58 protein-coding genes (1 of these 58 only partly in view) are annotated in these 55662 nt (G+C 74.2%); 31 read left to right on the top strand and 27 right to left on the bottom strand.

What is annotated here, in order from left to right; translation table 11 throughout:
• The 5 genes from AB0B41_RS18780 to hrcA form a co-directional block, all read right to left on the bottom strand.
• On the bottom strand, positions 1 to 738 hold the beginning of the coding sequence (locus AB0B41_RS18780; RefSeq protein WP_358204768.1) for a thiamine pyrophosphate-binding protein. The gene continues 885 nt to the left of window position 1, outside the view; the window shows 738 of its 1623 coding nt (coding positions 1-738); the start codon lies at positions 736 to 738; its stop codon lies off the left edge, out of view.
• Positions 735 to 1508 carry a cyclase family protein gene (locus AB0B41_RS18775; protein ID WP_358204766.1) on the bottom strand — a complete coding sequence of 258 codons (774 nt, stop codon included), beginning with the start codon at positions 1506 to 1508 and terminating at the stop codon, positions 735 to 737. Before AB0B41_RS18775 ends, AB0B41_RS18780 begins: the two co-directional genes overlap by 4 nt.
• A 171-nt stretch (positions 1509 to 1679) precedes the next feature.
• Entirely contained in the window at positions 1680 to 2444 is a 765-nt protein-coding gene (locus tag AB0B41_RS18770) for a 16S rRNA (uracil(1498)-N(3))-methyltransferase (protein WP_358204764.1), read from the bottom strand.
• A gap of 5 nt (positions 2445 to 2449) precedes the next feature.
• Complete coding sequence (gene dnaJ, locus AB0B41_RS18765) at positions 2450 to 3610, bottom strand: molecular chaperone DnaJ (protein WP_358204781.1); 1161 nt, start codon at positions 3608 to 3610, stop codon at positions 2450 to 2452.
• A 67-nt stretch (positions 3611 to 3677) separates the two neighbouring features.
• Positions 3678 to 4697 carry a heat-inducible transcriptional repressor HrcA gene (gene hrcA, locus AB0B41_RS18760; protein WP_358204761.1) on the bottom strand — a complete coding sequence of 340 codons (1020 nt, stop codon included), beginning with the start codon at positions 4695 to 4697 and terminating at the stop codon, positions 3678 to 3680.
• Positions 4698 to 4896: 199 nt separating this feature from the next.
• Between hrcA and AB0B41_RS18755 the strand changes: the two genes are divergently transcribed.
• From AB0B41_RS18755 to AB0B41_RS18740, 4 genes are read left to right on the top strand one after another with little or no spacing between them, the layout of a single operon-like run.
• Positions 4897 to 5451 (top strand): hypothetical protein, encoded by a 555-nt coding sequence (locus AB0B41_RS18755; RefSeq protein WP_358204759.1) that lies wholly within the window; start codon positions 4897 to 4899, stop codon positions 5449 to 5451.
• 52 nt (positions 5452 to 5503) lie between these two features.
• Positions 5504 to 6601: a hypothetical protein gene (locus AB0B41_RS18750; protein ID WP_358204758.1), complete on the top strand. Its 1098-nt coding sequence runs from the start codon at positions 5504 to 5506 to the stop codon at positions 6599 to 6601.
• Positions 6598 to 7524, top strand: coding sequence for an ABC transporter ATP-binding protein (locus AB0B41_RS18745; RefSeq protein WP_358204756.1), 927 nt, complete (start codon positions 6598 to 6600; stop codon positions 7522 to 7524). The genes AB0B41_RS18750 and AB0B41_RS18745 overlap by 4 nt, the downstream gene beginning before the upstream one ends.
• Entirely contained in the window at positions 7521 to 8351 is an 831-nt protein-coding gene (locus tag AB0B41_RS18740; protein ID WP_358204754.1) for an ABC transporter permease, read from the top strand. The genes AB0B41_RS18745 and AB0B41_RS18740 overlap by 4 nt, the downstream gene beginning before the upstream one ends.
• A 10-nt stretch (positions 8352 to 8361) precedes the next feature.
• On the opposite strand, the gene AB0B41_RS18735 is transcribed toward AB0B41_RS18740, so the two are convergent.
• Positions 8362 to 9375: a glycosyl hydrolase gene (locus AB0B41_RS18735; RefSeq protein WP_358204752.1), complete on the bottom strand. Its 1014-nt coding sequence runs from the start codon at positions 9373 to 9375 to the stop codon at positions 8362 to 8364.
• Between the two features lie 42 nt (positions 9376 to 9417).
• Between AB0B41_RS18735 and AB0B41_RS18730 the strand changes: the two genes are divergently transcribed.
• Together AB0B41_RS18730 and AB0B41_RS18725 are read left to right on the top strand one after the other, a co-directional pair.
• Positions 9418 to 11469 (top strand): glycosyltransferase, encoded by a 2052-nt coding sequence (locus tag AB0B41_RS18730; RefSeq protein ID WP_358204750.1) that lies wholly within the window; start codon positions 9418 to 9420, stop codon positions 11467 to 11469.
• Positions 11466 to 11798, top strand: coding sequence for an STAS domain-containing protein (locus tag AB0B41_RS18725; RefSeq protein ID WP_358204748.1), 333 nt, complete (start codon positions 11466 to 11468; stop codon positions 11796 to 11798). The genes AB0B41_RS18730 and AB0B41_RS18725 overlap by 4 nt, the downstream gene beginning before the upstream one ends.
• A 47-nt stretch (positions 11799 to 11845) precedes the next feature.
• Here AB0B41_RS18725 and AB0B41_RS18720 read toward each other — a convergent pair whose 3' ends face one another.
• The 7 genes from AB0B41_RS18720 to AB0B41_RS18690 form a co-directional block, all read right to left on the bottom strand.
• Complete coding sequence (locus AB0B41_RS18720) at positions 11846 to 12253, bottom strand: ATP-binding protein (protein WP_358204746.1); 408 nt, start codon at positions 12251 to 12253, stop codon at positions 11846 to 11848.
• Positions 12250 to 13485: a GAF domain-containing SpoIIE family protein phosphatase gene (locus AB0B41_RS18715; protein ID WP_358204744.1), complete on the bottom strand. Its 1236-nt coding sequence runs from the start codon at positions 13483 to 13485 to the stop codon at positions 12250 to 12252. The genes AB0B41_RS18720 and AB0B41_RS18715 overlap by 4 nt, the downstream gene beginning before the upstream one ends.
• 145 nt (positions 13486 to 13630) lie before the next feature.
• The gene (locus AB0B41_RS18710; RefSeq protein WP_358204741.1) at positions 13631 to 14422 is read right to left on the bottom strand and encodes a lipase; all 792 of its coding nucleotides are present in this window, start codon (positions 14420 to 14422) and stop codon (positions 13631 to 13633) included.
• Positions 14419 to 15582, bottom strand: a complete 1164-nt coding sequence (gene hemW / locus AB0B41_RS18705) for a radical SAM family heme chaperone HemW (protein WP_358204739.1) — start codon at positions 15580 to 15582, stop codon at positions 14419 to 14421. Before hemW ends, AB0B41_RS18710 begins: the two co-directional genes overlap by 4 nt.
• 563 nt (positions 15583 to 16145) lie before the next feature.
• Entirely contained in the window at positions 16146 to 17552 is a 1407-nt protein-coding gene (locus AB0B41_RS18700; protein WP_358204737.1) for an MFS transporter, read from the bottom strand.
• 157 nt (positions 17553 to 17709) lie between these two features.
• A complete protein-coding gene (locus AB0B41_RS18695) occupies positions 17710 to 18486 on the bottom strand; it encodes a nitroreductase (protein WP_358204735.1) in 777 nt (258 codons plus the stop codon).
• Positions 18483 to 19016 (bottom strand): DUF4863 family protein, encoded by a 534-nt coding sequence (locus tag AB0B41_RS18690; protein ID WP_358204732.1) that lies wholly within the window; start codon positions 19014 to 19016, stop codon positions 18483 to 18485. Before AB0B41_RS18690 ends, AB0B41_RS18695 begins: the two co-directional genes overlap by 4 nt.
• A gap of 291 nt (positions 19017 to 19307) precedes the next feature.
• Between AB0B41_RS18690 and AB0B41_RS18685 the strand changes: the two genes are divergently transcribed.
• Both AB0B41_RS18685 and AB0B41_RS18680 read left to right on the top strand, forming a co-directional pair.
• Entirely contained in the window at positions 19308 to 19502 is a 195-nt protein-coding gene (locus tag AB0B41_RS18685; protein ID WP_358204730.1) for a hypothetical protein, read from the top strand.
• A 13-nt stretch (positions 19503 to 19515) separates the two neighbouring features.
• Positions 19516 to 20157 (top strand): TetR/AcrR family transcriptional regulator, encoded by a 642-nt coding sequence (locus tag AB0B41_RS18680; RefSeq protein WP_358204728.1) that lies wholly within the window; start codon positions 19516 to 19518, stop codon positions 20155 to 20157.
• A 19-nt stretch (positions 20158 to 20176) separates the two neighbouring features.
• On the opposite strand, the gene AB0B41_RS18675 is transcribed toward AB0B41_RS18680, so the two are convergent.
• Positions 20177 to 20482, bottom strand: a complete 306-nt coding sequence (locus tag AB0B41_RS18675; RefSeq protein ID WP_358204726.1) for a hypothetical protein — start codon at positions 20480 to 20482, stop codon at positions 20177 to 20179.
• Positions 20483 to 21522: 1040 nt separating this feature from the next.
• Here AB0B41_RS18675 and AB0B41_RS18670 point away from each other — a divergent pair.
• From AB0B41_RS18670 to AB0B41_RS18630, 9 genes are all read left to right on the top strand, one after another.
• A complete protein-coding gene (locus AB0B41_RS18670) occupies positions 21523 to 22809 on the top strand; it encodes a protein kinase (protein WP_358204724.1) in 1287 nt (428 codons plus the stop codon).
• Between the two features lie 273 nt (positions 22810 to 23082).
• On the top strand, positions 23083 to 24753 hold the full coding sequence (locus AB0B41_RS18665; protein ID WP_358204722.1) for a nitrite/sulfite reductase: 1671 nt from the start codon (positions 23083 to 23085) through the stop codon (positions 24751 to 24753).
• A complete protein-coding gene (locus tag AB0B41_RS18660) occupies positions 24750 to 24920 on the top strand; it encodes an Insertion element protein (RefSeq protein WP_358204719.1) in 171 nt (56 codons plus the stop codon). Before AB0B41_RS18665 ends, AB0B41_RS18660 begins: the two co-directional genes overlap by 4 nt.
• On the top strand, positions 24917 to 25621 hold the full coding sequence (locus AB0B41_RS18655) for a phosphoadenylyl-sulfate reductase (protein ID WP_358204717.1): 705 nt from the start codon (positions 24917 to 24919) through the stop codon (positions 25619 to 25621). The genes AB0B41_RS18660 and AB0B41_RS18655 overlap by 4 nt, the downstream gene beginning before the upstream one ends.
• Positions 25618 to 26529 (top strand): sulfate adenylyltransferase subunit CysD, encoded by a 912-nt coding sequence (gene cysD / locus AB0B41_RS18650; protein ID WP_358204713.1) that lies wholly within the window; start codon positions 25618 to 25620, stop codon positions 26527 to 26529. The genes AB0B41_RS18655 and cysD overlap by 4 nt, the downstream gene beginning before the upstream one ends.
• A complete protein-coding gene (locus AB0B41_RS18645; RefSeq protein WP_358204711.1) occupies positions 26529 to 27839 on the top strand; it encodes a GTP-binding protein in 1311 nt (436 codons plus the stop codon). The genes cysD and AB0B41_RS18645 overlap by 1 nt, the downstream gene beginning before the upstream one ends.
• Before the next feature lie 41 nt (positions 27840 to 27880).
• The gene (locus AB0B41_RS18640; protein ID WP_358204708.1) at positions 27881 to 28576 is read left to right on the top strand and encodes a sirohydrochlorin chelatase; all 696 of its coding nucleotides are present in this window, start codon (positions 27881 to 27883) and stop codon (positions 28574 to 28576) included.
• A gap of 245 nt (positions 28577 to 28821) precedes the next feature.
• Positions 28822 to 28947 (top strand): hypothetical protein, encoded by a 126-nt coding sequence (locus AB0B41_RS18635; RefSeq protein WP_269322965.1) that lies wholly within the window; start codon positions 28822 to 28824, stop codon positions 28945 to 28947.
• Between the two features lie 90 nt (positions 28948 to 29037).
• Positions 29038 to 30018 carry a sulfite exporter TauE/SafE family protein gene (locus AB0B41_RS18630; protein ID WP_358204706.1) on the top strand — a complete coding sequence of 327 codons (981 nt, stop codon included), beginning with the start codon at positions 29038 to 29040 and terminating at the stop codon, positions 30016 to 30018.
• 150 nt (positions 30019 to 30168) lie between these two features.
• Here AB0B41_RS18630 and AB0B41_RS18625 read toward each other — a convergent pair whose 3' ends face one another.
• Positions 30169 to 32052 (bottom strand): FAD/NAD(P)-binding protein, encoded by a 1884-nt coding sequence (locus AB0B41_RS18625; RefSeq protein WP_358204704.1) that lies wholly within the window; start codon positions 32050 to 32052, stop codon positions 30169 to 30171.
• A gap of 226 nt (positions 32053 to 32278) precedes the next feature.
• Between AB0B41_RS18625 and AB0B41_RS18620 the strand changes: the two genes are divergently transcribed.
• The 3 genes from AB0B41_RS18620 (at position 32279) to AB0B41_RS18610 (ending at position 34937) form a co-directional block, all read left to right on the top strand.
• On the top strand, positions 32279 to 32488 hold the full coding sequence (locus AB0B41_RS18620; protein WP_358204702.1) for a hypothetical protein: 210 nt from the start codon (positions 32279 to 32281) through the stop codon (positions 32486 to 32488).
• A gap of 126 nt (positions 32489 to 32614) precedes the next feature.
• A complete protein-coding gene (locus AB0B41_RS18615; RefSeq protein WP_358204699.1) occupies positions 32615 to 33775 on the top strand; it encodes a hypothetical protein in 1161 nt (386 codons plus the stop codon).
• A 70-nt stretch (positions 33776 to 33845) separates the two neighbouring features.
• Positions 33846 to 34937, top strand: coding sequence for an LLM class flavin-dependent oxidoreductase (locus AB0B41_RS18610; protein ID WP_358204698.1), 1092 nt, complete (start codon positions 33846 to 33848; stop codon positions 34935 to 34937).
• A gap of 40 nt (positions 34938 to 34977) precedes the next feature.
• On the opposite strand, the gene AB0B41_RS18605 is transcribed toward AB0B41_RS18610, so the two are convergent.
• The 3 genes from AB0B41_RS18605 to AB0B41_RS18595 form a co-directional block, all read right to left on the bottom strand.
• Complete coding sequence (locus tag AB0B41_RS18605) at positions 34978 to 36348, bottom strand: phenylacetate--CoA ligase family protein (protein WP_358204695.1); 1371 nt, start codon at positions 36346 to 36348, stop codon at positions 34978 to 34980.
• Positions 36349 to 36387: 39 nt separating this feature from the next.
• Complete coding sequence (locus AB0B41_RS18600; protein WP_358204693.1) at positions 36388 to 37248, bottom strand: LLM class F420-dependent oxidoreductase; 861 nt, start codon at positions 37246 to 37248, stop codon at positions 36388 to 36390.
• Between the two features lie 102 nt (positions 37249 to 37350).
• The gene (locus AB0B41_RS18595) at positions 37351 to 37743 is read right to left on the bottom strand and encodes a PaaI family thioesterase (RefSeq protein WP_358204691.1); all 393 of its coding nucleotides are present in this window, start codon (positions 37741 to 37743) and stop codon (positions 37351 to 37353) included.
• Between the two features lie 88 nt (positions 37744 to 37831).
• Between AB0B41_RS18595 and AB0B41_RS18590 the strand changes: the two genes are divergently transcribed.
• Positions 37832 to 38632 (top strand): helix-turn-helix transcriptional regulator, encoded by an 801-nt coding sequence (locus AB0B41_RS18590; protein WP_358204689.1) that lies wholly within the window; start codon positions 37832 to 37834, stop codon positions 38630 to 38632.
• A 21-nt stretch (positions 38633 to 38653) separates the two neighbouring features.
• Here AB0B41_RS18590 and AB0B41_RS18585 read toward each other — a convergent pair whose 3' ends face one another.
• The 4 genes from AB0B41_RS18585 to AB0B41_RS18570 form a co-directional block, all read right to left on the bottom strand.
• Positions 38654 to 39583 carry an alpha/beta hydrolase gene (locus AB0B41_RS18585; protein WP_358204687.1) on the bottom strand — a complete coding sequence of 310 codons (930 nt, stop codon included), beginning with the start codon at positions 39581 to 39583 and terminating at the stop codon, positions 38654 to 38656.
• Positions 39584 to 39585: 2 nt separating this feature from the next.
• Positions 39586 to 40377: an alpha/beta fold hydrolase gene (locus AB0B41_RS18580; protein WP_358204685.1), complete on the bottom strand. Its 792-nt coding sequence runs from the start codon at positions 40375 to 40377 to the stop codon at positions 39586 to 39588.
• Complete coding sequence (locus AB0B41_RS18575; RefSeq protein WP_358204682.1) at positions 40374 to 41612, bottom strand: LLM class flavin-dependent oxidoreductase; 1239 nt, start codon at positions 41610 to 41612, stop codon at positions 40374 to 40376. The genes AB0B41_RS18580 and AB0B41_RS18575 overlap by 4 nt, the downstream gene beginning before the upstream one ends.
• A 135-nt stretch (positions 41613 to 41747) precedes the next feature.
• Positions 41748 to 42716 (bottom strand): helix-turn-helix domain-containing protein, encoded by a 969-nt coding sequence (locus AB0B41_RS18570; RefSeq protein ID WP_358204680.1) that lies wholly within the window; start codon positions 42714 to 42716, stop codon positions 41748 to 41750.
• Positions 42717 to 42833: 117 nt separating this feature from the next.
• Between AB0B41_RS18570 and AB0B41_RS18565 the strand changes: the two genes are divergently transcribed.
• From AB0B41_RS18565 to AB0B41_RS18550, 4 genes are read left to right on the top strand one after another with little or no spacing between them, the layout of a single operon-like run.
• Positions 42834 to 43043 (top strand): DUF4177 domain-containing protein, encoded by a 210-nt coding sequence (locus AB0B41_RS18565; protein ID WP_037043441.1) that lies wholly within the window; start codon positions 42834 to 42836, stop codon positions 43041 to 43043.
• Positions 43040 to 43471 (top strand): VOC family protein, encoded by a 432-nt coding sequence (locus tag AB0B41_RS18560; RefSeq protein WP_358204676.1) that lies wholly within the window; start codon positions 43040 to 43042, stop codon positions 43469 to 43471. Before AB0B41_RS18565 ends, AB0B41_RS18560 begins: the two co-directional genes overlap by 4 nt.
• A 14-nt stretch (positions 43472 to 43485) precedes the next feature.
• Positions 43486 to 43911 carry an MmcQ/YjbR family DNA-binding protein gene (locus AB0B41_RS18555; RefSeq protein ID WP_358204674.1) on the top strand — a complete coding sequence of 142 codons (426 nt, stop codon included), beginning with the start codon at positions 43486 to 43488 and terminating at the stop codon, positions 43909 to 43911.
• A gap of 40 nt (positions 43912 to 43951) precedes the next feature.
• On the top strand, positions 43952 to 44722 hold the full coding sequence (locus AB0B41_RS18550; RefSeq protein WP_358204671.1) for an enoyl-CoA hydratase-related protein: 771 nt from the start codon (positions 43952 to 43954) through the stop codon (positions 44720 to 44722).
• 126 nt (positions 44723 to 44848) lie between these two features.
• Here the strand turns inward: AB0B41_RS18550 and AB0B41_RS18545 are convergent, their stop codons facing one another.
• Complete coding sequence (locus AB0B41_RS18545) at positions 44849 to 45439, bottom strand: TIGR03086 family metal-binding protein (RefSeq protein WP_358204669.1); 591 nt, start codon at positions 45437 to 45439, stop codon at positions 44849 to 44851.
• Between the two features lie 65 nt (positions 45440 to 45504).
• Here AB0B41_RS18545 and AB0B41_RS18540 point away from each other — a divergent pair, with 65 nt between their 5' ends.
• Positions 45505 to 46404 carry a Sir2 family NAD-dependent protein deacetylase gene (locus tag AB0B41_RS18540; protein WP_358204667.1) on the top strand — a complete coding sequence of 300 codons (900 nt, stop codon included), beginning with the start codon at positions 45505 to 45507 and terminating at the stop codon, positions 46402 to 46404.
• On the opposite strand, the gene AB0B41_RS18535 is transcribed toward AB0B41_RS18540, so the two are convergent.
• Positions 46405 to 46587 (bottom strand): hypothetical protein, encoded by a 183-nt coding sequence (locus AB0B41_RS18535; protein WP_358204664.1) that lies wholly within the window; start codon positions 46585 to 46587, stop codon positions 46405 to 46407.
• Between the two features lie 43 nt (positions 46588 to 46630).
• On the opposite strand from AB0B41_RS18535, the gene AB0B41_RS18530 reads away from it, so the two are divergent.
• Positions 46631 to 47596 (top strand): zinc-binding dehydrogenase, encoded by a 966-nt coding sequence (locus AB0B41_RS18530; protein ID WP_358204662.1) that lies wholly within the window; start codon positions 46631 to 46633, stop codon positions 47594 to 47596.
• Positions 47597 to 47719: 123 nt separating this feature from the next.
• Positions 47720 to 48154 (top strand): MarR family transcriptional regulator, encoded by a 435-nt coding sequence (locus AB0B41_RS18525; RefSeq protein WP_037043431.1) that lies wholly within the window; start codon positions 47720 to 47722, stop codon positions 48152 to 48154.
• A gap of 105 nt (positions 48155 to 48259) precedes the next feature.
• On the opposite strand, the gene lepA is transcribed toward AB0B41_RS18525, so the two are convergent.
• Complete coding sequence (lepA, locus tag AB0B41_RS18520; protein ID WP_358204660.1) at positions 48260 to 50101, bottom strand: translation elongation factor 4; 1842 nt, start codon at positions 50099 to 50101, stop codon at positions 48260 to 48262.
• Positions 50102 to 50218: 117 nt separating this feature from the next.
• Between lepA and AB0B41_RS18515 the strand changes: the two genes are divergently transcribed.
• Positions 50219 to 51151: a YrzE family protein gene (locus AB0B41_RS18515; RefSeq protein WP_358204658.1), complete on the top strand. Its 933-nt coding sequence runs from the start codon at positions 50219 to 50221 to the stop codon at positions 51149 to 51151.
• Positions 51152 to 51208: 57 nt separating this feature from the next.
• Here AB0B41_RS18515 and AB0B41_RS18510 read toward each other — a convergent pair whose 3' ends face one another.
• Positions 51209 to 51811 (bottom strand): maleylpyruvate isomerase N-terminal domain-containing protein, encoded by a 603-nt coding sequence (locus AB0B41_RS18510; RefSeq protein WP_358204656.1) that lies wholly within the window; start codon positions 51809 to 51811, stop codon positions 51209 to 51211.
• 92 nt (positions 51812 to 51903) lie between these two features.
• On the opposite strand from AB0B41_RS18510, the gene AB0B41_RS18505 reads away from it, so the two are divergent.
• Complete coding sequence (locus tag AB0B41_RS18505; protein ID WP_358204653.1) at positions 51904 to 52977, top strand: glycosyltransferase family 9 protein; 1074 nt, start codon at positions 51904 to 51906, stop codon at positions 52975 to 52977.
• 278 nt (positions 52978 to 53255) lie between these two features.
• Here AB0B41_RS18505 and AB0B41_RS18500 read toward each other — a convergent pair whose 3' ends face one another.
• Entirely contained in the window at positions 53256 to 54008 is a 753-nt protein-coding gene (locus AB0B41_RS18500) for an alpha/beta fold hydrolase (RefSeq protein ID WP_358204651.1), read from the bottom strand.
• Positions 54009 to 54164: 156 nt separating this feature from the next.
• On the opposite strand from AB0B41_RS18500, the gene AB0B41_RS18495 reads away from it, so the two are divergent.
• The gene (locus tag AB0B41_RS18495) at positions 54165 to 55601 is read left to right on the top strand and encodes an MDR family MFS transporter (RefSeq protein WP_358204648.1); all 1437 of its coding nucleotides are present in this window, start codon (positions 54165 to 54167) and stop codon (positions 55599 to 55601) included.
• The last annotated feature ends 61 nt before the right edge of the window (positions 55602 to 55662 follow it).

Here is a 55662-nt window from a genome sequence, read left to right as displayed (position 1 = left end):
GAACCCGCCGGAGATCCCGAGCGACCAGGGGTCGTCGTGGAACAGTCCCGAGGCGACGGCCGACGTCGCGAGCAGGGCGCCGGACTCCTCGGCCAGCGCGCGCAGCTCCTCCCGGGCCCCGCGGGCGCCGCGGCCCGCGACGAAGACCGGCCGCTCCGCGCCGTCGAGCAGGGCGGCCAGGGCCGCGATCCCCTCGGCCGACGCCCGCGGCGGGGCGACGGGCGGGAGCGGGGGCAGCGGGGCGGGCTCGGCCGGGGCGGCCTGGACGTCGAGGGGCAGGTTGAGCACCACCGTGCGGCGCTGCTCGACCGCGGTCCGGTACGCGCGCACGGTGTCGGCGAGCGCGGTCTCCGGCGAGTGCACCCGCTCGGCGACCGCCCCGACCGCCGTGACCAGCGCGTCCTGGTCGATCCGGAAGTTGGAGCGCACGGCGGAGCCGGCGGTGTCGGCCGCGAGGACGATCAGCGGGGTCCGGCTCTTCGCGGCCTCCGTGACGCCGGTCAGGCCGTTGGTCAGGCCGCAGCCCTGGTGGACGCTCAGCACCGCCGGCTGTCCCGACGTGCGGGCGAACGCGTCGGCCATGGTCGCCGCGCCGCCCTCGTGCCGGGTCGCGGTGAACGGGACCCCGGCCTCCCGCAGCGCGTTCGTGACGTGGAAGTTCCCGCTCCCGACCACCCCGAACGCGTGCCCGACGCCCAGCTCGGCGAGTGTGCGCCCGAGGAGCTCGGAGACGATCACCTCTCCACCAGGGCCAGCACCCGCGCCGGCGAGCCCGAGCCGCCGACGATCGGCAGCGGCGAGGTCAGCAGCACGGCTCCGGTCGGCGGGAGCGTCGCGAGGTTCTGCAGCTGGGTGAGCCCGTACCTGCCGGCGCCGAGCAGGAACGAGTGGCACGGGAAGGGCGGGTCGAACGAGTGCGCGGCACCGGCGTCCGTCCCGACGGTCTCGGTGCCGAACCCGATGATCGGCGCCTCCTCCGCGAGCCAGGTCGCGCACTCGACCGAGACGCCGGGGGTGTGCGGGCCCTTCTCGTCCGCGTTGAGGAAGGCCTCGGCGTCGGCGGAGCGGGCGTCCCAGCCGGTGCGGTAGAGCAGCCAGCCGCCCTCGGGCAGCGGGCCGTGCTCGGCCTCCCAGGTCTTGACGTGGTCGACCTCGAGCAGGAAGTCCGGGTCGGCGGCGGACTCGGCCGAGAAGTCCAGCACGGCGGCCGGGGCGAGCAGCCGCGCCGCGGGCACCTGGGAGACGTCCTCGCCGTCCCGCCCGGTCACCCAGTGCACCGGGGCGTCGAAGTGGGTGCCGCTGTGCTCGCCGGTGTGGATGTCGTTCCAGTACCAGGCCGGGCCGCGCTCGTCGTAGCGGCTGATCTCCGACAGCGAGAACGGGATCGTGTTCGCGAACGGCGGCGGCAGCTGCAGGATCGGTGTGCCGGAGTGCAACGGGGCGGTGAGGTCGACGACCTCGACGCGCCGGGAGGACAAGGCGGAGAGCAGCTCCTGCAGGACACCCATGGGCCGGAACCTACGGCCTCCCCGAGGCGCGCCGCGACGACCGGGGGGAGGATCGTCGCGGCGCGGCCGCCGAGCCGGCGGCTCCCGCGGCGCCGTGAACGGGCTGCGGGACCGGGTGCTCACCAGGGGGGTGGGTGAGCCGCCACGAGACTAGACCAGTTCGTTGCGGGGTCACGCAGTCGGTGCGGTGTGCGCCACGTGGTCCCGGTCACGCCAGCGTTCGGTCAGCACGCCGATCGCCCCCAGCGCGACCGCCGCGGCGGTCGAGGCGCGCAGCACCTCCGGGCCCAGCCGGACCGGCCGGGCACCGGCGGCGGTGAGGGCGGCGAGCTCCTCGTCCGACACCCCGCCCTCCGGCCCGACGACGAGCAGCACCTCGCCGTCCGCGGGCAGGTCGGCGCCGGAGAGCACGGCCTCGGCGCCCTCGTGCAGCACGAGGGCCGGGCCGCCGCGCGCGACCAGGTCGGCGGTGGTGACGGGCTCGCCCACCTCGGGGATCCACGGCCGGCGGGCCTGCTTGGCGGCCTCGCGGACCGTCGAGCGCCAGCGGGCCAGCGCCTTCTCGCCACGCGGCCCCTGCTCCCAGCGGGCCACGCACCGCGCCGCCCGCCACGGAAGGATCGCGTCGACCCCCGCCTCGGTGGCCAGCTCGACGGCCAGCTCGCCGCGGTCGCCCTTCACCAGCGCCTGCGCGAGCACGACCCGCGGCGCGGGCGCGGGGTGGTGCACCACCTCGTCGAGCCCGAACTCGACCGAGTCCTTGGCGACGGCGACCGCGTGCGCCCGCGCGACGGCACCGTGGCCGTCGCCGAGCTGCACGGCCTCGCCGAGCCGGATCCGCTTGACCGCGGCGGCGTGCCGGCCCTCCGGCCCGTCGAGCACGACGGTCCCGGCCGCCGGCAGCTCCCCGACCAGGAACAGCGGGGCGGTGCTCACGCCGGCTACCGGAAGGAGTCGCGCAGCCGGGCGAACAGCCCGTGCCCGTTTCGGGCACCGACGGCCAGGTCCGGCTGCTCCTCGCCGCGCAGCTTCGCGAGCTGGCGCAGCAGCTCGGTCTGCTCCTTGTCGAGCTTGGTGGGGACGGTGACGTCGATGTGCACGACCAGGTCGCCGTGGCCGTCGACCCGGCCGGTGGAGCGCAGCCGCGGCATGCCCTTCCCGCGCAGCGTGCGGAGCGTGCCGCCCTGCGTGCCCGGCTCGACGTGCAGGTCCTCGGTGGAGCCGTCGAGCATCGGCAGCGGGAGCGTGGCCCCGAGCGCGGCCGCGGTCATCGGCAGCGGCAACCGGACGTGCAGGTCGGCGCCGTCGCGCTGGAAGACCTCGTGCGGGATCTCCTCGACCTCGACGTACAGGTCGCCGGCCGGGCCACCGCCCGCGCCGACCTCGCCCTGGCCCGCCAGCCGCACGCGCATCCCGTCGGCCACGCCGGCCGGGATCCGGACGCCGACGCTGCGCCGCGAGCGCACCCGACCGTCGCCCGCGCACTGCCGGCACGGCTCCGGGATGACCTCGCCGAGGCCCCGGCACGTGGGGCAGGGGCGGGAGGTGACGACCTGGCCGAGGAAGGAGCGCTGGACGCTCTGCACCTCGCCGCGGCCGCCGCAGGTGTCGCAGGTGTGCGGGCGGGTGCCCGGTGCGCAGCCGTCGCCGCCGCACTCCGAGCAGAGCACCGCGGTATCGACCGTCAGCTCGCGCTGCACGCCCGTGGCGCACTCCTCCAGCGTGAGCTGCATGCGGATGAGCGCGTCCGCCCCGGGCTGCACGCGGCTGCGCGGCCCCCGCGAACGACCGCCCGCGGCGCCGCCGAAGAACGCGTCCATGATGTCGCCGAAGCCGAAGGCGCTGAACGGGTCTCCCCCGCCCGCGCCGGCCCCGCCGCGGCCGTTGTCCAGCGGGTCGCCGCCCAGGTCGACGATCCGCCGCTTCTCCGGGTCCGTGAGGACCTCGTAGGCCGTGCTGACCTCGCGGAAGCGCTCCTGCGCCCCCGGTTCCGGGTTGACGTCCGGGTGCAGCTCCCGGGCCAGTTTGCGGTAGGCCCGCTTCAGTTCGGCGGCATCCGCGCCGGGCTCCACGCCCAGGATGCCGTAGTAGTCCCGTGCCACCCTCGAAGTCCCCATGATCCTTCTGTGCTCGACAGCTCAGCTCAGCTCGGTGAGAGTCCCGCGACTCCTAGCGCCCCGCCAGGATCTCACCCACGTACCGGGCGACGGCGTGCACCGCCGCCATCGTGCCCGGGTAGTCCATCCGGGTCGGTCCGACGACGCCCATTCCGCCCACGACGGTGCCCGGCCCGTAGCCGATCGACACGACCGAGGCCGTGTGCAGGTCGGCCGACTCGTTCTCCTCGCCGATGCGCACCGTGACCAGGCCCGGGTCCTGCGCCGCGGCCAGCAGCTTCAGCACCACGACCTGCTCCTCGAGCGCCTCGAGGACCTGTCGCAGCGACCCCGGGAAGTCCGCGGAGTTGCGCGTGAGGTTCGCCGTGCCGCCCAGGACCAGGCGCTCCTCGGGGTGCTCCACCAGCGTCTCGATCAGCACCGTGGACACCGTGAGCACGACGTCGCGCAGCTCGTTCGGCGCCGAGTGCGGCAGCTCGGCGACCCGTGCCGACGCGTCGGCCAGCCGCCGGCCGGCCAGCGCCTGGTTGAGCAGGGCGCGCAGCCGGGAGGCGTTCTCCTCGGTGACGACCTGGCCCAGGTCGACCATGCGCTGGTCCACCCGGCCCGAGTCGGTGATCAGCACCAGCATCAGCCGCGCGGGCGTGAGCTGGACGACCTCGAGGTGCCGCACCGTGGAGCGGGTCAGCGTCGGGTACTGGACGACGGCGACCTGCCGGGTCAGCTGCGCGAGCAGCCGGACGCTGCGGCGGAGCACGTCGTCCAGGTCGAGCGCGCCCTCGAGGAAGGTCTGGACGGCCTTGCGCTCGGCGGCCGACAGCGGCTTGACCTGCGCCAGCCGGTCGACGAACAGCCGGTAGCCCTTGTCCGTCGGGATCCGGCCCGCGCTGGTGTGCGGCTGGGCGATCAGCCCGTCCTCCTCCAGCGCGGCCATGTCGTTGCGGACCGTGGCGCTGGAGACCCCGAGGTTGTGGCGCTCCACGATCGCCTTGGAACCGACGGGTTCCTGGGTCGACACGTAGTCCGCCACGATCGCCTGGAGGACCGCGAAGCGGCGTTCGTCGGCGTTCACCGCACACACCTCCCTGCTGACCCGCACACGTCACCGGACGTTCGTCCAGTCTATGCGGAAGCGACCCCCCGCCGCCCGGACGCGAGGTGTGACCCGGCTCAGGATTCTGCGTCTCCCCTGCTCAACCCTTCCCGTGAGCGCCGACTGCCCCTAGAACGGCAGTCGGCACTCACGACCGGCGCCGACCAGGGGGTTCGCCGTGCTGCTCCGCCGCCCGACGCTCGACGGCATCGCCGCCGGCGAGATCACCTGCGTGTTCCGCCGCTGGGAGCGGCCGCGGGTCAGGCCGGGGACGCGCCTGCGGACCGTGGTCGGCGTGCTCGCGGTCACGGCCGTCGACGAGGTCGCGCCGGACGCGCTGACCGCCGACGACGCCGCAGCCGCCGGCCAGACCCTCGACGACCTGCGGGCGATGCTCGCCCGCGGCTCCGGTACGGTCTGGCAGGTCGCGCTGCACCTCGACGGGCCGGACCCGAGGATCGCGCTGCGGTCGGCGGACGTGACGCCGGCGGACCGCGCCGAGCTCGACGCCCGGCTGGCCCGCTTCGACCGGGACCGTCCGTGGACCGCCGAGACCCTGGCCCTAATCGCGGAGAACCCCGGCGTCCGGGCCCCCGACCTGGCCGCGCGCGTCGGGCGGGAGACGGCGCCGTTCAAGCGGGACGTCCGCAAGCTCAAGGAGCTGGGGCTCACCGAGAGCCTGGAGGTGGGGTACCGGCTCAGTCCCCGCGGCCGGAGCTACCTGGGTCGCTGACGAGATCGCCGACGTACGCGGGTTTCACCCGGGGCTGGCAGTCTGGACGGGGATGACTGCTGCCCGGGTGACGCGACGCTGGGTGCTGGTCGCCGCCGGCACCGCGGCGGTCGTCGGCGCGGCCGCGGTCACGCTGCCGGCCGGCGGTTCGGACGAGCCCGCCGAGGCCCTGCGCGGCCGGGTGCTGGCCGGGACCCCGCCGCACGTCGGGTACGCCGAGAGCACCGGACGGCTCGGGCTGCCCGAGATCCCGGCGCTGGAACGGGTCACGGCGCTGTTCACCGGCGTCACGCAGCTGCGGGCGTATGTGGCGGGCCCAGATCTCTGGCGGGTCGACGAGCTGACCCCGGCCGGCGAGCGGGACACCTACCGCCGGGACGGTCGGGAGTTCCTCTGGGACTTCGGCGCGAACCAGCTCACCACGGTCACCGGCGAGACCCCGGTCCGGCTCCCCCGCGCCGCCGACCTCGTCCCGTCCGAGCTGGCCCGCCGGCTCGTCGGGCTCACCCGGGCCGACCCCGTCACCTCGCTGGAGCCGCGCCGGGTCGCGGGATGGTCCGCGGCCGGGTTCCGGATCACGCCCGCCGACCCGGACACCACCGTCGGGCGGATCGACGTCTGGTGCGACCCCGCGTCGGGCCTCCCGCTGCGCGTCGAGGTGGCCGCGCGGTCGGACGACCGTCCCCTGCTGTTCACCGAGTTCCTGGAGGTCGCGCTGACCACCCCCGACGACCGCACCCTCACCCCGGCCGTGCCGCCCGGCGCCGGGTCGGTCACCGCCGAGGCCGCCGACCTCGCCGGGGCCCTCCGCCAGCTCGACGCCGCCGAGCCGCCCGCGCGCCTGGCCGGCCGCGAGCGGGTCCCGCTCGGGTCGGGGCTGCCCGGCGTCGGGGTCTACGGCGCGGGCGTCGCCGGGTTCGTGCTGGTCCCGGCCTCGCGCGGGATCGCCGACCGGGTGATCGACGGCGCCGCGTCGGCCGGCGGGGTCACCGTCGAGGTCCCGGTCGGGCGGGCGGCGCGGCTGAGCACGCCGCTGCTATCGGTCGTCGCGCGCGGCGGGATCCGGCGCGGCGGGGTGCTGCTCGCCGGGACCGTCGCGCCCCAGGTGCTGGAGCAGGCCGTGCGCGAGCTGCCGGGGCGACGCGCGTGATCGTCGCGACGAGCGGGCTCACCAAGCGGTTCGGCCGGGTCACCGCGGTCGACGGGGTGTCCCTGCAGGTCCCGGCCGGCGTCCGGTTCGGGCTGCTGGGCCCCAACGGCTCCGGCAAGACCACGCTGGTCCGGATGCTGCTCGGGCTGGTCCACGCGACGTCGGGCTCGATCGAGGTGCTGGGCGAGCCGATGCCGCGCCGGGCCCGTGCCGTGCTGCCGCGGGTCGGCGCGCTCGTGGAGGGCCCGGCCGCGTGGGACCACCTGTCCGGGCGGGCCAACCTCCGGCTGCTCGACGCCGCGGGGCCGGGCCGGGCGCGCCACCGCCGGCGCCGGGTCGACGCGGTACTGGAGCAGGTCGGGCTGGGCGGCGTCGACCGGCGCCCGGTCAAGGCCTACTCGCTCGGCATGCGCCAGCGCCTGGGCATCGCCGCCGCCCTGCTCCGCGAACCCGAGCTGCTGCTGCTCGACGAACCGACCAACGGCCTCGACCCGCGCGGCATCCAGGAGATGCGCGCGCTCCTGACCTCGCTGAACGAGGCCGGGACCACGGTCGTGCTCTCCTCGCACCTGCTGACCGAGGTCGAGGCGCTGTGCACGCACGTCGGCGTGATGGACAGGGGCCGGCTGGCGCTCTCGTCCGAGCTGGCCGCCCTGCGCACGAGAACCGGCCGGGTGACCGTCCGCACCCCCGAGCCCGACGCCGTCGTCGGGCTGCTCGACGGACAGGTCGTCGACCGGCGCGGGGACACGCTCACGGTGCGCGGGGTGGAGCCGGCCGCGCTCAACGCCCGGCTGGTCTCCGGCGGGGTGCGGGTGACCGGGTTGGCCGAGGAGCGGCGGACGCTGGAGCAGGTGGTGCTGGAGCTGACCGGGACGGGGAACGACCGGGTGGACCGGGTGCGGTCGGGGGGACCGCGGTGATCGGGGTCGAGCTGCGGCTGATGCTCCGCCGGCGCCGCGTGTGGCTGTGCTGGGTGCTGCTGTGCGCGCTGCCGACACTCGTCGCGATCCTGCTCGCAACCACCCGGCTCGCCCCGCCCCCCGGCCGCGGCGGCGCGTTCCTGTCGGCCGTGGTGAGCAACGGCCAGATCTTCCCGGCGGCGGCGCTCGCCCTCGTCATCCCGATCTTCCTGCCGATCACGGTGGCGATCGTCGCCGGCGACACCGTGGCGGGCGAGGCGTCGGCCGGAACGCTGCGGTACCTGCTCGTGCGGCCGGTCGGCCGGGTGCGGCTGCTGCTGGCGAAGCTGATCTCCGTGGCCGCGTTCGTGCTGCTCGCGGTGCTGTTCGTGACCCTGGTGTCGTACGTCGTCGGGGTCGCGGCCTTCGGCTTCGGGCCCGACGCCTCGGTCGGCGGCGCGGGCGCGATCCCGTCGCTCTCGGGGGTGGAGCTGACCCCGCTCGACGTGGTGGGCCGGACCGCCGCGACCGTCGGCTACCTGGCCTTGTGCATGCTCGCGCTCGGGGCGGTCGGGCTGTTCTTCTCGACGCTCACGGACTCGCCGCTCGCCGCCACCCTGGGCGTCCTGGCCTTCGTCGTGGCGAGCGCGGCGCTGCAGCCGCTCGACGCCGCCGCGGCGATCGAGCCCTACCTGCCGACCTCGCACTGGCTGGCGTGGATCGACCTCTACCGCGACCCGATCCTCTGGACCAACCTGCGGGAGGGGGTGCTGGTCCAGCTCGGGTACGTCGTCATCGCCTTCGGTGCGGCCTGGGCGAACTTCAGCACCAAGGACGTGACGACCTGAGGGCCCCGCGTCAGTGTCGGAACCGCAGCGGGAGCGGCGGCGGGGCGGAGTCCGTCGCCTGCTCCCGGAAAGCGGCGGCAGCGGCCGGCGAGCTGGTGATCCGCCAGTCCGCCTCCTTGTCCTCGGAGAACCAGACGAGGCCGCTGATGCGCTCCTGCGCGGCCAGGGTGAACAGCTCCCGGATCCACGCGGCCTTGTCGCCGCCCTGCTCGGCGCTGGCCGTCTCGGTGATCAGAGCCGGCTTGTCCGACAGGACCCGCAGGTCGGCGAGGCTCGCGCCGAACACCTCCGCGGGCGAGCGCCACCCACCCCAGGGCAGGGCGTCTCCGCCGTTGTAACCGTCCACCCCGATCCAGTCGACCACGTCGTCGCCCGGGTAGAGCGGCGCGTACTCCGGCGAGCCCGGGGCGTGGACGTTGACGCACCACACCCAGATCACGTCGGCGCCCTGGTCCCGGAACACCGCGTGCACGTGCCGCCACGCGGCCACCAGGTCGGCGGCCGTGTTCCCGCCGACGCCGACGCTCCACGGATAGAGCGGCGCGTCGGCCTCGTGCGCGAACCGCAGCGCGAGCGTCCCGCCCCACTGCCTGATCTGCCGCGCGAAGGCGGCGAGGTACCCGTCGTGGTCCCCGGCAGCGATACGGGCGGGCGCGTACTCCGGCTGGACCGGACCGCCGCCCGGCGCCCACGGCTCCCAGGTCAGGACCGGCAGTGCCCCGTCGGCCACCGCGGCATCGGCGCGGGCCGCGTCGAAGGCGGGTGCTCCGGCCCAGCTCGAGTACCACTCCTCGAGAGCGGGCCGCACGCCCGCGGCCCGGGTGAACTCACCGACCGCGGACCGGTCACCGGCGGCGACCCCGACGGCGAGCGGTGCCGGCTCGGGGGCGGCCGCCGCGAGCAGGAACATCCCGAGGACGCCGGCACCCACCGTGACCAGACCTCCACGGATGAACCGCACGGCGTGACGTCCACGCGCGCCGACCTGCCGATCACCGGTCGTCTCCTTATCCTTCCCGGTCATGAACGTCCCCCGGCTCCCCCGGCACGACTCGAGGATGCGCCGATGAGCGCAGCCCGGTCACCCGAGCGGCACCGGCACCGTAGGCCGAAGGCGGCCAACCGTGCCGTCATTCGGGCCTTGGTCGTCCTCACCCTGGCGTTGGGGGTGAACTACGTCGTCTGGCGCTGGCTCGAGTCGGTCAACTGGTCGTTCTGGTGGATCGCGGTCCCCCTGGTGATCGCCGAGACCTACAGCCTGGTCGACGCGTTCCTGTTCGGCATCACGATGTGGCGGGTGAAGGAGCGGGGCGAGCCGCCGTCGCCCTCCCCGGACGCCACGGTGGACGTGTTCATCACCACCTACAACGAGCCGATCGACATGGTGATGACCACGGCGCGGGCCGCACGCGGCATCCGCTTCCCCCACCGCACGTGGGTGCTCGACGACGGCGCCCGGCCCGAGATGCGCGCCGCGGCCGAGGAGGCGGGCGTCGGGTACCTCACCCGGGACCCCAGCTGGGAGAACATGCCCCGGCACGCCAAGGCCGGGAACCTGAACAACGCCCTCATGCAGACCGACGGCGAGTTCCTGATGATCCTCGACGCGGACCAGATCCCGGAGCCGGAGATCCTGGACCGGACCCTCGGCTGGTTCCGCGACCCCGAGGTCGCGCTGGTGCAGACGCCGCAGTTCTTCACCAACGTCACCGCCTCCGACCCGCTCGGCAGCCAGGCCCCGCTCTTCTACGGACCCATCCAGAAGGGCAAGGACGGCTGGAACGCGGCCTTCTTCTGCGGATCCAACGCGGTACTGCGGCGCGAGGCGCTGATGCAGCTCGGCCTGGCCGAGTACGTCAGGCAGGTGGAGCGCAGCCTCCGGCAGGTCCTCCGGACCTCGGACTCGCTGCTGTCCACGGCACGCAGGGAGGCCGCCGGCCAGGGGCCGGAGGTCCGGGTGGCGCTGGACAAGGTCTCGGAGGCCGTCGGGCAGGCGCGCCGGGAGCTGGGCTCCCCACGCTCGTCCTTCTCCGAGGTCACCTACCGCTTCCGCCAACGCGTCGACGAGGCCTCACGAGGGGTCGTCGACGCCGACGTGGCCGCGCTGGCCCGTGATCTCGAGGAGCTCGGCGAGATCGGGCCGCACGGGGCCTCCGGCGACGAGCACGGACGGACGGACGGACGGAACGGGCAGCCCGGTCCGGCGGTACTCGACGAGGAGGCGCTGGCCCGGCTCTCGACGCGGGAGATGTCCCCGCTGAACGCCCTGTCCTCGGTGCGGGCCCTGGTCGACGCGGTCGACGTCAGCCGGGCCGACGAGGCGCAGCCGATCATGCCGATGGCCACGCTGTCCGTCACCGAGGACATGGCCACCGCGATGCGGCTGCACGGCATGGGCTGGCGCAGCGTCTACCACCACGAGATCCTCGCCAAGGGCCTGGCGCCGGAGGACCTCGGCACGATGCTGCACCAGCGGCTGCGCTGGGCCCAGGGCACCCTGCAGGTGATGCTCAAGGAGAACCCGCTGGTCCAGAAGGGACTGGCCTGGGGTCAACGGCTGATGTACCTCGCCACGATGTGGAGCTACCTCAGCGGGTTCTTCGCCGTCGTGTACCTGGTGGCCCCGGTGGTGTTCCTGTGCTTCGACATCCGACCGGTGGTGAGCTACGGCCCGGACTTCCTGGTCAGGCTCATCCCGTACCTGGTGTTCAACCAGCTGCTGTTCCTGGTGATCGGCTACGGGAAGCGCACCTGGCGCGGCACCCAGTACAGCCTGGCCCTCTTCCCGCTGTGGATCCGCGCCACCTGGACGGCCTTCGCGAACGTGTTCTTCGGCCGGCCGCTCGGTTTCGTCGTCACCCCCAAGACCAGGCAGACGCGGGCCCGCCCGCCCTGGCGACTCGTGTGGCCGCAGCTCACCGCGATGGCGCTGCTCGCGCTGTCCGCCGTCGTCGGCACCCTGCGCTACCTGCTGGGGATGGCGGACTTCGACCTGCTCAGCCTGGTCGTGAACCTCTTCTGGGTCCTGTTCGACCTGGTGATCCTGTCCGTGGTGATCTCGGCGGCGACCTACACCGGCCCCGAGTCCGAGGAGCAGAAAGTGGCCCAGACGCTATGAACTTCGCGACCGAGCAGATCGACCCCCGGACGGCGGTGATCCGGCCGGAGGGCCGGCTGACGATGACCTCGACGGCCGCTCTGCGCAGCCTGGTCACCGAGACCGTCGAGAGCGGGCACACCCACGTGGTCGTGGACCTGGAGGCCACCGAGTTCATCGACTCCTCGGGCCTCGGCGCTCTCGTCTCCGGGCTCAAGACCTGCCGGCAGGCAGGCGGCGACCTGCGGATCGCCCGGCCGGGCGCGCAGGTGCGCACCGTCCTGGAGCTCACCAACCTCGACCGCGTCCTCCGCCCGGCGGCCACGGTGAGGGGCGCCCTCGGCGGCTGAGGCCTGTCGCCTCGTCCCGGTCGCCACGACCGGCCGTACCGCGGCCGTCACGTCCGGCGGCGGACGACCGTCCAGACGTTGCCGCCCGCCTGCCGGACGTGCTCGAGGTCCGCGACCGCAGCGGCGAGCGCGAGGCCTCGGCCGCTCTCGGCCAGGTCGTCCGCGGGCAGGGCCGCCACCGTCGGGTCGACGACGGGCGGGGTGCCGTTGTCCTCCATGCGGGCTTCCAGACGGTCCTCGTGCACGGCGATACGCATGTGCACGTCGACCGGCCGCCCGTCCGGCCTGCGGGCGTGCTCCACGAGGTTGCCGACGATCTCGACCAGCGCGATCTCGAACGACATGCGGTCCCCGTGGCCGACCCGGGGTGCCTCCTCCCACAGCGCGGCGAGGGCGTCCTGCACCACGTCGAGGCACGAGGGCGTACCCGGGTAGCGGAGGGTCCGGGTGATCACGGGCATCTCCGGACGACCAGACAGGTCACGTCGTCCGGCGCGGCGGCCGCCCGGGCGCGACTCTCCAGCGCCGTGACCCACCCCGCCGGGTCGGCCGCCGCCAGCGAGGCCACCTCCGCGAACGTGGCCTCGGGCGTGGGGAAGAGATCGAGCACGCCGTCGCTGAACGCGACGACGAGGTCGCCGGGACCGAGGGCGACGCACTCCTCCGCCCACTGGTCGCCGGGCAGCACGCCGAGCGGGAGGCCGCCCGTCCCGGGCCGCAGGACCGTCCCGTCGGCGCGGACGAGCAGCATCAGGCCGTGCCCGGCATCCACCCAGCGCAGCACACCGCTCCGCGGGTTCAACCGCGCCTGGCACAGCGTGACCAGCGTGCCGGTCCCCTCCAGGTCCGGCTCGAGGGCGAGCGCGGCCTGCCGGACCGCCTCGGCCGGACCCGCCCGCCGCGCGGCCGTGCGGAGGGCGGAGCGCACCGTGGCCATCAGCAGCGCGGCCCCGATCCCCTTGCCCATGACGTCGCCGAGGGTCAGGACGACATCGGCCTCCCCGTCGTCGTCCGGTGGCAGCCGGTACCAGTCCATGAGGTCCCCGCCGACGGCACGCGCCGGGACGCAACACCCCACGATCTCGTAGCCGGCCACGCTCAGGTTGCCGCTGCCCGGCAGCAGCGCCCGGTGGACCTCCGCGGCGCGGTCCATCTCCACCGAGCGCTGCAGCTCCGCCTCGGCCCAGGTGGCGAGCTCGTGCAGCACCTCCAGGTCGGCCGGGGTGAGGGTGCGCGGGCGGGAGTCGAACAGGCACAGCGTGCCCACCCGCGTGCCGGCGGAGGTGGTGAGTGCTTCTCCGGCGTAGAACCGCACGCCCGGCTCGCCGACGACGAAGCGGTTGCGGGCGAAGCGCGGGTCGGTGCGGGCGTCCTCCACCACGGTCCGCGCGGCGGGCTCGCCGAGGGTGACCCGGCACATCGAGTCCTCGACCGGCACGGGCCCGGCCGCCGGGTAGCCGCTCTCCGACTTCACCCACTGCGTGTCCGCGTCGTGCAGGGTCACGGCGGCGATCTCCACCCCGAACAGGCGGCGGGCCAGCCGGGTGATCCGGTCGAAGCGCTCCTCGCGCTCGCTCACCCCGATCCCGAGCGCCTCCAGGGCGTGGGTCCGCTCCGCAGCGGCTCCCGTTCCCCCGGTGGCTCCCCCGCCCCCGGCACGGCCGGCGCCGACGATCCCCCCGGTCATGCCGGTCGTACCTCCCTGATCGGCCGTCCGGCGGACCCTACCGCAGCACTGGGCCGAACGGACGCCGAGCGGAGCGGCCCGGGAGCCACGCCGCGCCCCTGCCGGCCGTCGTCGGTACCTGGCGGATGCGACGGGGCCCCGGAGCTCAGGGGTTCGCGGCCCCGCAGCCGGCGCCGGTGAGGTCGATCGGCTGGGGCGCGATCCCCCGCAGGACCAGGCCGGTCACGGTCCCGTCGGTCGGCAGGCCCGAGTGCGTGACGCGCGCGCCCGGACACACCTGCTGCACCGGCACGTTGACCGCGCCGGGGAGGTTGGCGGTGTCCGGCGGGGTGGAGGTGTCGTCGTTCCCGGTCCAGACCGAGAGCCAGGGCAGGGCGGTGCCGACCCGGGCCCGCGCCAGCTCCGTGAGCTCCGCGGAGCCGGGGGCGAGCTGGCGGCAGGCGGTGGGGCAGGCGTCGGGCGCCCGGGCGATGGCGATCGCGGCGATCGACGTGCCGTTGAGGGGCGAGCCGAGGGTGACGACGCGGCGGGCCTTGGCGGCGCCCTCGTCCCGGGCGACCCACAGGCCGGCGACCACGCCGCCGGCGCTGTAGCCGACGACGTCGACCGACGGGGCGCCGGCGGCGAGAGCGGCGGTGACGGCGTCGTCGAGCACCCGGACCTGGGCGGAGAGGTCGCCGGTGCCGTCGCCGACGAGGGTGAGCACCCGGGCGTCGCGGCCCGTCGCCTCGATCTGCGCCGCGAGCCGGAGCAGGGAGTCGCGGCCGCCGCCGTAGCCGGGGACGAGCAGCACCGGGCCGGGGCGGTCCTGGGCGGGCCGGGCGTCGGTGTCGACCGACGGCCGCGACGAGCTCGCCACCCGCACCCCGACGACCACCGCCACGACCAGCACGAGCGCGGTCAGGATCGCGACCAGCACCCGGCGTCGCGGGCTCACGCCGGGGTGCTCTCGCTCGCGAGCAGCAGGTCCTGGACCACGCGGTCGGCGAGCAGGCGGCCGGGGCGGGTGAGGATCGCCCGGCCGCGGTCGAGGGCGGCGGCGTCGAGCAGGCCGTCCGCGGCGGCGCGAACGGCCTCGCGGCGCGCGGGGTCGTCGAGCAGCGCGAGGTCCAGGCCCTCGGCGAGGCGGAGCCGCAGCATCACACGCTCGGTGTGCCGGTCCGCCGCCGTCAGCACCTCGTGGTCCGCCTCCGGTGAGCCCTCCGCGACGGCCGCGGCGTAGCGGGCGGGGTGCTTGACGTTCCACCAGCGCCGGCCCGCCAGGTGCGAGTGGGCACCGGGGCCGACGCCCCACCAGTCGCCGTCGAGCCAGTAGCCGAGGTTGTGACGGCACTCCGCCGCCGGCGTGCGGGCCCAGTTGGACACCTCGTACCAGTGCAGGCCGGCGGCGGTGAGGAGGTCGTCGACGAGCTCGTAGCGCTCGGCGGCGACGTCGTCGTCCGGCGCGGGCAGCTCCCCGCGCGCGACCCGGCGGGCCAGCGCCGTGCCGTCCTCGACGATCAGCGAGTACGCCGACACGTGGTCGACGCCCGCCGCGAGCACCGCCTCGACCGACGCACGGAGGTCGTCCGTGGTCTCGCCGGGCGTCGCGTAGATCAGGTCCAGGTTGACGTGCCCGATCCCCGCGGCCGCGGCCTCGCGGGCCGCCTCGACGGCCCGGCCCGGCGTGTGCCGGCGCTCCAGCACGCGCAGGACGTGCGGCGCCGCGGACTGCATGCCGAGGGAGACGCGGGTGAACCCGGCCCCCACGAGCTCGGCGAAGAACTCCGGGGACGTCGACTCCGGGTTCGACTCCGTCGTGACCTCGGCGCCCGGGGCGAGGCCGAACTCGTCGCGGATCGCGTCGAGCACGGCGCCGAGGCGGCCGGCGCCGATCAGGGACGGCGTGCCCCCGCCCACGAAGACCGTGTCGACGGCTCGGTCCCCGACGGTCCGGCGGGCCAGCGCGAGCTCGCGCCGGACGGCCTCGAGCCAGCCGTCGGGCGAGGAGCCGGACCCGGCGAGCTCGGAGGCGGTGTAGGTGTTGAAGTCGCAGTAGCCGCAGCGCGACGCGCAGAAGGGCACGTGCACGTAGATCCCGAACGGCGTGCTGCTCACGACTCCACGGTACGGACTCGTGCTGCGGCGCCGGCGTCCGCGGCGGGGTCGTTCGTCACGTGTCGCTCGGGGCCACGAGTTGTGCCCGGGGCGTCGCGGAGGTCGTCGGCGGCGTGGGCCCGAGCGCTCGATGTCCCGTGCGCGCAGGAGCGGGAGAACCAGCGCCGGCGACGGCGGTGACCATGCCTCCGTAGGAGTGGCCGTGCCACGCTCCGTGGACCAGGACCGCGCGTCGTGTCATCGCGTACACCTCTTCGTGTCGTGAGTGTCGTGCTTCGGGGTAGTGCCGGCGTCGGGACGCGCGGCCACCTCTGCGCCGGTCCTCTGGACCGGGAGCCGGGTCTCCCGACCCGTCACCCATCAGAAGATCAGGGACAGACAACGGGCGACGTACGTGCAGATTCGAGTGGCGGACGGGTCCGGACGAGCCGGTTCCCGCTGGTCGTCGACCCGAGCGGCGGCGCGGGTCGTGGCCCGCGCCCAGTTCTGCCGCCTGTGCGGCTGGTCCGCGCGCCGGCCGGACGCCGGGACGACAGGAGTGGTCGGTGTCGTGGGGTCGGGCATCAGGCCGCCTCCGCGGAACCGATCTCCCTCGTAGGGTCGCCGGCTCGGAACGAGTCGTCGCTCTCGACACGGCGGTGCGAGCGGGCCAGCAGGAGTACCGCGACGCCCGCCAGGAGCATGGCCGAACCCATGGTCGCGAACACCGCCAGTGCGGGGCTGCCACCGCCGAGCGCCCAGCCGACCATCAGGGGGGCGAGAATGCCGCCGATCCGGCCGATGCCGAGGGCCCAGCCGACGCCGGTCGAGCGGATCGTGGTGGGGTACAGCACGGTCGCCAGGGCGATCACGCTCATCTGCCCGCCCACGACGCAGGTGCCGGCGAGGAAGGCGGCGGCGAGCAGGGCGACGGGTGGCCCGGAGAACGACAGGCCCATGCCGATGAGCAGGACGGCCGAGACGAGGTAGACGATCGCGAGGACGGCGAAGGGCCCGCGGCGGTCCATGGCGGGCCCGATCAGACCGGCGGCGAGGATGCCCCCGACCATCATCAGCGCGGTCGCCGTCGCGGCCGTGCCGGCGGTGGCGCCGGCCTGCCGGGCGATGGTCGGGAGCCAGCTCTGGGCTGCGTAGAAGACCCCGAGATTGATCATGAAGGCGAGCCACAGCAGCAGCGTCCGGGACAGCCAGCCGTGGCGGATCGGGTCCAGCAGGACGGACCAGGGGCGCTGCGGGTCCGGCACGTCAGTGGACGTGCGCACGGCGATCCGGCTGACGTCGGTGTCGGGGGCGAGCCGCCGCAGCACCTGCCGGCCCCGCACCGCGGTCTCCTCCTCGCGGAGCAGCCACCTCGGGGAATCCGGGAGCAGGACGGCCAGGACGGCCACCAGGACCAGCGGCAGGCTGCCACAGAGCACGAACATGCCGTGCCAGCCGATCCCGTCGATGATCGGCCCGGAGACCAGGCTCGCCACGACGAACCCGAACGCGTAGCAGCAGTAGATGCCCATGACGAAGGTGGAGCGCCGCCGCCGGGGAGCGAACTCGCCGGCCAGGGCGACCGCGCTGGGAATGGCACCGCCGAGACCGATCCCGGTGACCAGGCGGAGCAGGACCAGCTGAACCTCGTCGACCGCGAACGCGGAGATCACGGTGAACAGGCCGAAGAGCGTGGTCGAGAGCAGCACCAGGGATCGGGGGCCGATCCTGGTGGCCAGCGGGGACAACAGCAGGTACCCGATCATCAGTCCCAGGATCGACGACGAGAACATCGGGCCGAGCGCGGAGAGCGGCAGACCCCACTCCCTCGCCGCGACCGGGGCGATGAAACTGATCGCCTGGGTGTCGAGCCCGTCCAGGAACATCACCGATCCGGTCAGGGCCAGCAGGAGGGCGTGGAACCGCCCGACCTTGCGGTTGTCGAGAAAGTTCTCCAGGTCGATCGGACGTGAGGAGTCGGCTGGGGACACGTGATCATCCTTCGGCGGTGGACAGGCTCAGGTCGCGGCCGGCGGCACGGCTGTGCGGGCGCTCCCTGCGAGAGGTGTGCGGGCGCGGGCGGGACCACGGATGGCCACCCGGGTGGAGGCGGCGCAGAACCGGACTGCCGGTGTGCGCTCTCGACGGTCAGGCGTGGAACGTCGTGAAGGCGTCGAGGCCTTCACGTTCGGTCCGGAGCCGATCCAGGGGGTGGTTCCGGTCGGCGAAGCCCAGGGCGAGCCCGCACACGACCACCTGGTGATCGGGCATCCTGAGGTGGCGGCGGAGGATCGGGTGGAAGTCGAGGAACGACGCCTGGGGGCACGAGTCCAGCCCCCGTTCGCGGGCGAGCAGCATGACCGCCTGGAGGAACGCTCCGGCGTCGACGAGGCCACCGGCCAGCGCGCGCCGGTGGATCGTGAGGATCAGGCCGACCGGTGCCCCGAAGAAGTCGTAGTTGCGGCGGTGATGGGCGCGTCTGCCCCCGTGGTCGTCGGGGCCGACGCCGAGGACCGTCCGGTAGAGACCGTCACCGAACTTCCTCCGACGTCCGCGCATCGGTTCGCACCACTCGTCGGGCTGGTAGGGGTACTCGGGTGCCACCCGGCCCTCGGCGTCGAGAGCCTGCCAGATGGACTCGGCCAACCTGCGTTTGGTTCGCCCGGTCAGGACGTGGACGTGCCAGGGCTGGGTGTTGGAGTTGCTCGCCGTCCGGGACGCCAGGACGAGGATCTCCTCGATCTGCCGGCGGGGCACCGGGCGGCTCAGGTAGGCGCGAACGCTCCGGCGTGAGGCGATCGCCTCCGAGACGGAGCTCGGGTGGTGCGGCGACCCTGCACGCACGCGGTCGCCGCCCGTGGTTCCTCCCGCGGCCCAGGACGAGACGGCGGCCTCGGTGCTCGGCTCGACCGAGTTCCTGCTCACGGCACCGTGACCTCGTGCCGCTCGACGGGCGGGACGATGTCGTAGGAGATCCGTCCTGCCGGCAGGAAGAACAGCGCGATGACCGCGCCGCCCTTCGACTCCGGGTAGTGGTGGCTGCCCGGCGCCGGAGCCGTCCAGCCGGCCCCGCACCAACCGTTCGGCCCTCGCAGGACCGCGCCGGGGACCAGCGGTACCACCATGTTCAGCTCACCGTAGGGATGCTGGTGGTACTGCCCCCGGAAGACCTTCTCGCTGTCCATGTAGACCGCGGTGATGCTGAACCATTCGAGCCGCTCCTGGGGCTCGGCGATCCGGCTGCGCCGGTACCTGCGGCCCTCGACCTCGATGTTCGCGGCCCACCCCGCCCGCACACCCTCCTCGACCATCGCCGCGAGATCGTCGTAGACGGGGGTGCCCGGCCCGTGGTGCTCGTTCAGCCAGGCCTCCAGCGATGTGCCGGCAGTGCGATTCCTGACCTGCTTCACGAACGGGATGCTGCGCTCGATCAGGTCCTCGGCCGTGTAACCCATCTCAGCTCCTCCTTGCGCTCTCCGGGCTGGTCCCGCGGAACAACCGTAGGGCGGTGTTAGGTTACATGCAAGAGCTGTAACTTAAGTACCTGGTTGCGCTGCCCCGAACCCCGAGAGGACGCCCGATGTTCGAAGCCCCCAGAGCGACCGTCGTCTACTACTCGTCGACCGGGACGACCCACGCGTTGGCGACCGAGGTGGTGGCCGGCGCCGAGGAGACGGGCGGCGAGGTCCGCCTGCGCCGCGTCGCCGAGCTCGCGCCCGACGTTCCACCACTTCGGCGGGATCGTCGTGGCGCCCGGCTACACCGACCCGGTCACGTTCGAGGACGGGAACCCGTACGGCAGCAGCCATGTCGGACGGCGCGCCGCGGCCCCGGTGTCGGAGACCTCCAGGGCGGCCGCACGCTTCCAGGGCGAGCGGGTCACCCGGATCGCGGCCGCGCTCCGCTGCCTCGACGGTGAGAAGGCGGAGTCGCGTCCGTGAGGACAATGGGGCCATGAACGAGGAATCGGGTGTCGGGGTCGACGCCCCCGAACAGGCGCGATCCGGCGCTTCGCGCGGCGGCCGCCCGCGCGATCCCGCACTCGACGAATCGATCATCAAGGCGACCCGGCGCAGGCTGGTGCTCGACGGCTACTCGGCGATGGCCCTGGGGGACATCGCGGCGGACGCAGGCGTCTCGCGCCCGACGATCTACCGACGCTGGGCCAACAAGCTCGAGCTGACGATCGACGCCCTCGACTGGGGCTTCCGCCGACAGCAGGACTCCTACCCCACCGCTCCGTTCGAGGACATGCCCGCGAAGGACGCGTTCACCGAGGCCGTCCGGCGTGTCGACCCCTGCTACTTCAACCCCGACGCGATGGTGCTCATGGGCAACTTCATGGGAGAGACCCTCCGCACCCCCGAGCTGCTCGAGCACCTCAAGGAGCGCGCCGTGGAACCCCGGGTCCGGCTCGTCGAGAAGGTCCTCGCCGGGCTCCAGGAGCGCGGTGAGGTGCGGCAGGACCTCGATCGACACACCGTGGCCACACTGTGCTTCGGCGCGTACTACGCGGCCTTCCTCCGCGGGGAACACCGGCGGGGTGACCTGGCCGAGGAGGTCGCGGCCGTGCTGTGGCGGGCGATCGCGGCCTGACCTGATCCGAACTCGTGCCTCAGCCGGCGCGGTGCCGTCCGGCGCCCGTCCGAGCCTCGTCCGGATCCTCCCACCAGCCGGTGTCCGACGACGCTTCGGACCCGTCGAGCTCGACCGGCTCCTCCTGCCGATGGGCTCGCACGTCCGCCCGGGCGGCGCGCGCCTCGGCCCGGAGCTCCTCCTGGTCGGCCCTGCGTTCTGCCCAGGCAGCCCACTGCTCGGCCCGGCGTTCGGCCTCGTCCGCCGCCCGCTCCGCGCGGCGCTGCGCCTCGTCGGCGCGGCGTTCGGCGCGGTCCGCGGCGAGGTCGTCCACCGGGTCGTCCACCGGGTCGTCCGCCGGATCGTCTGCCGGGCCGGGGTCGACGCGGCGGGAGCCCGGGTCCGTGGGGGTCGGAGCCGGGACGACACCACCCGGAGGCGGTACGGCCACGCCCGGGGGCGGTGCAGCCACGACCGGGGGCGGAGCGGCCACGACCGGAGGCGGAGCGATTGCCGGGCCGACAGGAGCAGGGGCGCCTGGAGCAGGGGCTCCGGACCCGGCACCTGGTCCGGTCGAGCCCGCTCCGCCACCATCGGCCGGAGCGGAGGAGGCGCCGGCACCGCCGCCCGAGCCCGCGCCCGAGCCGCCGGAACCCGAGCCCCCGGAACCCGAGCCCCCGGGACCGGAACCACCAGCCCCTCCCGCGTCGCCGGACCCTCCCCCGCCGCCTGGACCGGCCGGGTCCCCCGAACTGCTCGGACCTCCCGTGCCGCCGGACCCGGCGGAGCCAGAGCCACCCGAGCCGGATCCGCCCGACCCGGAGCCCGCCGACCCGGTCCCGTCCGACCCGCCCGTCCCAGGGCTCGTCGTCCCGGCCCCACCCGACCCGGGCACGTCCGCCGCGGAGCCACCCTCACCCCCGGGCGCAGGAGCGGACGACATGGTCGGCAGCGCCACCCTCGGCCGCTCGGCATCTCCGTCCGACGTGACCGCGGCCCAGGTCGCCGCGCCACCCACCCCGAGCACCCCGACGGCCGCGAGCGCAGCCAGCAGCCCGCGTCGCCCCGGTCGGGTGGGCCGGCGGTCCCCGCGCAGCAGGTCCGCCGCGGGGATGCGCCCGCGCGCCCGTCCGTGCCGCGGAGCCATGGCCCTCCTTCCGCCCGCGCCCGGGTGCCCGTTCCCGGGTCTCCCGAACCCCGTGGATCATTCCGCCACGGGCGCCCGCGCGCGACCCCGAACCGGAACCCTGAGAGATCGTCTGCGCCGTTCGGCCGCCGCCGATCTTCCCCGCGGGCGCGTGGCGGTCGGGCCGACCCGGATGGGGTACCAAGGACCCCACCGCGCGGCCGCCGCCGCGACGGCGGAAGACGGAGGTCCCACACGGCATGGAGATCGGGACGGGCACCGGGGCGGACCCCGGCTCGGGCGCGGGACACGACGTGCTCGGCGAGCGGTACCGGCTCGACGAGCTGATCGGCGTGGGCGGGACCGCGCACGTCCACCGCGCCACGGACGTGCGGACCGGCCGGGCGGTCGCGGTCAAGGTGCTGCACCCCGGGATCGACGTCCGCAGGCTCGGCGTCCGCGGGCTCGACGAGGTCCCGCGCCATCCCGCCCTGGTCGAGGTCCTGGACAGCGGCGTGGACGGCGGCGGGGCCGACGGCGGCCGCGGCTTCGTCGTCATGCAGCTGGTCGACGGCGGGTCGCTCGCCGACCTGGTCGAGCTCGGCCCGGTCCCGGACGAGCGCGTCGTCGCGATCGGCACCGTGATCGCCGGCGCCCTCGCCCACCTGCACGCGCTCGGCGTGGTGCACCGCGACGTCAAGCCCGCGAACGTGCTGCTCGACCGCACCGGCCGGGCCTTCCTCGCGGACCTCGGCGTCGCGCGGCTGCTCGACGCCACCCGCGTCACGACCACCGGCCTGGCCGTCGGGACCCCCGCCTACATGGCCCCCGAGCAGGTCAAGGGGCGCGAGGTCGGCCCGCCCGCCGACGTCTACTCCCTCGGCCTGGTCCTGCTGGAGGCGCTGACCGGCCGCCGTGAGTACGCCGGCGCGGCGCTGGAGTCGGCGGTCGCGCGCATCCACCGCCGCCCCGACGTGCCGCCGCACCTCGATCCCCCGCTGCGCACCCTGCTGATCGCGATGACCGCCGACGAGGTGGCGGCCCGGCCGAGCGCCGCCGAGGTCGCCGAGCGGCTCGGCGAGATCGCGGTCCCCCGCCCGCTCACCGCGCCGCTGCCCGTGCCGGCGCAACCCCGTCACCGCTCCCCCGCCCCGACCGCACCACGACGACGGCTGGTCACCGTCGTCGCCGGCGGCGTGGTCGCGGCCGGTGGTCTCGTCGTCCTCGGCACGAGCCTGCTCTCCGGCCCGACGCAGACGGCGCCGGCCGCCGTCGTCCCCACGCCGGCGTCGTCCGCACCCACCGAGCCCGTCGGGCCCGGCACGCAGGCCGTCCCGCATCTCGCGACGGCCGCCGGCGCCGCGCTCGAGCAGGCCACCCCCACGCCGAAGCCGCCCCCGCCGACCCGCGCACCCCGCGTCGTCCTGCGTGACGACGACGAGGACGAGGAGTTCGACTTCGGCGACGGCGACGACGAGGACGGCGACGACGGCAACCGGGGCAACGGGAACGGCAACGGGAACGGGAACGGCCGCAACCGGGACTGACGCCCGGCGCGTGTGAATCCCCTCCCAGCATCCGGGCGCCCGGTGGCCTTTGGTCCGGACAGCGTGGCACCCTGTGGTGCGTGACTGCGCTGACTCTGCGCCTCGTGGCACGACGCCACGTGGACCTGCACCGGGTGAACAGCGCGCTCTGTCGACGGTAGCGCCGCGCCGCGCCCTCGACCCCGTCAGACCAGGCCCCGGTCCGCGCCGGAATCCCGAACGTCCCGGCATGCCCCGAAGCCGCCACCGCAGAGCTCAGGAGCTCCCACCACCATGCCCACGGAAACCCCTGCCAAGCGCAAGCGCGGCGAAGGCCAGTGGAAGCTCGGCCACCGCGAGCCGCTGAACCCGAACGAGCGCAGCAAGCGCGACGACGACGGGCTCAACGTGCGCACCCGGATCGAGACCATCTACGCCAAGCGCGGCTTCGACTCGATCGACCCCGCCGACCTGCGGGGCCGTTTCCGCTGGTGGGGCCTCTACACCCAGCGCAAGCCGGGGATCGACGGCGGCCGCACCGCCACCCTGGAGCCCGAGGAGCTCGACGACCGCTACTTCATGCTCCGGATCCGGTGCGACGGCGGCGCCCTCACGACCGAGCAGCTGCGGGTCCTGGGCGAGGTCAGCCAGCAGTACGCGCGCAACACCGCGGACATCACCGACCGGCAGAACATCCAGTACCACTGGATCCAGGTCGAGGACATGCCGGCGATCTGGGAGAAGGTCGAGGGCGTCGGCCTGCTGACCACCGAGGCGTGCGGCGACACCCCGCGCGTCATCCTCGGCTCGCCCGTCGCGGGGATCGCCGCCACGGACCCGGTCGACCCGGAGCCCGCGATCCGCACGATCCTGGACCGCTACATCGGGTCCAAGGAGTTCTCGAACCTGCCCCGCAAGTTCAAGACGGCGATCTCCTGGCAGCAGGACGTCGCGCACGAGGTCAACGACATCTCGTTCATCGGTGTCGACCACCCCGAGCACGGGGCGGGCTTCGACCTGTGGGTCGGCGGCGGGCTCTCCACGAACCCGAAGATCGCGCAGCGGCTGGGAGCGTGGATCCCCCTCGACGAGATCCCCGACGTCTGGGCCGGGGTCGTGTCGGTCTTCCGCGACTACGGCTACCGCCGGCTGCGGCACCGCGCCCGCATCAAGTTCCTGATCTCCGACTGGGGCGCGGAGGAGTTCCGCCGCGTGCTCGAGGAGGAGTACCTGGGCCGAAGGCTGGTCGACGGGCCCGCCCCGGCGATCCCGGAGCGCCCGATCGACCACGTGGGCGTGCACAGGCAGAAGGACGGCGCGAACTACGTCGGCCTCGCCCCGGCGTCCGGCCGGGTCTCCGGGGACACCCTGGTCGCGCTGGCCAAGGCCGCCGAGTCCGCGGGGTCGCGCCGCGTCCGGCTGACCCCGCAGCAGAAGGTCGTCGTGCTCGACGTGCCCGACACGGCCGTCGACGCCCTGGTCGCCGAGGCCGAGGGCCTGGGCCTGCAGGCGAACCCCTCGCCGTGGCGGCGCGCGACCATGGCCTGCACCGGGATCGAGTTCTGCAAGCTCGCGATCGTGGAGACCAAGGAGCGGGCGATCCGCCTGGTCACGGACCTGGAGGAGCGGCTCGCCGACATCCAGGGCGACATCGACACCCCGGTCTCGATCCACCTCAACGGCTGCCCCAACTCGTGCGCGCGCACCCAGGTCGCCGACATCGGCCTCAAGGGCATGATCGTGCGCGACGCCGAGGGCAACCAGGTCGAGGGCTTCCAGGTGCACCTGGGCGGCGGGCTGGGCCTCGACGCCGGCTTCGGCCGCAAGCTGCGCGGGCTCAAGGTCACGAGCAAGGAGCTCGGCGAGTACGTCGAGCGCGTGGTGCGGAAGTACGTCGCGCAGCGCGAGCAGGGTGAGCGATTCGCCCAGTGGGTGCTGCGGGCGGACGAGGACGACCTCAAGTGAGTTCGCGCGTCGTTCCCTACCACTGCCCGTACTGCGGCGAGGAAGATCTCGCCCCCGCCGAACGTTCGGAGAAGGTGCCCGGTGCCGCCTGGTGGTGCGCGTCCTGCCTGCGCACCTTCGTCGTGACGTTCGTCGGCATCGGGGTCCCGGAAGGAGCCGACTCATGAGCATCGCGCTGGAGACCGACCTGCGTGCCGTCGCCGAGCGGGGCGCGGACCTGCTGGGGCCTGCGGCCACCGCCGAGGAGGTCCTCGCCTGGGCCGCGGAGACCTTCGGCGACCGCCTGATCGTCGCCTCGAACATGCAGGACGCCGTGCTGGTCGACCTGGCCGCGAAGGCCCGGCCCGGCGTGGAGATCCTCTTCCTGGAGACCGGCTACCACTTCGCCGAGACGATCGGCACGCGCGACGCCGTCGAGCAGGTCTACGACGTGCGGATGGTCAACGCGCAGGCCGCGCAGTCCGTCGCCGAGCAGGACGCCGCCGAGGGCAAGGACCTCTGGGCGCGCGACCCCAACCGGTGTTGCGCGCTGCGGAAGGTCGCGCCGCTGCAGGACACCCTCGCCAAGTACGACGCCTGGGTCACCGGCGTCCGCCGCGTCGAGGCCCCCACCCGCGCCAACACCCCGCTGGTCACCTACGACGAGAAGTTCGGGCTGGTCAAGATCAACCCGATCGCGGCGTGGAGCGACGAGGAGATGGAGCAGTACATCGCCGACCACGGGATCCTGGTGAACCCGCTGGTCGGGGCGGGCTACCCGAGCATCGGCTGCGCCCCCTGCACCGCCAAGCCCCTCCCCGGGGCGGACCCGCGCAGCGGCCGCTGGGCGGGCACGTCGAAGATCGAATGCGGGCTGCACGTCTCATGACGACGATCGAACGAGCGACCCTGGACGCCCTCGACGCGCTCGAGTCCGAGTCCATCCACATCTTCCGCGAGGTCGCCGGCGAGTTCGACCGCCCGGTGATCCTGTTCTCCGGCGGCAAGGACTCCACGCTGCTGGTGCACCTCGCGGTCAAGGCGTTCGCGCCGGCGCCGGTGCCGTTCCCGCTGCTGCACGTGGACACCGGGCACAACTTCGACGAGGTCATCGACTTCCGGGACTCGATCGTCGAGCGTCTGGGCCTGCGGCTCGAGGTCGCCAAGGTGCAGGACTACATCGACGACGGCCGGCTGGTCGAGCGGGCGGACGGCACCCGCAACCCGCTGCAGACCCAGCCGCTGCTCGACGCGATCGTCGAGAACAAGTTCGACGCCGTGTTCGGCGGCGGGCGCCGGGACGAGGAGCGGGCGCGCGCCAAGGAGCGGATCATGTCGCTGCGGGATGCGTTCGGCCGCTGGGACCCGCGCAAGCAGCGCCCCGAGCTGTGGAACCTCTACAACGGACGGCACGCCCCGGGCGAGCACGTCCGGGTGTTCCCGATCTCCAACTGGACCGAGCTCGACGTCTGGCGCTACATCCAGCGCGAGGAGATCGAGCTGCCGTCGATCTACTACGCGCACGAGCGTGAGGTCTACAAGCGCGACGGCATGTGGCTGGCCGAGGGCCCGTGGGGCGGCCCGCGTGCCACCGAGACCCTCGAGCGGCTGTCGGTGCGCTACCGCACGGTCGGCGACGGGTCCTGCACCGGTGCCGTCGAGTCCACCGCGACCTCCCTCGACGACATCATCGCCGAGGTCACCGCCTCCCGGCTCACCGAGCGCGGCGCCACCCGCGCCGACGACCGCCTCTCCGAGGCCGCCATGGAGGACCGCAAGCGCGAGGGGTACTTCTGATGGGCAAGGATCTCCTCCGGTTCGCGACGGCGGGCTCCGTCGACGACGGCAAGTCCACCCTGGTCGGTCGTCTGCTCTACGACACCAAGTCGGTACTGGCGGACCAGATCGAGGCGGTGCAGCGCGCGTCCGTCGACAAGGGACTGTCCACGCCGGACCTGTCGCTCCTGGTCGACGGCCTGCGCGCGGAGCGCGAGCAGGGCATCACGATCGACGTCGCGTACCGGTACTTCGGCACCCCGACCCGCGAGTTCGTGCTCGCGGACACCCCGGGGCACGTCCAGTACACGCGGAACACGGTCACCGGCGCGTCCACGGCGGAGCTCGCCGTGCTGCTCGTCGACGCCCGCAACGGGATCGTCGAGCAGACCCGCCGGCACGCCACCGTGCTCGCGATGCTGCGCGTCCCGCGGCTCGTCCTGGCGATCAACAAGATCGACCTGGTCGGGTACGACGAGGAGACACTGCGGGCGATCGAGAAGGAGTTCACCGGGCTGGCGAAGTCGCTCGGGTTCGCCGACGACGCCGTGCAGACCATCCCGCTCTCCGCGCTCGTGGGGGACAACGTGGTCGAGCGCTCCGCGCACACCCCCTGGTACGACGGGCCGACGCTGCTCGGGCACCTCGAGTCCGTCCCCGTCGTCGGGCCGGAGGTGGCCAAGCCCTTCCGGATGCCGGTGCAGTACGTGATCCGCCCGCGGCGGGCCGATGCGCGCGCCGCTGACGCCGCGCGCTGGGGAGAGCTGCACGACTACCGCGGTTACGCGGGGCAGATCGCCGCCGGCGCCGTCGCGCCCGGCGACACCGTCGTGGTGCTCCCGGAGGGCCGCGAGACCACGGTGACGCACATCGACACCGCGGACGGGCCGCTCGACGAGGGCACCGCCGGCCGCTCGGTCACGATCCGGCTCGCCGACGACATCGACATCTCCCGCGGGGACATGCTCGTCGCGGCGGACGCGCAGCCCTCCGTGACCTCGGAGATCGACGCGACGCTGTGCTGGCTGAGCGACAAGCCGCTGCGGCCCAACGCCCGCCTGCTCCTGAAGCACGGCACGCGGACCACCCCGGTCGTGGTGGGCGCCCCGGAGTCGCGGATCGACACCGACACGCTCACCGAGGTCGAGGCCGACGGCTTGTCGCTCAACGACATCGGCCGGGTCACGGTCCGCACCGCGGACCCGCTGCCGGTCGACGAGTACGCCGACATCCGCGCCACCGGCAGCTTCCTGCTCATCGACCCGCCGACGGGCAACACGCTCGCCGCCGGCCTGGTCGGCACCCCGCTGGCCCTGAGCCCCGCCGAGTGACCGGTCGTGCCCGTCCGCGGCAGGATCGGAACCGACCGTCGATGACCTCTCCCACCCTCGTCGCCGTCGCCCACGGCAGCCGCGACCCCCGGTCCTCGACGACCGTCCGGGATCTCGTCGAGGTCGTGCGCTCGCGAGCGCCGGAGATCGACGTCCGGCCCGCCTTCCTCGACTTCGACGAGCCCGGGTTCGGTGAGGTGCTGGCCGGTCTGGACGGGCCCGCGGTCGTGGTGCCGCTGCTGCTCGGCTCGGCGTACCACGCGCGGGTCGACATCCCGGCCGTCGTGGAGGAGTCGGGGGCGCCGCACGTCCGGGTCGCCGACGTCCTCGGTCCCGACCCCGCGCTGCTCGACGTCGCCGCCGAGCGGCTCGCCGCGCTCGGCCTGGCGCCGGGCGACCCCGGTCTGGGCCTCGTGCTCGCCGGCACGGGCTCCTCGCACCAGGCCGCCAACGCCGTCGTGCAGCGGCTGGCGGAGCGCTGGCCGCAGACGGTCGCCGCCTTCGCCACCGCCTCCCCCGGGATCGCCGACGGGATCGCGGAGCTGCGGGAGCGGGGCGCGCGCCGCATCGCCGTCGCCTCCTGGTTCCTCGCCCCCGGCCGCCTGCTCGACCGGGTGCACGAGCAGGCCGCCGGCGCGCCCGTCGCCGAGGCGCTCGGTGCCCACCCCGCGATCGCCGACGTGGTCCTGGCGCGCTACCGCACCGCCGCCGCCACCCTGCTGCCCGCCGCCGCCTGACCCCTCCCCGGCACGCCAATGTCCGGTCCACTCCCCTCTCTGCTCGCAGGACACGGAGCGGACACCGCGAGCGCCCGCGCTTGAGAGACTGACCACGCCGAGCAGGGCAAACGATCGTTCTCCCCGGCGTCCCCGCACGTCAGAACCCCGGTCCGACCAGCGCCGTTTCGTCCGGACATTTGCCGCTGCTCCCGCATCACGGACGCCCGGTTGAGCCTCCGCGCCCGTGATCGCACGATGGGGTCATGCCCGCCGACGACCTGCGCCCGCTCTCCCCGGGCGCCTTCGCCGTGCGGCCCCTCCGGGTCTCGGACCTGGAGCTGTTCTGGCCGTCGCGCCGCGGCCACGCCTTCGACGAGCTCTGTCGCTGACCCTCGTCGTCGCTTCCCTGCTCGACCGCGCCGCGCCCAGGCCCGCTCGCCGTGCCCGCGCGCGCCCACCACCGCGAGAGAACCACCGCAATGCGCACCTTGATCGTCTTCGCCCTGGTCGGCCTCGGCGCCCAGCTCGTCGACGGCGCCCTGGGCATGGCCTACGGCGTCACGTCCTCGTCGCTGCTGCTGATCGCCGGCGTGAACCCGGCGGCCGCCAGCGCCTCCGTGCACCTCGCCGAGGTCGGCACCACCCTCGCCGCCGGCGCCTCGCACTGGCGCTTCGGCAACGTCGACTGGAAGCTCGTGCTCCGCCTCGGCGTGCCGGGCGCGATCGGCGCGTTCCTCGGCGCCACGGTGCTCTCGGCGCTGTCGACGGAGGACGCCGCCCCGATCATGGCCGGCATCCTGCTGGCGCTGGGCGTCTACATCCTGCTGCGCTTCTCGGTCCGCCCGCCCCGCGAGGCCACGGCCCGGCGCTCGCCGCACCGCTCGAAGTTCCTCTCGCCGCTGGGCCTCGTCGCCGGGTTCGTCGACGCCACCGGCGGCGGCGGGTGGGGTCCCGTCGCGACGCCGGCGCTGCTGACCGCGGGCAGGACGGCGCCGCGCACCGTGATCGGGTCCGTGGACACCTCGGAGTTCCTGGTCGCGCTGTTCGCCAGCATCGGGTTCCTGCTCGGTCTGGGCAGCGCCGTCCTCGACCCGTGGACGATCGGCGGTCTGCTGCTCGGGGGCCTGGTCGCCGCACCGATCGCGGCCTGGCTGGTCACGAAGATCCCCGCGCCGGTGCTGGGCACCGCGGTCGGCGGCATCATCGTGTTCACCAACGCCCGCACGATCCTGAACGCGCTCGACGCGTCCGGCCCCGTGCTCGCCGTGGCCTACACGCTGATCGTCGCGGCCTGGGTCGCCGCGGTCGCCGTCTCGGTGCAGCGGCTCCGCCGGACCCGCGCCGCCGCGGCCGCGCCGCCGGCGGCCGAGGGCCGGGAGCTGGCCGGGGCCACGGCCGGCGGGTCGACCGAGCGGATCCCCTCCGACTCCACCCCGCGCCCCCTCCCCGACGAGGACTGACCCGAACGAACGGCGCTCTCGCTCACCGGATGTGAACGACAGGGCCGCTCGCTCACCCTCGGCCGCGGCGCCCGACTCCAGGGCCCGACGCACGAACGGCGCTCTCGCTCACGAGGACTGAGCGAGAGCGCCGTTCGCTGGTTCGGGGGGTCAGGCGGCGGCGCTGCGCGCGCCCGGCAGGGACAGCAGGACCGCGCGGGCGACGGCGTCGTTGTAGCGCAGGCTCTGCGCGTTCATCCCGGGCCGCGTGAAGGCCCCCGCGACCTTGACGGTGGTGTGCGGCCCGACCGCGAACCGCCGGTCGTGGGCGTGACCGGCCTCGTCGACGAGCGCCCCGTCGGCCGGCCGCACCCGGACCAGCCCGGTGTGCCGCAGGACCGCGCCCGACTCGTCCCGCAGGACCTCCTCGGACACCTCGCCGGTGGCGTGCAGGCCGGCCAGCAGCGGGTCGGCGGTGCGCTCGACGCTGGGGTCGGGCAGCCGGGCATCGATCAGGATCGTGGACCGGACCGGCGGCGCCCCGGCGAGCGTGCTGCTGCCCGCGCGGAAGCCGTCGTCGTCGAGGTCGACCCACATCCCCGGGCCCAGGAACTGCACGAACCCGGCCTCCGAGAGCGCCAGCAGCTGCCGGACCCGGAACCCGGGCGGGCCGCTCGCCACGGAGTTGAAGAAGCCCTGCCACCACGGGACGTCGCGGGCCCGCGAGGCGGCCGACAGCAGCCCGGCGCCCTGCACGCGGGTGATCTCCCCGTAGACGGCGAGCATGGCCGTGAAGGCGCCGAGGTGCGGCGTGTGCCGCTCGTCGGTGTGCTGGCGCAGGTCCTCGGCGATCCGGGCCCGGACCAGCGGCTGCAGCTCCTCCAGCGACCCGGCCGCGAGCCCGTCGAAGGGCCGGTCCAGGGCCGCGAAGTCGATGCGGTCGATCGGGTCGGGGACGGCCGACGCCAGCAGCCCGGTCATCTCCCGGGAGTCCCAGTCGAGCGCGGCGTAGCGCCGCTCGAACTCCTCCCACGGCAGCGCGACGAGCTCGGGGTGGCCCAGGAAGAGCTCGTGGTACCAGCCGAACGCGATCTCCTTGGCCATCAGCGGCCAGAGGTCGCGGCGCAGCTCCAGCGGCCGCGGCAGCGTGTCGACCACGTCCGGGGTGAGGAACCGCGGCACGGGCGGGCGGCCCGCGCGCAGCTGGTAGTGCGTCTTGGAGTGGTACGGGGCGCCGCGCGGCGACCCGGCGACCAGCCGCGGCTCCCGGCCCGACGGTACGTAGGTCAGCCCGCCCGGGCCCTCCTCGAACCGGCCGCCGCGCCCCTCGAACAGCAGCACCATCAGGTCGACGAACGCGAGCCCGAGCCCCCGTGCGATCACCGTCTCCCCCGGCTCGACGACCGAGAGGTCCGAGTCCGTGGTCTGCTCCGGCGGGAGGTAGCGCAGCCCGCGTGCGGTGGCGGCGTCGACCAGGGCCTGCTCGTCCGGCGCCGGGGTGGCGTCGAGGTGCCCCGACGCGAGCACGACGGCGTCGACCGTCAGCGCGGGTTCCCCCTCGACGGCCAGCACCTGCCGGCCGGCCCGCTCGGTCAGCCCGGTGGCCCGGGCGGCGTGCACGTGCACGCGGACGTTGTCCGGCAGGTCGGCGACGACCGCGCGCAGCACCGCGGCCAGGTAGCGGCTCTGCAGCCGGCGGCTCGGGAACGTCGAGGCGGTGACGGCGCGCAGTTCGGCAGCCAGCTCCGGCGGCCAGTCGGCGAGGTCGGCCTCGGAGAGCCCCTGCGCCCACTCCCAGAACGACGGCCCGGGGATGATCGGCCCGTCGCAGACCACCGAGTCGTCCGTGTACATCGTGACGTCGGCGGCCATCGAGTTCATGGCCAGCAGCGGCGACTGCGCGTCGCGCCAGATGCGCCCGGCACCCGCCGGGTACGGGTCGACGAGATGGACGTCCAGGGCGTCGCCGAACAGCTCGGGCGCGCTGGCCGAGATCCGCTCCAGGATCCCCACGCCGCGCGGACCGGCCCCCACGATCGCGATGGCGGTGCTCATCGTCCTCCCGGCAGTCGACCTTCTGACTGTGCAGCGCATCGACCCACCGCCGGTATTCCCGGGGGTCCTGCCCCCGTGCCGGGGTGGGGCCCACCCCACACCCGGAACGGGGGCCGACGACCGGTGTGCGGGGGTTGACTCGGTCGTCACGTGCGTCGCGGATCGGCACAGTTCTCGGTATCGGAGGCCCGGACGGGGCCCCCAACGACAACCCGAGGAGCACACCATGCCGTGGCAGAGCACCTACGCCGAGGACTACGACTACGAGGAGAGCTGGGACGAGGAGGAGTTCGAGGAGACGGGCGAGGACGAGGACGGCGGCGACGACTTCGAGGAGACCGCCAGCTTCGACGAGGACGACTCCGCCGAGGAGGTCTCCGACGACGACGGCGGCGACGACGAGGGCGACGAGGGCTACGACGACTTCGCCGCATGACCGGACCCGGCCGGCCCGCCCCCCCGGCCGGGCCCGGCCCGAACCCCCCCCCCCCCCCCCCGGCCCCCCCCCCGCCCGCCCCCCCCCCGGAGCCGTACCCCGTCCCCACCACCCGAGGAGCCGGAGATGTCCGAGACGATCATCGCCCCCACCCGCAGCACCGCCGCCGAGGCGGCCGAGCTCCTCGACGAGACCCTGGCCGGCGCGGAGGCCAACGACCGCGCGGACCTCATCCGCCGGGTGCGCCGCGCCCGCGAGACCCTGCGGTCGGCCCGCAACACCGAGCACGAGGCCGCCGCGATCCGCGCCGCGGGCGAGGAGACCGACCGCGCGCTCGCCTCCCTGGGCGCCGACCTGCGCTACCGCCGCGCCTCCCTCGCCGACCCCACCCGCGCCAACCGGCTGCGCGCCGAGCTCGCCCGCACCCGCGCCCAGTCCGACCACGAGCGCGCCCTGGCCCGGGAGTGGCCCCAGCTCCTCGCCGACGGCTTCGCCACCCTCGTGTCCGACGCCGAGTTCGCCGTCCGCACCGCCTCCCGCAGTGTGCTCGCCGAGGCCGAGGCCGCCCTCGTCGCGACCGACCCGCGCAAGGACCGCGCCCGGCTCGACGAGCAGCTCCGCACGCGCCTGGTCATCGAGGCCGACCGGACCCGCGAGCAGGCCCGCGACACCGTCGCCGCGCTCGCCGGCCGGCTCGACCGGCACCTCGAGCTCGACGCCCCGCTCGAGGTCCCGGCCCTGCCGATGATCACACCGGCCGCGCTGGTCGAGGCCCTCGCGCCGCCGACGACGTCGTCCGACGGCGGCCGCATGCCGGTGCCCGCCCGGATGGCCAGGATCGTCATGCCCTCCTACGCCGGCATCATGATGTCCCTCGTGCTCACGCGGGTCTTCCACGTCACGATGCCGCTCTGGATCCTCATCACCGGGGCCGTGGCGGCCGCGCTCGCGCTCGGGGGGTCGGCAGTGGCCGCCGAGCGCAAGCGCTCCCTCGACCGCCGCCGGCAGGAGGCCCGCGCACGCAACCGCGCCATGGTCGACGAGTTCCAGATCGTGCTGGTCAAGCAGCTGCGCGACGCCTCCCGCACCGCCCAGACCACGCTGCGCCGCACGGCCGGCGCCGCCGTCACCGCCCGCGAGAAGGCGACGACGACGCGGCTCGAGGACGTGCGCCGCAGCGTCGAGGAGCTGCGCGAGACGAGCCGGGCGATCAAGGCCGTGGACGCCGACCTGACCTCCGTCGCCGACCTGCGGGGCCGCGCCCGCCGGCTCGCCGACGGCACCTGAGGGGAACACGCCGGGCCGCGGCCGCCTTGTGCGAGGGGAGAGCCGACTCCCGTCCGCGAAGGAGCACGCCATGCCCGTCGAGTTCCTCGGCATCGGAGCGACGAACGACGGCACCGAGACCCGTCCCCGCTCCGGCCCCGCCTTCGACCCCGAGTTCACCCTCGCCCTGGCCCGGGCGCACGAGGAGAGCGGCTGGGACCGCGTCCTGACGGCGTACTCGTCGGGCAGCCCGGACCCCGCGCAGGCCGCCGCCTACATCGCCGACCACACCGAGCGGCTGCAGCTGCTGCTCGCCCACCGGCCCAACGTCTCCTACCCGACCTTCACGGCGAAGACCGTCGCCACGCTCGACGCGATGTCCGGTGGCCGGCTCACCCTGCACGTGATCACCGGCGGCAACGACCACGAGCAGCAGCGCGAGGGCGACGTCCTGCCGAAGGACCGCCGCTACGACCGGACCCGCGAGGCCATCCAGATCCTCAAGCGGGCGTGGACCGAGCGCGAGCCGTGGGACTTCCACGGCGAGCACTACGACTTCTCCGACTTCGTGCTCGACGTCCGGCCCGCCCAGCAGCCGCGGCCCCGCATCTCGTTCGGCGGCTCCTCCCCCGCCGCGTACAAGGTGGGCGCCGAGGAGGCGGACATCTACGCGCTCTGGGGCGAGCCGCTGGCCGGCACCGCCGAGCAGATCGCGACGATCATCCAGCTCGCCAAGGAGGCCGGCCGCCCGGCGCCGACGTTCCAGGTGGCGTTCCGCCCGATCCTCGGCCGCACCGAGGAGGAGGCCTGGGAGAAGGCGCACGCGACCGTCGCCCGGATCCGCGAGCGCACCGCGGGCGGGCAGCAGCTCACCCGCCGGCACAAGCTGACCGACCCGGAGAACGCCGGTTCGCAGCGGCTGCTCGCCAGCGCCGCCGACGGCGAGCGGCACGACCGCGCGCTGTGGACAGTGACGGCCGCGGCCACCGGCGGCGCGGGCAACTCGACCGCGCTCGTCGGCACACCGGAGACGGTCGCCGCGGCGCTGATGGACTACTACGACCTCGGCGTCCGGATCCTGTCCGCCCGCGGCTACGACCTGCTCGAGGACGCGAAGGAGTTCGGCCGCGAGGTCATCCCCCTCGTCCGCCAGGAGGTCGCGAGGCGCGACGCCGCGGCCTGAGGTCGTGAGTGCCGATAGTCGCTATGGCGACTATCGGCACTCACAAGGGCTTGAAACGGGCCAATTTGCCGGTCGAGGCATGGCGCGGGATCCGGTCCACGGCGCGGACGGTGATCACGGCTCCGGGCAGACCGTAGGGCTCCAAAGCCTCCACCAGCGCCGCCACCACCGCCGACACGTCCGGGGAGCCGACGACCAGGACGTCCGCCCCGTCCGGGGTCTGGTGCACCTGGTACTCGGAGATCGTCGGGTCGGTGCCCAGGACGTACCGGAACGCGCTGGCCGGGACGAGCAGCCCGCCGTAGCGGAAGTCGTCGTCGCGTCGCCCGGCCACGGCGGCGACCCGCGGCATCGCGCTGCCGCACGGGCAGGTCCCGGGCAGCAGGGTGACCTCGTCGCCCAGGTCGTAGCGGACGAACGGGAACGTGCGGCCCGCCAGCCCGGTCGCGAGGGTGCGGGCGGCGGGCTCGTCCGGGCCGACGGGGCGGCCGTCGGCGTCCACCCGCTCGAGGATCACCTCGTCGTCCGAGATGTGCAGGCCGTCGCCCACCCCGCACCCGACGGCCTGGACGCCGATCTCCGTCGAGCCCCAGAGGTTGTGCACCGGGGCGCCCCAGGCCGCGCCGATCGCGGTCCGGTCCTCCTCGGTCAGCGGCTCGGAGTTGGTGCTCACCCGCAGCGGGCGGACGTCGAGCTCCCCGGCGAGCGAGGCCCGGGCGAGCCGGCCGATCACCGACGCGTACCCGACCAGCGCGGTCGGGCGGGCGTCGGCGACGGCCTTGACGACGTCGTCGAACGGCGCCGCGGCCGGGATCACGACGGTCTCCGTGGACGCGTCGGTGGCGACGTCGAACAACGGGGTGCTGGCGTGCGGCGGCCCGCCGGCCGAGAGCACGGCCAGCCGGGCAGGCCCGTCGACCCCGGCGGCGCGGTCGGCCCGGACCTGCCAGCGCCACGCCAGGCACGCGAGCGTGACGTACTGCTCCCAGTCCCACACGTACACGCCGCGCACGCCGCTCGACCCGCCGGAGCTGAACACCTGCTGCCCCTGCGGGGTGTACGAGAACCAGCGCTGCTCGGCGAGCACCCGTTCGGCCCCGGCGCGGTCCAGGCCCGGGGTGGTGACGATCGCGTCCCACTCCTCCTGGGCCTGCGCCTTGGTCATCACGGGCAGCCGCGCGAGGTCCGCGACGGTCGCCGTGGCCGGGTCGACCTCGCCCATCCGGGCGGCATGGAAGGACGAGCGCTCGCGTGCCCACCCGAGCAGCGCCCGGAGTCGCTCGGTGCGGTGCCGCTCGATCGCCGCGCGCGGCCGGTCGAGCTGCGCCACGTGGTCGTCGAGCGCGGCCCGCACCGCGCTGAGGTGCGCGGCGCGGAGCCGCTCGTAGGCGGTGCGGTCCTCGTCCGGCATCCGGACAGTGTGGGACCTCCCCGCCCCGTGGGGAACGGGTCAGAGGTCCGCGACCGCCGGGACGACCTCGCGCCCCAGCTCCCGCAGGGGCTCGAGCTCGGACACGTCCGGCATCAGGCCGTGGTACTCCTGGACGCCGAGCCCGGCGAGCTCCTCCAGGTGTGCGACCAGCTCCTTCGGGTCGCTCCCGTAGCCGCGGCCCATGACCGTCTTCTCGATGTCGTCGTAGTCGCGGCCGACCTCCTCGCACCGCTGCCGCAGTACGTCGAGCTTGTGCGGCAGCTCCGGCCCGTCGAACAGGTTGCACGCGTTCGCGTACTGCGCGACCAGCCGCAACGTCTTCTTCTCACCGCCGCCGCCGATGAGGATCGGCGGGTGCGGGCGGGTCAGCGACTGCGGCACGTTCAACGTCCGCTCGAGCCGGTAGTGCGTCCCCTCGAACGGGCCCTCGTCCGCGCTCCACATCTGCAGGCAGATGCGCAGCGTCTCCTCCAGCCGCTCGAACCGCTCCGCGGTCGACGGGAAGAACAGCCCGAGCCCGCGGGCCTCCTCGTCGTTCCAGGCGGCACCAATGCCGAGCCACGCCCGCCCCTTCGACAGCACGTCGAGGGTGGTGACGAGCTTGGCGAGCAGCCCCGGGTCGCGGTAGCTGACCGCGGTGACCCAGGCCAGCAGCTCGACGCGCTCGGTGCGCGCGGCCAGGTAGCCCAGCGTCGTGTACGCCTCCAGCATGTCGTTCTCGATCGGCCCCACGGGCCGGATCTGCCAGACGTGGTCCATCACGCTGACCCGTGCGATCCCGGCCTCCTCGGCCGTGACGGCGATCCGGGTGAGGTCGTCGGCGAGGCCCTGCGGGCCGCTCGGGTAGGTGAAGTCCGCGATGTGCAGGCCGAGTTTCACGCGCTCTCCTCACAGGTGGATGGTCCTCCGGTTACGACGCTAGCCCGGCCCGGCGCGGCGCGCCCGGCGCGAGCCTGGTCCCGTCGGTACCACCCTGAGCGCCTACAACACCGCCTGGGACTGGGTCACCCGCGCGGTGAGCCGGCCGCGGTCGTCGGTCACGTCGACGACCACCACGATCGCGGTGCGTCCCGCGTGCAGCACCCGGGCGGAGGCCTCGACCGCGCCGCCGGTCACCGGCCGGAGGAAATGGGTCGACGACGACGTGGTCGCCGTCCCCGAGGACCCCTCCGGCAGGTTGAGGAACCCGGCCCAGCCGCCGGCGGCGTCGGCCAGCGCGAGGGTGGCGCCGCCGTGCAGCAGGCCACCGCTGGTGCAGCGCTCGGGGGTCCACTCCAGCCGCAGCCGCACCTCGTCGCGGTCGGCCCGCACCGCCGTCGCACCGAGGACCTTCGTGAACGGCATGGCGGCGTACATCTGCTCGGTCGAGTCCATGACCGGGACTCTCGCGCGCGGGGGTGCCGTCGCGCCATGACCTCCGAGGTCATCGCCCGGCGCCGGGCGGCTTTGTACCGTTCGGGTCATGACAGCGGTGACGGTCCCGGTCGAGACGGCCTTCGGCGGGCTGCTGCGGGAGTGGCGGCAGCGCCGCCGGCTCACCCAGCTCGACCTCGGCAACAAGGCGGAGGTGTCGGCCCGGCACCTGTCGTTCCTGGAGACGGGGCGGTCGCGGCCGAGCCGCGAGATGGTGCTGCACCTGTCGGAGGAGCTCGACCTGCCGCTCCGGGCCCGCAACGAGCTGCTGGTGTCGGCGGGGTTCGCGCCGGCCTACTCCCAGCACTCGCTGCACTCGTCGGAGATGGCGGAGGTGCACAGCTCGCTGAACCGGCTGCTGGCGGCGCACGACCCGTTCCCGGCGGTACTGGTCGACGGGCAGTGGGACATGATCGACAGCAACCGGGCCGTCGCGGTGTTCGTCGAGCTCGTGGACCCGGGGCTGCTCGAGCCGCCGGCCAACGTGCTGCGGCTCGCCCTGCACCCGCGCGGGCTCGCCCGGTACGTCGAAGGCCTCGACGAGTACGCGGCGCACCTCGTCTCCCGGCTGCGCCGGCAGGCCGACCGCTCCGCCGACCCCGCCCTCGGGGCCCTGCTCGACGAGCTGGTCGGGCACTGCCGGACCCTCGGCCTCGACCCCGACGCCCACCCGCGCAACCGGGTTGTGCTGCCGCTGCGGCTCCGCCACCCCGACGGCCTGCTCACCTTCTTCTCGACGGTCTCGGTGCTGGGCGCGCCGCTGGACATCACCCTCGAAGAGGTGGCGGTGGAGTCCTTCTTCCCCGCCGACGCCCCCACCGCCGACTACCTGCGCAGGCGCTTCGGGTAGTCGGCGGCGGGGACGTCGGGGTCAGGCCAGGGCGGAGCGCAGGGCGTCGCCCGCCGTGTCCAGCGTCTCCCGGGCCTTGTCGATCACCCCGGCCATCTGGAAGAAGCCGTGGATCATGCCGTCGACCGGCAGCAGCCGGGCGTCGACGCCGGCCTCCCGCAGCTTCCCGACGTACGCGGCGCCCTGGTCGCGCAGCGGGTCGAACTCGGCGGTGACCACCAGCGCCGGCGGCAGGCCGGACAGGTCGTCCGCCCGGCCGGGCGAGACGCGCGGGTCGAGGCCGTCGTCGGGACTGGTCAGATAGCAGCCGAGGAACCACTCGATCCACGCCCGGGACAGCAGCGGGCCGAGCGCGTTCTCCCGCATCGACGGGCTGTCGTCGAAGCGGTCGGTCGCCGGGTAGACCAGCAGCTGGAAGGCGATCCGCGGCCCGCCCTGCTGCTTCGCCAGCTGCGACACCACGGCCGCGAGGTTCCCGCCCGCGCTGTCGCCGCCGACCGCCAGCCGCGCCGGGTCCCCGCCGAGGTCACCGATCTTCTCGGCAGCCCAGACGAGGGCGGCGTAGGCGTCGTCGACCGCGGCCGGGAAGCGGTGCTCGGGCGCGAGCCGGTAGTCCACCGCCGCGACGAGGCAGCCCGCGCGGGCCGCCAGCGCCCGACAGACGGCGTCGTGGCTCTCCAGGTCGCCGATCACCCAGCCGCCGCCGTGGTAGTAGACGAGCACCGGCAGCGGCCCGTCGCCCGGCGGCACGTAGATCCGGACCGGGATGTCGCCGCCGGGTCCGGGGGCGGCGGTGTCCTCCACCCGCGCGAGCTCGGCGGGCGGGCCGGCCAGGCCGGCGAGGTCCGCGATCATCGCCCGGCTCTCGGCGACGGTCAGGCTCTCCGGCGACTTCGCGCCCTGCTCGGCCATCTGCGCGAGCAGGGCCTCGATCTGCGGGTCGAGCGGCATGGTCAGGACCGTCCTTCCAGGAACGGGAGCACCTGCGCCACCACGGCGCCGGTCTGCTCGAGCTGCGGGAGGTGCCCCGCGTCCGGCACCCGGGCCAGCCGGGAGTCGCGCAGCCGCGAGGTGAACTCCTCGGCGTACGCGGGATCGACGAGCCGGTCCTGTTCACCCCACACGAGCAGGGTCGGCGCGCTCACCCGGTGGATGCGCCGGGACAGGCCCTTCTCCGGCAGCGGCCAGATGAAGTGCAGGATGCTGGCCATCCGCATCGCGGCCTCGAAGAGGGCCTGCGGGTCGTCGGCCGGCGGCGTGAGCATGGCCGCGAGGGGGCTCTCCGGGTCGGCGAGCACCAGCCCGGGCAGCGTCTCCGCCGGGATGCCCGCGATGTCCGGGATCGGGTGGTCGTCGCGCCAGAACCCCACGGGGCACAGCAGGACCAGGCGGGAGACCCGGCGCGGGGAGTTGGCGGCCAGCTCCGCGGCGACCATCCCGCCGAAGGAGTGTCCGACGACCCGGACGGAGTCCAGCCCGAGGGCGTCGAGCAGCTCGTCGTAGAACAGGACGAGCTCCCACAGGCCCGGCAGGTGCTCCAGGTCCTCGGAGACGTTCGCGCCGGGGTGCTCCACCGCGTACACGGTGTGGTGGCGGGCCAGCTCCTCGAGGAAGGGGTCCCACCACAGCCCGCCCGCACCGTGCAGGAACAGCAGGGGTTCGCCCGTGCCCGCCACCAGCACGCGGGCGGCGATGGGTCCGACCTGGACGATCCGCTCGTCGACCGGGGATTCCGTCGTCGTCATGCCTGCGCCCCCGTCACCGCTCGGCTGGCCGCCCCGGACGGCCACCACTCGTGGGTCCAGCCCTCCGCGTCCCAGATGTGCCGGATCCGCGGCATGACCTCCTCGGCGAAGAGCGTGATGTTCTTCTTCGTCAGCTCGTGCGGCATCGACCCGATCTGCAGCAGGGCGTGGAGGTTGCCCACCCGCAGCGTCTTCGCGACCTCGATCAGCCGGTCCGCGACCGTCGACGGGCTGCCGGCGATGATGAAGCCCTCCTCGTTGAGGGTCTTCCAGTTCTTCTCCAGCGCCGCGGCCGCGGCGATCGCGCCGGGCTGGTTGGTCTTGATCGCGAACTCGGTCGACTTGCGCGTGCGGTACCCCGGCGCCTCGAAGAAGTACGGCGGGATGTGCAGGCACTTGTTGAAGAAGTACGTGACGTGCTCGAGGTACTCCTGCTCCGCCCGCTCGTCCGTCTCGGACACGCAGATCTGCTGGGCGAACCCGGCGCGGAACGGGTTGCGGTCGACCCCGAGCTCGTCCATCTTCGCCCAGAAGCCGTCCATCAGCTTCTTGCCGAACTTCGCACCGAAGAAGGACAGGTAGCTGTAGGTGTAGTTCTTCGCCGCCGCGAGCTCCCAGGTCTCCACCGACCCGCCGCCGGCGAGCCAGACGGGCGGGTGCGGCTTCTGCAGCGGCTGCGGCCAGGGATTGACGTAGCGGAGCTGGTTGTAGCGGCCGTTGAAGGTGAACGGGCCGGGCCTGGTCCAGGCCTGCGTGATCAGGTCCTCCGCCTCGCGGAACCGCGGCCGGGTCTGGGTGGGCGGGATGCCGTAGCAGAAGTTGACGTCCATCGAGGTGCCGACGGGGAAGCCCGCGGCCAGCCGGCCGTTGGAGAGAACGTCGAGCATCGCGAACTCCTCCGCCACGCGGGTGGCGGGCGAGTACAGGGCGAGCGTGTTGCCCAGCACCATGATCGCGGAGTTGTTGGGGGTGCGCCGGGCCAGCGCCGCGGCCATGAGGTTCGGCGAGGCCATGAAGCCGTAGCCGTTCTGGTGGTGCTCGTTCACGCCGACCCCGTCGAAGCCGAGCCGGTCGGCCAGCTCCAGCTCGTCGAGGTTCCACTGGTAGTACTGCGCGACCTTCCGCGGGTCGCACAGCTCGGTGTTGGGCGGGGTGATCCAGATGCTCTCGTAGCGCTGCTCGAAGTCGGCCGGGAGGTCCCGGTAGGGCATCAGATGGAAGAAGATCGACCGCATCGGCTCTCCACTCCGTCGGGGTGATCCGGGTCACCTCGATCCTGCGGAGCGGGGGTGGGCCGAGTCATGCACCTGCCTGCCGGAATCCGGCCGATCCCTGCCAGCGGTCCGGGCCGGCGTCCCGTCGGCGCCCGGTCAGCGGCGCAGGGCCGCACGGTAGGCGCTCGGCGACGTGCCGAAGCGCGCGCGGAAGGCCCGGGAGAAGTGGCTGGAGTCGCTGAAGCCCCAGTTCCGGGCGATCAGCGCGACGGGCACGGAGCCGGCGGCCAGCTCGGCGCGCGCCCGCAGCAGGCGCCGGCCGCGGATGTGCGCACCGACCGTGTCGCCCGAGGACTCGAAGGCCCGGTACACCGTGCGCACCGACACCCCGTGCGCGGCCGCGATCGCCGCCGGGGTGATCTCCTCGCCGAGGTGCCGGTCGATCCACGCCTCCATCGCCGCGCGCAGCCCGGGCCCGTGCGGCGCGTCGCCCGTGGCCCGGACCAGGCCTGCGACCAGCTCCAGAGTGGCGTTGCGGGCCGCCGCGACGGCCGAGGGCGGCAGCTCCCCCGATCCGGCCAGCAGGTCGAGGTAGGCGACGAGCAGCCGTGCGGCCGGCTCCGCGCCGTCGAGCGGCCGGTCCCCGATCGACCAGCCGCGGCCCAGGACCTCGTCGAGCGCCGACCGGCGTGTGATCAGCGTGCGCTTGGCGAAGCGGCCCCGCACCGAGAAGCGGGCGGGCAGCCGCCCCTCCCACACCAGCAGGTCCCCCGGGCGCAGCTGGCGCCCGTTCTCGCCCTGCATCATCAGCTCGCCGCCGGACCGCGTGACGAGCACGCCGACCAGGTCGTCGTCCGCGCTGCCGATGCGGGAGCGCGGCCGCACGCCGTCGCAGGGATCGGACTCGCAGTCGACGAGCTCGAGGTCACCGATCCGCCGGCGCCGGACGACGCCGTGGAAGGGCCGCGGCGGCCGGCCGGCGGCGAACCGCAACCGCATGGGCGCGTGCGACTCCGAGACGACCTGCTCCCAGAGCTCCTCGCGGTCCCCCTCGGCCACCCCCGCGAGGGAGTACTCCTCCGGGCCGGACTCCTCGGTCCCCGACGCGGTGCACACGGCGGTCACGGGCGCCTCCCCTCCGCGGGCCGACCTCGGCGTCGGCGGGCGTCGGCTCCATCATGGCCGCCTCTCGAACGTTCGTGAATCCTCCGCCCGCACCCCACCGCTGGCATGCTCGGAGGCATGGCACGGCGATTCGAGTACAAGGTGATCCAACTCCGCGAGGGCCTGATCGGCGGGAAGCTGTCCGGGGACAAGCTGGAGAAGATCCTCAACGGCGAGGCCGGCGACGGCTGGCAGCTCAAGACCATCACCAGCGCGGACGTGAAGGGGCGGCTCGGCCCCGGTGGTGTCGAGGGCCTGCTGGTCACCTTCGAGCGGCCGGTGGCATGACGGGCACGACCGTGCGCCCGCCCTTCCACCTCGCGATCCCGGTCGACGACATCGACGCCGCCCGGCGCTTCTACGGCGAGGTCCTCGGCTTCCCGCGCGGCCGGTCCGCCGGGGCCTGGACGGACTGGGACGTGCACGGCCACCAGGTCGTCACGCACCTCGTCCCGGGCCACCGCGGCGTCGCCGGCCGCAACCCCGTCGACGGGCACGAGGTCCCGGTCCCGCACTTCGGCGTGGTCCTGCCGGTGCCGGAGTTCACCGCCCTGGCCGAGCGGGTGCGGGCGGCGGGCGTGGAGTTCGTGATCGAGCCGTACGTCCGGTTCGCCGGCGAGCCGGGCGAGCAGCACACGATGTTCTTCCTCGACCCGGCCGGCAACGCCCTGGAGTTCAAGGCGTTCGCGGACCTGGACCAGCTGTTCACGGTCTGACAGCATCTCCGGCCGTGGTCGACGACCGGCCGGCACGGGTCGAGGACGTGCACGCGCTCGCCGCCGGGATGCCGCACGTCACGCGCGTCGACGGCACCGGCGGCAACGCGGTGTACCAGGTGGGCGGCAAGTCGTTCGTCTTCTTCCGCACGCCCCGCCCCGACGCCGTCGACCCGAACACCGGCGAGCGCTACGACGACGTCATCGTCTTCTGGGTCGGCGGCGACGAGGACAAGGCCGCGATGGTCCAGGACCCCGGCTCGCCCTTCTTCACCACGCCGCACTTCAACGGCCATCCGTCGGTGCTGATCCGGGCCTCGCGCCTGCACGAGATCGGCCGCGACGAGCTCGCCGAGGTGGTGCAGGACGCCTGGCTGTCCCGTGCCTCGGCGAAGCGGGCGCGGGACTGGCTCGCCGCCCACGGGACCGCCGACGCCTGAACCGGTCGTCCACGAGGGAGAGGCTGGGTAGGGTCCGGGCGTGAGCGAACTCGTCCACCGCGACACCACCGACGGCGTCGCGACGATCACCCTCGACTCCCCCGCCAACCGCAACGCGCTGTCGGCACAGCTGCGCCGCGAGCTGATCGCGCACCTCGACGCCGCGATCGGCGACGACGAGGCGCGGGTGATCGTGCTGACCCACACCGGCCCCGTGTTCTGCGCCGGGATGGACCTCAAGGAGTCCCGGGGGCGCAGCGCCGAGCAGCAGGGGGTCACCGAGGTCCCGCGGATCCTCGAGACGATCTGGACCTCGCCGACCCCCGTCGTCGCCCGGCTCACCGGTCCGGCCCGCGCCGGCGGGGTCGGCCTGGTCGCCGCCTGCGACATCGCCGTGGCCGCGGACACCGCCACCTTCGCCTTCACCGAGGTCCGGCTCGGTGTGGTGCCCGCGGTCATCTCCGTGACCGTGCTCCCCCGGCTGCTGCCGCGCGCCGCACACGAGCTCTTCCTCACGGGCGAGACCTTCGACGCCGCCCGCGCCGCGTCGATCGGGCTGCTCAACCGCGCGGTGCCCGCCGACGAGGTCGACGCCGAGGTCGCCCGGTACGTCGACATGCTCCGGCTCGGCGCCCCCGGCGCGCTCGCGGGTGTGAAGGAGCTGCTGCGCCGCGAACGCCCGAGCTCCATGTCCGCGGAATTCGCGCAGATGAACGCCCTGTCCGCGGACTACTTCGCCGGCGAGGAGGGCCAGGAGGGGATCCGCGCCTTCGGCGAGAAGCGCAGGCCCAGCTGGGTCACGCCGGGCTGAGCGGAGCCTGCGGAGCGAACATCGGCGCTGAGCGGAGCCTGCGGAGCGAACATCGGCGCTGAGCGGAGCCTGCGGAGCGAACATCGGCGCTGAGCGGAGCCCGCGGAGCGAAAACCGCGCCGAGGGTCAGGGCCGCCAGGCCGGGTCCCGCCCGCTCACCCCGAGCGCCCGCTCCAGTGCGGGTGCCGCGGGATCGACGGGCACCTCCGCGCCGATCCACCCGGCCTCGCGGCCCATCGACGCCATGCCGCCCATCGCTTCCAGCGCGGCCTCGCCGAGGGCCGGGGACACGCTGAACGGCTGCCCGGTGGCCACGGCGAGGTCCCACGCGTGCACCACGAACTCGCCGGTCATCATCGCGCCGATCGCGGCGGCGGGCATCGGGCCGCCGCCCAGGTGCGACTCGCCCTCCCACACCCGCGGGTCCGCCCAGGCCGCGGCGGCCGCGGCGCCCTCCTTCTCCGCGGCGGCGGCCCACTCCGGCTCCGGCAGGTCGCGCAGGAAGGGCGCCCGCGAGTCGGCGGACCACGCCTCCGGCCACGGCTCGCGGGTCGCCGAGTGGTGCGCCAGCAGGAAGCCGAACGCGAGGTGGTTCACCAGGTCGGCGACGGTGTAGTCGGAGCACGGGGTCGGGTCGGCGTACCGCTCGGCCGCGGCGCCGCGGATCGCCGCGACGGCGAGGTCGACGGCGTCGGTGAACAGCGTCTGATCGGTCATGTCCCCCAGCCTCGTCGGCCCCCAGCGCCGCGCATTGCACATTCGCGCCACGTACCCTGGAGATCGTGCAGAACGCCCTGGCCGCGCCCCTCGACGAGGCGCTCGACCTGCTCGCCGGGCGCCCGCTCGTCGCCCTGACCGGGGCCGGGCTCTCCACCGACTCCGGCATCCCGGACTACCGCGGCCCCGGCTCCCCGCTGCGCCGACCGATGACCTACGGCGAGTTCGTGTCGGGCCCCGCGGCGCAGCGCCGGTACTGGGCGCGCAGCCACGTCGGGTGGGCCCGGATGCGCCGGGCCGTGCCGAACCCGGGGCACCTCGCCCTCGTCGACCTCGAACGCCGCGGCGTGCTCCGCGGCCTGATCACGCAGAACGTCGACGGCCTGCACGGCGAGGCCGGCCACCGCGAGCTGATCGACCTGCACGGCCGGATCGCGGACGTCGTCTGCCTGGCCTGCCGCGAGATCAGCCCGCGCGCCGCGCTGCAGGAGCGCTTCGAGGCGGCCAACCCCGGGTTCGCCGACTCGGTCGGCCCGGAGATCGAGACCGCGCCCGACGGCGACGTCCTGCTGGAGCGGACCGAGGGCTTCCGGCTGGTCGGCTGCGCCACGTGCGGTGGCCCGCTCAAGCCCGACGTCGTGTTCTTCGGGGAGAACGTGCCGAAGGGGCGGGTGGTCCGCGCCTACGCGATGGTCGACGCGCTGCGGACCGCCGGCGGCGCGCTCCTGGTCGCCGGCTCCTCGCTGACCGTCATGTCCGGCCTGCGGTTCGTGAAGCACGCCGCGAAGCACGACGTGCCGGTGGTCATCGTGAACCGCGGCGAGACCCGCGGCGACCCGCTCGCCGCCCTGCGCGTCGACGCCGGCTGCTCCGAGGTGCTCTCCGCGCTGGCCGGCGCGTGCGGCGGCGCGATGCAGGAAGTGCGGGACACCCCGATCCCGGAGTGGCGGGACCTGGCCCCCTGATCAGGGTCGTCTGCGGCGCGCCAGCGCGTCCGTCGCCACACCGGCGGCCCGGTCCAGCAGCCCCGCGACGGCCCAGCACAGCGGCAACACCACCACGATCGCCAGCCCGACCTGCAGCGGGAACGCGAGCTGCGTCAGCCACAGCTCCACTGCGTCCCACCAGTCCGCGATCGCCCTCGCCACGGTTCACACGGTAGCGCCGGGTCCGGCGGGCTAGGTTCTGGGCATGTTCGCCGTCTACGCCGCTGAGCCCAACGCCGACGCTCCGCTCGACTCGCTGACCGTCGGCGAGCGCCCCGACCCCGAGGTCCCCGAGGGCTGGGTGAAGGTGCGGGTCACCGCCGCCAGCCTCAACATGCACGACCTCTGGACTCTCCGGGGCGTCGGCATCAAGCCCGAGCAGTTCCCGATGATCCTCGGCTGCGACGGCGCCGGCACCCTCGAGGACGGCACCGACGTCGTCCTGCACTCGATCATCGGGGACCCGACGTGGAGCGGGGACGAGACGCTCGACCCCAAGCGCACGCTGCTCACCGAGAAGCACCAGGGCGCGATGGCCGACTACGTCGTGGTCCCGAAGCGCAACGCGATCCCCAAGCCCGACGGCATCACGGCGAGCCAGGCCGCCGTCATGGGCACCGCGTGGCTGACCGCCTACCGGATGCTGTTCACGAAGTCCGGCCTGCACCCCGGCCAGACGATGCTGGTGCAGGGCGCGTCCGGCGGCGTCTCGACGGCGCTGGTCCAGCTCGGCCGCGCGGCCGGGATGACGGTCTGGGTGACCGGACGCACGGAGGACAAGCGCAACCTCGCCGAGAAGCTCGGGGCGCACGCCGTCTTCGAGTCCGGCGCGAAGCTCCCCGGCAAGGTCGACGCCGTGTTCGAGTCGGTCGGCGAGGCCACCTGGAAGCACTCCATGCGCGCCCTGCGGCCCGGCGGCGCGATCATCTGCTGCGGCTCGACGAGCGGGCCCAACCCGGGCGCCGACCTGCAGCGGCTGTTCTTCCTCCAGCTCCGCGTGGAGGGGTCGACGATGGGGACGCGGCAGGAGCTGGCGGACCTGCTGAGCTTCGTCGCCAACGCCGGCATCACCCCCGAGATCGGCCTCGAACTGCCCCTCGACCGGGCCGAGGAGGGCTTCCGAGCGATGCTGGACGGGGACACAGCGGGCAAGATCGTGTTCACGCACTGACACCGGCAACGTTGCTGTCGCGGTCTTCTCCTCGCGAATTGCGGCAATCGGGCCGGACAGCAAGTACAGTCGGTCATCGTGCCTGAGCCACTTAGTCCCACGGCGCCGGGGCACGGTCGGACCATGACCGTCCCGGCGCCGCGCGTCCCCGGTCTCGTCGAGCTCCTCGATCGGGTCGAGCGCGCCGTCGCGGCGTCGCTCACCCCGGCCACCTCGGCGCAGGGCGTCAGCCGCGACGGCTGGCGGGTCCTGCTGATGCTCGCCCGCGGCGGAGGCCGCAGCATGGGTGAGATCGCCTCGCACACCGCGCTCCCGGCCCCCACCGCGACCCGCGTCGTCGACCGCCTCGTCGCCGACGGGCACGCGTACCGGCAGAACGACCCGGTGGACCGAAGACGGGTGCTGGTGCATCTCGCCGCGGGCGGCCGCGAGGTCGTGGAGCGCGTGTGCGGGAGCATCGAGCGCCGGGTGGGCACCGCACTCGGCGCCGTCCGGACCCCGGAACGCGTGCAGCTCGCCCGCCTCCTCGACGACCTGGCGAACCCCGACCCCGAGTAGAGCTCCCCCAGCGACCTCGAGCTCCCCGGCTCCCCCCCGTACCCGGCTCAGCAGCGACGCCGGGCCCCGTCATCCTCGGTCCCCGCGCCGAGGCCTGCCTCGCGGCTACTTCTTCGCCTTGTCCGCGCTGGACTCGGTGGACAGCGCCGCCACGAAGGCCTCCTGCGGCACGTCGACCCGACCGATGGTCTTCATGCGCTTCTTGCCCTCCTTCTGCTTCTCCAGCAGCTTGCGCTTGCGGCTGATGTCGCCGCCGTAGCACTTCGCGAGGACGTCCTTGCGGATCGCGCGGATGGTCTCGCGCGCGATGATGCGCGACCCCACGGCCGCCTGGATCGGCACCTCGAACTGCTGGCGCGGGATCAGCTCGCGCAGCTTCGAGGCCATCGTGGTGCCGTAGGAGTACGCCGCGTCCTTGTGCACGATCGCCGAGAACGCGTCCACCGGCTCGCCCTGCAGCAGGATGTCCACCTTGACCAGGTCGGAGACCTGCTCGCCGGCCTCCTCGTAGTCGAGGCTGGCGTAGCCGCGGGTGCGGGACTTGAGCGCGTCGAAGAAGTCGAAGATGATCTCCGCGAGCGGCATCGTGTACCGCAGCTCGACGCGGGTCTCGGACAGGTAGTCCATGCCGCCGAGCTGGCCGCGGCGGCTCTGGCAGAGCTCCATGATCGCGCCGATGAACTCCGACGGCGCCAGGATCGTCACCTTGACGATCGGCTCGTGGATCTCGGCGACCTTGCCCGTGGGCCAGTCCGACGGGTTGGTCACGGTCAGCTCGGTGCCGTCGTCGGTAAACACCTGGTAGACGACGTTGGGCGCGGTGGAGATGAGGTCGAGGTCGAACTCGCGCTCCAGCCGCTCCCGGGTGATCTCCAGGTGCAGCAGGCCGAGGAACCCGCAGCGGAAGCCGAAGCCCAGCGCCGCCGAGGTCTCCGGCTCGTAGGTGAGCGCGGCGTCGTTGAGCTGCAGCTTGTCCAGAGCCTCGCGCAGGTCCGGGTACTGCGATCCGTCCACCGGGTAGAGGCCGGAGTAGACCATCGGGCGCGGTTCGCGGTAGCCGGTCAGCGGCTCGGTGGCCCCGCGCCGCTGGGAGGTGACGGTGTCGCCGACCTTCGACTGCCGGACGTCCTTCACCCCGGTGATCAGGTACCCCACCTCGCCGACGCCGAGGCCCTCGGTGGGCTTGGGCTCGGGCGAGACGATCCCGACCTCGAGCAGCTCGTGGGTGGCGCCGGTGGACATCATCTTGATCCGCTCGCGCGGGACGATCCTGCCGTCGACGACCCGGATGTAGGTGACGACGCCGCGGTACGTGTCGTACACGGAGTCGAAGATCATCGCGCGGGCCGGGGCGTCGGACTCGCCGACGGGCGCGGGGATCTGCTTCACGCACTCGTCGAGCAGCGCCTCGACGCCCATGCCCGTCTTCGCGCTGACCCGCAGCACGTCCTCGGGCTCGCAGCCGACGATGTGCGCGATCTCGGCGGCGTAGCGGTCCGGGTCCGCCGCGGGCAGGTCGATCTTGTTGAGGACCGGGATGATCGTCAGGTCCTTCTCGAGCGCCAGGTAGAGGTTCGCCAGCGTCTGCGCCTCGATCCCCTGCGCGGCGTCGACCAGCAGGATCGCGCCCTCGCAGGCCTCCAGCGCCCGCGAGACCTCGTAGGTGAAGTCGACGTGGCCGGGGGTGTCGATCAGGTGCAGGACGTGCTCGGTGCCGTCGACGGTCCACGGCAGCCGGACGTTCTGCGCCTTGATCGTGATGCCGCGCTCGCGCTCGATGTCCATCCGGTCGAGGTACTGCGCGCGCATGGCGCGCTCGTCGACCACGCCCGTGATCTGCAGCATCCGGTCGGCCAGCGTCGACTTGCCGTGGTCGATGTGGGCGATGATGCAGAAGTTCCGGATGCGCTCCGGCGGGGTGAACGTGCGGTCGGCGTACGTCGTCACTCAGACATCCATTCCGGTACGGGGTCGTGTCCATCGTCCCACGTCGCCCGATCGGGCCGTGCAGGCCCGCGCACGTGTGAGACGGACCACCGTCGGGTATTCGCCGCCATGGATCCCGTGAGCACCGGTACCCCCTCGTCGTCCGGCGCCCCGGTACGGCCCGCGCCCACCGGGCCGGGACCGGACCCTGCCGCCGACCCCACCACGCGGGCGTTCCCGCAGGCCCACGCCGGCCCCCGGGATTGGGTCGGCAGCACCGTGCGCGGGCGGGCCGGGAACACCGTCGGGAAGCTCACGGACGTCGTCGACGGTCCCGACGGGACCCCGTGGGGCGTCGTGCAGCCGCGGCTCGGCGGCGCCCGCACCATCCCCCTGAGCGGCGCCGCCCCGGACGACCGCGGAATCACCGTGCCGATCGACCGGCGCACCCTGCGCAGCGCCCCCGCGCGCCGCGAACCCGACGCCGACCTGGCCCAGCACTACACCAGCCGCGGTGCGCTGACCGCCGCCCACGAGTACCAGCACCAGCGGTTCGGCGGGCTGAAGATCGGCTCGGCCTTCTTCGGCTGGCTCGTCGCCGTGGGCCTCACGGTCCTGCTCGGCGCGCTCGCGTCGCTCGTCGTCCGGCTCGCCGGGGTGTCGCCGGACATGAGCGGCGGACCGGGCCAGGACCCGCGGATGCTCGGTGTCGCCGGCGGGATCGTCGCGGTCGCGGTGATGCTGCTGGCCTACTACGCCGGTGGCTACGTCGCCGGCCGCCTCGCCCGGTTCGACGGCGCCCGCAACGGCGTGGCGGTGTGGGCGATGGGCCTGGTCGTCACGGTCGCGGTGTCGATCGCCACCGCGGTCACCGGCACCACGGACAGCGTGTTCGCCGCACTGCGCGTGCCGGGCGTCGCGATCTCCGGCGAGTCGTTGACCCTGTCCGGCGTGATCGCGCTGCTGATCGCGGCAGTCGTCGCGCTGATCGGCGCGGTCGTCGGCGGCAAGGCCGGCGAGCGCTACCACCGCCGGGTGGACCGGGCGGCCGAGACGGCGCTCACCCCCTGAACGCCCAGCTCGGCGGGGGTCGTGAGTGGCCGGTGACCCTCTAGGGGCAGTCGGCACTCACGGGGTTCCGGGGCTGTTGCCGTCCCACTCGTCGAGCGGGGCACAGTGCCACCGCCAGTTCTCCAGCCGCGGCCGCGCACCCAGGGGTGCACGGCCGTTGGCCCAGCGCAGGGTGGGCCAGGAGCGTTCGTCGTGCGGCGCCCACGGGAACAGCCGGCGGACGACGTGGGCGGCGAGGTGCGCGTCGGGCTCGAAGGCGAGCCCGAGCCCGCGGGCGGCGTCGTCGGTGTGCACCAGGAGCTCGTCGCAGGCCATCGCGGCGAACCCCGACGGATCGGCGGTCCCGTCCGGGTGGAAGCCGCGGACGTCGTCGTCGCAGGCGTCGATCGTGGCGGCCAGCACGAACGCCCCGGCCCGCACGGCCGCCACCAGGGTCGCCGGGGGCCGGTCGGCGTGCACCCGCAGCTCGAGGGCGTCGATCTCGGCCGGCCCGCCCGCCAGGTCCGCCGCGTAGAAGTGCAGCACCCGCGCGACGTGCGCGACGACCTCGGACACCGTCATGTCCAGCGTGCCCGCCCGCGCCGACCAGTCCCGCTGAAGCGTGCCGCCGAGCAGGCCGGTGCAGGCGGCGGCCGCGGTTCGCACGTCGTCGCTGCGCACCCGCCCACGGTAGGAGGCCCGACCCTCCCGCGACACCCCGTGCCACCCGGGCGGGGGTGTGTGCCGGCCGCCGGAGCGGGCATCCCTCCGCCGTGCCCGATCATGGTCTGCTCCCCGGGGTACGGCGGATCGCCGTGCTCCGCGCCAACGGCCTCGGCGACTCCCTCGTCGCCCAGCCCGCCCTCGCGGCCCTGCGCGCCGCCTACCCCGACGCCACGATCACGCTCGCGACCTCCGCGCCGGTGGCCGAGCTGCTGCGCGGGCGTCCCTTCCCGGTCGACGAGGTGCTGGAGGCGCCGCGGGTGTCCGGCGTGCGCGGGGAGGTCGGCGGGCCGCCCGACGACGCACCCGAGGTCGTCGAGGAGTTCTGCGCGGCGATGCGGGCCCGGGAGTTCGACCTCGCGGTGCAGCTGCACGGCGGCGGCGGCAACGCCAACCCGCTGCTGCTGCGCTTCGGCGCCCGCGTGACGGCCGGCAGCCGCGCGGAGGACGCCCCCGCGCTGACCCGGACCATCCCCTGGACGCCGTTCCAGCACGATGTGATGCGCTGGCTCGAGGTCGTCGACCTCGTCGGGGCCCGGCCGGTCACGCTGCGGCCGGAGCTCACGGTCACCGACGCGGACCGCGCCGCCGCCGACGCCGCCCTCCCGGCCCTGCACGGCCCGCTCGTCGTGCTGCACCCCGGTGCGACCGACGTCGGCCGGCAGTGGCCGCCCGAGCGGCTCGGCGAGGTCGGCCGCGCGCTCGCGGAGCAGCGCGGCGCCTGCGGCGCGGTGATCGGCGGGAAGGCCGACCTGGAGCTCGGCGAGCAGGTCCGCGCCGGGCTCGGCGACGCGCCCGTCCTCGACCTCGTCGGCGCGCTCGACCTGAACGGGCTCGTGGGCGTGCTCGAGCGGGCGGACCTGGTGGTGGGCAACGACTCGGGGCCGCGTCACATCGCCGAGGCCGCCGGCACCCCGACCGTCGGCGTGTTCACCCGGGCCAACCTCATCGACGTCAGCCCGCTGTTCCGCGCCCGGCACCGGGTCGTCGTCGACTGGGAGAGCCGCTGCGCGGTCTGCGGCGACCCGTACCTCGGCCGCAGCTGCGGGCACGAGGCCACGGTGCTCGCGGGGGTCGAGGTCCCCGAGGTCCTCGACGCCGCGCTCGCCCTGCTGCCGGGGTAGGCGCCCGGGGCGGCCGGGCAGGTCTCGTGCCTCGCCCGGCTCGGTGCGCGTCGCGATCTCCGGCCCCTCCTCGTCGTCGCGCACCTCGGGGTCGACGTCGGCGGTGCAGAACGTGCACGTCGTCGCGTCCACCGGGATGAACTCCATGCAGTACGGGCACTCACGGCTGCCCTGCGCACGGTCCTCGGAACCGGGCGCGCCGGGGTCTTCCCCCGTCCGGCGGGGACAGCGGGCGGATCAGACCGAGCGGGGCGCTCGGGCCGTACCGGGTGTGGTGGTCAGACCTCCGCCCAGAACCGGTCCAGCACGGCGGCACCGCGCTCGGGGTCCTGCGTCATCCACCAGTGCCCGAGCCCGGCGAGCACCTCGACGCGCGCGCCGGCGCGGGCGGCCGCCCGGTGCCGCTGCTCCTCGGTGCCGACCATGTGGTCCTCGCTCGGCACGAGCGCGAGCCCGGGGCGCGCGGCCGCCTTCTCCAGGTCCTTGCCCAGCTCCGCCATGACCGGCTGCGCGGCGGAGCGGTAGAGGCGCAGGATCGAGTCGGTCATCGGCTCGTCGAACGCGGCCGCGATCCGCTCGGCCACGGGCGCCGCCATCCCGAACCCGGACAGCCGCTCGGCACGCGCGGCCGGACCGGCGGCGAGCATCCCCGCCACCGCCTGCTCACCCACGCCCGGCTGCTGCCACGCCTGGGCCAGCTCGTGCCACACGTAGTCCGGGTCGAAGATGCCGACGACGTCCGACACCCAGCTGCGCAACAGGTCCGGCCGGGCCGTCGCGACGTTCACGACGTGCCCGCCGCCCCAGTCGTGTCCCACCAGGTCGACCGGGCCGTCGGCCGCCACGATCGGCTCGAGCTCCCGGATCAGCCAGTCCCGGTACTCGAGCACGGTCGCGCCGAAGCCCTCCGGGACGGGCGCGCCGAAGCCCGGCGGGGCGAGCCGGACCACGGGCGCGCGATCCAGGTGCGGGACGAGCAGGTCCCACACCGCGGGGGTCTCGGGGTTGCCGTGCACCAGGACGACGGTCATGGGGGCACCCTACGAGCCCTCACCGACAGTTGCGGGGCCGTCGGCCGCACGGTGTCCGCGCACCGCGAAACCGCGTGGCCGATGACCTTCGCGCCCGGATAGCGTCACCACGTACGTGAGATCCACGTACGACGTCCCCCGATCGGAGAACCCCGCATGACCGCGCCCGACGCACCCCCCAGTTCCGTCGAGGTGCCCCGGTCGGCGTCGACGGTCGTCTGGCTGCTGGTGGGCTCCGCGTTCGTCATGATCCTCAACGAGACGATCATGAGCGTCGCGCTGCCCGTCCTGGTCACCGACCTCGGGATCACGGTCGGCACGGCCCAGTGGCTGACCTCGGGCTTCCTGCTCACGATGTCGGTGGTCATCCCGATCACCGGCTTCCTCCTGCAGCGCCTCACCCCGCGCACCGTCTTCCTCGCCTCGATGTCGCTCTTCAGCCTGGGCACGCTGATCTCGGCGGCCGCGCCCGGCTTCGGCCTGCTCATGACGGGGCGCGTCGTGCAGGCGCTCGGCACCGCCGTCATGATCCCGCTGCTGATGACCACGGTGATCCGGCTCGTCCCGGCCGAGCGCCGCGGCGCGACGATGGGCACGATCACGGTGGTCATCGCCGTCGCGCCGGCCGTCGGCCCGACGATCTCGGGCGTGATCCTGTCCACACTGGGCTGGCGGTGGATGTTCATCGTGATCCTGCCGATCGCGCTGCTCGCGCTGGCCGCCGGCGCCACCTGGCTGCGGCTCGACAGCGAGACCCGGAGGATCCCGCTGGACTGGCTGTCCGTCGTGCTGTCGGCGCTGGCCTTCGGCGGGCTCGTGTTCGGACTCTCCAGCATCGGCGAGGCCGCGCGCGGCGAGGCGCTGCTGCCGCCGTGGGCGCCCACGCTGGTCGGGGTGGCCGCGCTCGCGGTGTTCGTGTTCCGGCAGCTCCGGCTGCAGCGGGACGGCCGCGCGCTGCTCGACCTGCGCCCGCTCGGCTTCCGCCCGTTCGCGGTGTCGCTGGTGCTGGTCGTGCTCGGCATGATGGCGCTGTTCGGCGTGCTGATCCTGCTGCCGCTCTACCTGCAGGACGTGCTCGGCGTCTCCGCGTTCGTGACCGGGCTGGCGGTGCTGCCCGGCGGCCTGGTGATGGGTCTGCTCGGCCCGTTCGTCGGCCGGCTCTACGACCGCGTCGGCGCCCGCCCGCTCGTCATCCCCGGCACCGCGGTGCTGGCGTTGTCGCTGTGGGGCTTCACGACCGTGGGCGCCTCCACCCCGGTCCCGATTCTGATCGGCATGCACGTTCTGCTCGTGATCGGGCTGTCGTTCATGTTCACCCCGCTCATGACGGACGCGCTGGGCCGGCTGCCGAGCGAGCTCGACTCGCACGGCAGCGCGATCCTCGCCACGCTGCAGCAGGTCGCGGGCGCGGCGGGCACGGCGCTGTTCGTCACGCTCATGGTCGTGTTCGCGGCCACGCCCGGTGTCGCGGCCGACGTCCCCGGCGCCCGGGCGGCGTTCCTCTGCGCGGCGGTGATCGCGACCGTCGCCCTGCCGGTCTCGCTGCTCGTCGGCGGGAAGAAGCAGGTCGCGGGGGCCCCCGCGGCCGCCTGACGGATCCCGGTGAACGGCGCTCTCGCTCATACCTGGTGAGCGAGAGCGCCGTTCGTGCACG

It is taken from the genome of Pseudonocardia sp. NPDC049154 (assembly GCF_040648315.1).
GTDB lineage: Bacteria > Actinomycetota > Actinomycetes > Mycobacteriales > Pseudonocardiaceae > Pseudonocardia.
Note: the sequence above shows the minus strand (reverse complement) of the source record. Positions and strands in the feature narration are given on the sequence as shown.

Coding starts and splice junctions, on each gene's coding strand:
- AB0B41_RS18735 (WP_358204752.1), bottom strand. CDS start 9,375: ATGACCGGGAAGGATAAGGAGACGACCGGTGATCGGCAGGTCGGCGCG.
- AB0B41_RS18715 (WP_358204744.1), bottom strand. CDS start 13,485: ATGACCGGGGGGATCGTCGGCGCCGGCCGTGCCGGGGGCGGGGGAGCC.
- AB0B41_RS18730 (WP_358204750.1), top strand. CDS start 9,418: ATGAGCGCAGCCCGGTCACCCGAGCGGCACCGGCACCGTAGGCCGAAG.
- AB0B41_RS18625 (WP_358204704.1), bottom strand. CDS start 32,052: ATGAGCACCGCCATCGCGATCGTGGGGGCCGGTCCGCGCGGCGTGGGG.
- AB0B41_RS18545 (WP_358204669.1), bottom strand. CDS start 45,439: ATGACCGATCAGACGCTGTTCACCGACGCCGTCGACCTCGCCGTCGCG.
- AB0B41_RS18590 (WP_358204689.1), top strand. CDS start 37,832: ATGACAGCGGTGACGGTCCCGGTCGAGACGGCCTTCGGCGGGCTGCTG.
- AB0B41_RS18665 (WP_358204722.1), top strand. CDS start 23,083: ATGCCCACGGAAACCCCTGCCAAGCGCAAGCGCGGCGAAGGCCAGTGG.
- AB0B41_RS18565 (WP_037043441.1), top strand. CDS start 42,834: ATGGCACGGCGATTCGAGTACAAGGTGATCCAACTCCGCGAGGGCCTG.
- AB0B41_RS18530 (WP_358204662.1), top strand. CDS start 46,631: ATGTTCGCCGTCTACGCCGCTGAGCCCAACGCCGACGCTCCGCTCGAC.
- AB0B41_RS18655 (WP_358204717.1), top strand. CDS start 24,917: ATGAGCATCGCGCTGGAGACCGACCTGCGTGCCGTCGCCGAGCGGGGC.
- AB0B41_RS18575 (WP_358204682.1), bottom strand. CDS start 41,612: ATGCGGTCGATCTTCTTCCATCTGATGCCCTACCGGGACCTCCCGGCC.
- AB0B41_RS18690 (WP_358204732.1), bottom strand. CDS start 19,016: ATGGGTTACACGGCCGAGGACCTGATCGAGCGCAGCATCCCGTTCGTG.
- cysD (WP_358204713.1), top strand. CDS start 25,618: ATGACGACGATCGAACGAGCGACCCTGGACGCCCTCGACGCGCTCGAG.
- AB0B41_RS18680 (WP_358204728.1), top strand. CDS start 19,516: ATGAACGAGGAATCGGGTGTCGGGGTCGACGCCCCCGAACAGGCGCGA.
- AB0B41_RS18580 (WP_358204685.1), bottom strand. CDS start 40,377: ATGACGACGACGGAATCCCCGGTCGACGAGCGGATCGTCCAGGTCGGA.
- AB0B41_RS18615 (WP_358204699.1), top strand. CDS start 32,615: ATGTCCGAGACGATCATCGCCCCCACCCGCAGCACCGCCGCCGAGGCG.
- AB0B41_RS18645 (WP_358204711.1), top strand. CDS start 26,529: ATGGGCAAGGATCTCCTCCGGTTCGCGACGGCGGGCTCCGTCGACGAC.
- AB0B41_RS18595 (WP_358204691.1), bottom strand. CDS start 37,743: ATGGACTCGACCGAGCAGATGTACGCCGCCATGCCGTTCACGAAGGTC.
- AB0B41_RS18750 (WP_358204758.1), top strand. CDS start 5,504: ATGACTGCTGCCCGGGTGACGCGACGCTGGGTGCTGGTCGCCGCCGGC.
- AB0B41_RS18500 (WP_358204651.1), bottom strand. CDS start 54,008: ATGACCGTCGTCCTGGTGCACGGCAACCCCGAGACCCCCGCGGTGTGG.
- AB0B41_RS18495 (WP_358204648.1), top strand. CDS start 54,165: ATGACCGCGCCCGACGCACCCCCCAGTTCCGTCGAGGTGCCCCGGTCG.
- AB0B41_RS18635 (WP_269322965.1), top strand. CDS start 28,822: ATGCCCGCCGACGACCTGCGCCCGCTCTCCCCGGGCGCCTTCGCCGTG.
- AB0B41_RS18670 (WP_358204724.1), top strand. CDS start 21,523: ATGGAGATCGGGACGGGCACCGGGGCGGACCCCGGCTCGGGCGCGGGA.
- AB0B41_RS18560 (WP_358204676.1), top strand. CDS start 43,040: ATGACGGGCACGACCGTGCGCCCGCCCTTCCACCTCGCGATCCCGGTC.
- AB0B41_RS18585 (WP_358204687.1), bottom strand. CDS start 39,583: ATGCCGCTCGACCCGCAGATCGAGGCCCTGCTCGCGCAGATGGCCGAG.
- AB0B41_RS18605 (WP_358204695.1), bottom strand. CDS start 36,348: ATGCCGGACGAGGACCGCACCGCCTACGAGCGGCTCCGCGCCGCGCAC.
- AB0B41_RS18640 (WP_358204708.1), top strand. CDS start 27,881: ATGACCTCTCCCACCCTCGTCGCCGTCGCCCACGGCAGCCGCGACCCC.
- AB0B41_RS18620 (WP_358204702.1), top strand. CDS start 32,279: ATGCCGTGGCAGAGCACCTACGCCGAGGACTACGACTACGAGGAGAGC.
- AB0B41_RS18610 (WP_358204698.1), top strand. CDS start 33,846: ATGCCCGTCGAGTTCCTCGGCATCGGAGCGACGAACGACGGCACCGAG.
- AB0B41_RS18630 (WP_358204706.1), top strand. CDS start 29,038: ATGCGCACCTTGATCGTCTTCGCCCTGGTCGGCCTCGGCGCCCAGCTC.
- AB0B41_RS18525 (WP_037043431.1), top strand. CDS start 47,720: ATGACCGTCCCGGCGCCGCGCGTCCCCGGTCTCGTCGAGCTCCTCGAT.
- AB0B41_RS18775 (WP_358204766.1), bottom strand. CDS start 1,508: ATGGGTGTCCTGCAGGAGCTGCTCTCCGCCTTGTCCTCCCGGCGCGTC.
- AB0B41_RS18725 (WP_358204748.1), top strand. CDS start 11,466: ATGAACTTCGCGACCGAGCAGATCGACCCCCGGACGGCGGTGATCCGG.